General features: G+C 71.1%; 42 protein-coding genes and 2 pseudogenes (1 of these 44 cut by a window edge). 27 read left to right on the forward strand and 17 right to left on the reverse strand.

All coding sequences use genetic code 11. From position 1 onward, the window contains the following. The 3 genes from argF to IE295_RS00945 form a co-directional block, all read left to right on the forward strand. Positions 1-47: the 3' end of an ornithine carbamoyltransferase gene (gene argF / locus IE295_RS00935; protein ID WP_190061457.1), read on the forward strand. It extends 967 nt beyond the left edge of the window; only the last 47 of its 1,014 coding nucleotides appear in the window; the start codon falls outside the window, past its left edge; the stop codon is at positions 45-47. Positions 48-218: 171 nt separating this feature from the next. After that, on the forward strand, positions 219-1,046 hold the full coding sequence (locus tag IE295_RS00940) for an enoyl-CoA hydratase family protein (RefSeq protein WP_190061458.1): 828 nt from the start codon (positions 219-221) through the stop codon (positions 1,044-1,046). Continuing rightward, positions 1,043-3,310, forward strand: a complete 2,268-nt coding sequence (locus IE295_RS00945) for a bifunctional salicylyl-CoA 5-hydroxylase/oxidoreductase (RefSeq protein WP_190061459.1) — start codon at positions 1,043-1,045, stop codon at positions 3,308-3,310. The genes IE295_RS00940 and IE295_RS00945 overlap by 4 nt, the downstream gene beginning before the upstream one ends. A gap of 13 nt (positions 3,311-3,323) precedes the next feature. On the opposite strand, the gene IE295_RS00950 is transcribed toward IE295_RS00945, so the two are convergent. After that, entirely contained in the window at positions 3,324-4,163 is an 840-nt protein-coding gene (locus IE295_RS00950; RefSeq protein WP_190061460.1) for a PaaX family transcriptional regulator, read from the reverse strand. Next, the gene (locus IE295_RS00955; protein WP_190062343.1) at positions 4,156-5,796 is read right to left on the reverse strand and encodes an AMP-binding protein; all 1,641 of its coding nucleotides are present in this window, start codon (positions 5,794-5,796) and stop codon (positions 4,156-4,158) included. Before IE295_RS00955 ends, IE295_RS00950 begins: the two co-directional genes overlap by 8 nt. Before the next feature lie 170 nt (positions 5,797-5,966). On the opposite strand from IE295_RS00955, the gene IE295_RS00960 reads away from it, so the two are divergent. The 3 genes from IE295_RS00960 to IE295_RS00970 all read left to right on the forward strand — a co-directional run bounded on the left by IE295_RS00960 (position 5,967) and on the right by IE295_RS00970 (position 8,235). Further along, positions 5,967-7,145, forward strand: coding sequence for an acyl-CoA dehydrogenase family protein (locus IE295_RS00960; protein WP_190061461.1), 1,179 nt, complete (start codon positions 5,967-5,969; stop codon positions 7,143-7,145). Further along, positions 7,142-7,540, forward strand: coding sequence for a RidA family protein (locus IE295_RS00965; protein ID WP_190061462.1), 399 nt, complete (start codon positions 7,142-7,144; stop codon positions 7,538-7,540). The genes IE295_RS00960 and IE295_RS00965 overlap by 4 nt, the downstream gene beginning before the upstream one ends. Positions 7,541-7,611: 71 nt before the next feature. Beyond that, positions 7,612-8,235 carry a TetR/AcrR family transcriptional regulator gene (locus tag IE295_RS00970; protein ID WP_190061463.1) on the forward strand — a complete coding sequence of 208 codons (624 nt, stop codon included), beginning with the start codon at positions 7,612-7,614 and terminating at the stop codon, positions 8,233-8,235. 42 nt (positions 8,236-8,277) lie between these two features. Here the strand turns inward: IE295_RS00970 and IE295_RS00975 are convergent, their stop codons facing one another. Further along, on the reverse strand, positions 8,278-9,501 hold the full coding sequence (locus IE295_RS00975; RefSeq protein ID WP_190061464.1) for an FAD-dependent oxidoreductase: 1,224 nt from the start codon (positions 9,499-9,501) through the stop codon (positions 8,278-8,280). 190 nt (positions 9,502-9,691) lie between these two features. On the opposite strand from IE295_RS00975, the gene IE295_RS00980 reads away from it, so the two are divergent. Beyond that, positions 9,692-10,207: a GNAT family N-acetyltransferase gene (locus tag IE295_RS00980; protein ID WP_190061465.1), complete on the forward strand. Its 516-nt coding sequence runs from the start codon at positions 9,692-9,694 to the stop codon at positions 10,205-10,207. A 3-nt stretch (positions 10,208-10,210) separates the two neighbouring features. On the opposite strand, the gene IE295_RS00985 is transcribed toward IE295_RS00980, so the two are convergent. Continuing rightward, a complete protein-coding gene (locus IE295_RS00985; RefSeq protein WP_308013098.1) occupies positions 10,211-10,684 on the reverse strand; it encodes a histone deacetylase in 474 nt (157 codons plus the stop codon). 699 nt (positions 10,685-11,383) lie between these two features. Between IE295_RS00985 and IE295_RS00990 the strand changes: the two genes are divergently transcribed. From IE295_RS00990 to IE295_RS01000, 3 genes and pseudogenes are all read left to right on the forward strand, one after another. Beyond that, the gene (locus IE295_RS00990) at positions 11,384-11,914 is read left to right on the forward strand and encodes a DUF6879 family protein (protein WP_190061467.1); all 531 of its coding nucleotides are present in this window, start codon (positions 11,384-11,386) and stop codon (positions 11,912-11,914) included. A gap of 31 nt (positions 11,915-11,945) precedes the next feature. Continuing rightward, positions 11,946-12,832: pseudogene (locus tag IE295_RS00995) on the forward strand (helix-turn-helix domain-containing protein). 25 nt (positions 12,833-12,857) lie between these two features. Next, entirely contained in the window at positions 12,858-14,015 is a 1,158-nt protein-coding gene (locus tag IE295_RS01000) for a methyltransferase domain-containing protein (RefSeq protein WP_190061468.1), read from the forward strand. 103 nt (positions 14,016-14,118) lie between these two features. Here IE295_RS01000 and IE295_RS01005 read toward each other — a convergent pair whose 3' ends face one another. Together IE295_RS01005 and IE295_RS01010 are read right to left on the reverse strand one after the other, a co-directional pair. Further along, positions 14,119-15,648 (reverse strand): helix-turn-helix domain-containing protein, encoded by a 1,530-nt coding sequence (locus tag IE295_RS01005; protein WP_190061469.1) that lies wholly within the window; start codon positions 15,646-15,648, stop codon positions 14,119-14,121. Between the two features lie 79 nt (positions 15,649-15,727). Beyond that, positions 15,728-16,282 (reverse strand): Uma2 family endonuclease, encoded by a 555-nt coding sequence (locus IE295_RS01010; protein WP_190061470.1) that lies wholly within the window; start codon positions 16,280-16,282, stop codon positions 15,728-15,730. Positions 16,283-16,482: 200 nt separating this feature from the next. On the opposite strand from IE295_RS01010, the gene IE295_RS01015 reads away from it, so the two are divergent. Continuing rightward, complete coding sequence (locus tag IE295_RS01015; protein ID WP_190061471.1) at positions 16,483-17,382, forward strand: alpha/beta fold hydrolase; 900 nt, start codon at positions 16,483-16,485, stop codon at positions 17,380-17,382. Positions 17,383-17,385: 3 nt separating this feature from the next. On the opposite strand, the gene IE295_RS01020 is transcribed toward IE295_RS01015, so the two are convergent. Continuing rightward, a complete protein-coding gene (locus IE295_RS01020) occupies positions 17,386-18,492 on the reverse strand; it encodes a PP2C family protein-serine/threonine phosphatase (RefSeq protein WP_224322936.1) in 1,107 nt (368 codons plus the stop codon). A 342-nt stretch (positions 18,493-18,834) separates the two neighbouring features. Between IE295_RS01020 and acnA the strand changes: the two genes are divergently transcribed. From acnA to IE295_RS01040, 4 genes are all read left to right on the forward strand, one after another. Continuing rightward, entirely contained in the window at positions 18,835-21,546 is a 2,712-nt protein-coding gene (gene acnA / locus IE295_RS01025; RefSeq protein WP_190061473.1) for an aconitate hydratase AcnA, read from the forward strand. 213 nt (positions 21,547-21,759) lie between these two features. Next, complete coding sequence (locus IE295_RS01030; protein WP_190061474.1) at positions 21,760-22,032, forward strand: hypothetical protein; 273 nt, start codon at positions 21,760-21,762, stop codon at positions 22,030-22,032. A gap of 30 nt (positions 22,033-22,062) precedes the next feature. Further along, positions 22,063-22,404: a hypothetical protein gene (locus IE295_RS01035; RefSeq protein WP_190061475.1), complete on the forward strand. Its 342-nt coding sequence runs from the start codon at positions 22,063-22,065 to the stop codon at positions 22,402-22,404. 94 nt (positions 22,405-22,498) lie between these two features. Further along, positions 22,499-23,776 carry a zinc metalloprotease gene (locus IE295_RS01040; RefSeq protein WP_190061476.1) on the forward strand — a complete coding sequence of 426 codons (1,278 nt, stop codon included), beginning with the start codon at positions 22,499-22,501 and terminating at the stop codon, positions 23,774-23,776. On the opposite strand, the gene IE295_RS01045 is transcribed toward IE295_RS01040, so the two are convergent. After that, complete coding sequence (locus IE295_RS01045) at positions 23,766-23,966, reverse strand: DUF397 domain-containing protein (RefSeq protein WP_190061477.1); 201 nt, start codon at positions 23,964-23,966, stop codon at positions 23,766-23,768. The genes IE295_RS01040 and IE295_RS01045 overlap by 11 nt on opposite strands. Further along, positions 23,950-24,795: a helix-turn-helix domain-containing protein gene (locus IE295_RS01050; RefSeq protein ID WP_224322938.1), complete on the reverse strand. Its 846-nt coding sequence runs from the start codon at positions 24,793-24,795 to the stop codon at positions 23,950-23,952. Before IE295_RS01050 ends, IE295_RS01045 begins: the two co-directional genes overlap by 17 nt. Positions 24,796-24,875: 80 nt before the next feature. Between IE295_RS01050 and IE295_RS01055 the strand changes: the two genes are divergently transcribed. Then, positions 24,876-26,033: a serine hydrolase domain-containing protein gene (locus IE295_RS01055; protein WP_224322939.1), complete on the forward strand. Its 1,158-nt coding sequence runs from the start codon at positions 24,876-24,878 to the stop codon at positions 26,031-26,033. Between the two features lie 57 nt (positions 26,034-26,090). On the opposite strand, the gene IE295_RS01060 is transcribed toward IE295_RS01055, so the two are convergent. Beyond that, positions 26,091-27,056 carry an FG-GAP repeat domain-containing protein gene (locus IE295_RS01060; protein ID WP_190061480.1) on the reverse strand — a complete coding sequence of 322 codons (966 nt, stop codon included), beginning with the start codon at positions 27,054-27,056 and terminating at the stop codon, positions 26,091-26,093. 134 nt (positions 27,057-27,190) lie between these two features. After that, entirely contained in the window at positions 27,191-31,078 is a 3,888-nt protein-coding gene (locus IE295_RS01065) for a GH92 family glycosyl hydrolase (RefSeq protein WP_190061481.1), read from the reverse strand. 543 nt (positions 31,079-31,621) lie between these two features. Here IE295_RS01065 and ngcE point away from each other — a divergent pair. From ngcE to IE295_RS01110, 9 genes are all read left to right on the forward strand, one after another. Further along, positions 31,622-33,058: an N-acetylglucosamine/diacetylchitobiose ABC transporter substrate-binding protein gene (gene ngcE, locus IE295_RS01070; protein ID WP_190061482.1), complete on the forward strand. Its 1,437-nt coding sequence runs from the start codon at positions 31,622-31,624 to the stop codon at positions 33,056-33,058. Positions 33,059-33,071: 13 nt separating this feature from the next. Continuing rightward, on the forward strand, positions 33,072-33,989 hold the full coding sequence (locus tag IE295_RS01075; protein ID WP_190061483.1) for a carbohydrate ABC transporter permease: 918 nt from the start codon (positions 33,072-33,074) through the stop codon (positions 33,987-33,989). Next, on the forward strand, positions 33,989-34,936 hold the full coding sequence (locus tag IE295_RS01080) for a carbohydrate ABC transporter permease (RefSeq protein ID WP_190061484.1): 948 nt from the start codon (positions 33,989-33,991) through the stop codon (positions 34,934-34,936). Before IE295_RS01075 ends, IE295_RS01080 begins: the two co-directional genes overlap by 1 nt. Positions 34,937-35,159: 223 nt before the next feature. Further along, positions 35,160-36,362, forward strand: a complete 1,203-nt coding sequence (locus tag IE295_RS01085) for an ROK family transcriptional regulator (RefSeq protein WP_308013099.1) — start codon at positions 35,160-35,162, stop codon at positions 36,360-36,362. A gap of 159 nt (positions 36,363-36,521) precedes the next feature. Continuing rightward, positions 36,522-37,628 carry an ABC transporter substrate-binding protein gene (locus IE295_RS01090; protein ID WP_190061486.1) on the forward strand — a complete coding sequence of 369 codons (1,107 nt, stop codon included), beginning with the start codon at positions 36,522-36,524 and terminating at the stop codon, positions 37,626-37,628. Between the two features lie 123 nt (positions 37,629-37,751). Further along, positions 37,752-38,543, forward strand: a complete 792-nt coding sequence (locus IE295_RS01095) for an ATP-binding cassette domain-containing protein (protein ID WP_190061487.1) — start codon at positions 37,752-37,754, stop codon at positions 38,541-38,543. Continuing rightward, a complete protein-coding gene (locus IE295_RS01100; RefSeq protein WP_190061488.1) occupies positions 38,540-39,847 on the forward strand; it encodes a sugar ABC transporter permease in 1,308 nt (435 codons plus the stop codon). Before IE295_RS01095 ends, IE295_RS01100 begins: the two co-directional genes overlap by 4 nt. Positions 39,848-40,083: 236 nt before the next feature. Further along, positions 40,084-42,021, forward strand: a complete 1,938-nt coding sequence (dxs, locus tag IE295_RS01105; protein WP_190061489.1) for a 1-deoxy-D-xylulose-5-phosphate synthase — start codon at positions 40,084-40,086, stop codon at positions 42,019-42,021. 206 nt (positions 42,022-42,227) lie between these two features. Beyond that, a complete protein-coding gene (locus tag IE295_RS01110; RefSeq protein WP_190061490.1) occupies positions 42,228-43,748 on the forward strand; it encodes an amino acid permease in 1,521 nt (506 codons plus the stop codon). A 59-nt stretch (positions 43,749-43,807) separates the two neighbouring features. Here the strand turns inward: IE295_RS01110 and IE295_RS01115 are convergent, their stop codons facing one another. Then, positions 43,808-44,200 (reverse strand): NYN domain-containing protein, encoded by a 393-nt coding sequence (locus IE295_RS01115; RefSeq protein WP_190061491.1) that lies wholly within the window; start codon positions 44,198-44,200, stop codon positions 43,808-43,810. A 124-nt stretch (positions 44,201-44,324) separates the two neighbouring features. Between IE295_RS01115 and IE295_RS01120 the strand changes: the two genes are divergently transcribed. Beyond that, positions 44,325-45,428, forward strand: a complete 1,104-nt coding sequence (locus tag IE295_RS01120; RefSeq protein ID WP_190061492.1) for a PLL family lectin — start codon at positions 44,325-44,327, stop codon at positions 45,426-45,428. A gap of 57 nt (positions 45,429-45,485) precedes the next feature. Here IE295_RS01120 and IE295_RS01125 read toward each other — a convergent pair whose 3' ends face one another. The 5 genes and pseudogenes from IE295_RS01125 to IE295_RS01145 all read right to left on the reverse strand — a co-directional run bounded on the left by IE295_RS01125 (position 45,486) and on the right by IE295_RS01145 (position 51,903). Further along, a complete protein-coding gene (locus IE295_RS01125; protein WP_190061493.1) occupies positions 45,486-46,589 on the reverse strand; it encodes a C40 family peptidase in 1,104 nt (367 codons plus the stop codon). Positions 46,590-46,617: 28 nt separating this feature from the next. After that, a complete protein-coding gene (locus IE295_RS01130) occupies positions 46,618-47,100 on the reverse strand; it encodes a poly-gamma-glutamate biosynthesis protein PgsC/CapC (RefSeq protein WP_190061494.1) in 483 nt (160 codons plus the stop codon). A 65-nt stretch (positions 47,101-47,165) separates the two neighbouring features. Beyond that, a pseudogene (pgsB, locus tag IE295_RS01135) lies at positions 47,166-48,359 on the reverse strand (poly-gamma-glutamate synthase PgsB); the annotation flags it as partial. 5 nt (positions 48,360-48,364) lie between these two features. Further along, positions 48,365-50,578: a cache domain-containing protein gene (locus IE295_RS01140; RefSeq protein ID WP_224322940.1), complete on the reverse strand. Its 2,214-nt coding sequence runs from the start codon at positions 50,576-50,578 to the stop codon at positions 48,365-48,367. A gap of 179 nt (positions 50,579-50,757) precedes the next feature. Then, positions 50,758-51,903 carry a CapA family protein gene (locus tag IE295_RS01145; RefSeq protein ID WP_190061496.1) on the reverse strand — a complete coding sequence of 382 codons (1,146 nt, stop codon included), beginning with the start codon at positions 51,901-51,903 and terminating at the stop codon, positions 50,758-50,760. An 18-nt stretch (positions 51,904-51,921) separates the two neighbouring features. On the opposite strand from IE295_RS01145, the gene IE295_RS01150 reads away from it, so the two are divergent. Beyond that, positions 51,922-52,944 carry a hypothetical protein gene (locus IE295_RS01150; RefSeq protein ID WP_190061497.1) on the forward strand — a complete coding sequence of 341 codons (1,023 nt, stop codon included), beginning with the start codon at positions 51,922-51,924 and terminating at the stop codon, positions 52,942-52,944. The last annotated feature ends 36 nt before the right edge of the window (positions 52,945-52,980 follow it).

The following is a 52,980-nucleotide window of genomic DNA, read 5'->3' on the forward strand; positions in this document are numbered from 1 at the left end:
TCAAGGCCGTGCTGGTGGCGACCCTGGCGGAGTGGGGACGGCAGTAGCCGCACCCGCGGCGGACACCGCCCCAGGGGCGGCGGGCTTCGTGCCCGCCGCCCCTTTTTCGCACGGTCCTCCCTGCCCCGGCGTATCGCGCACTCGTGACGACAGTCACGGGACGGTGATAACTTCACGAGGCAGGCACCAGCCCCTCCGGCTGAAGGAGGCCGTGCTCCATGAGTCCGTTCACCGGCTCCGCGTCCCGCACCGAGGAATGGCGCCACCTGCGCCTGACCCTGGACTCCGGCGTCGCCACCGTCACCCTCGCCCGTCCCGACAAGCTCAACGCCCTCACCTTCGGCGCCTACGCCGACCTGCGCGACCTGCTGCCCGAACTGGCCCGCGACGGCTCCGTACGGGCCCTCGTGCTCGGCGGCGAGGGGCGCGGCTTCTGCTCCGGCGGCGACGTCGACGACATCATCGGCGCCACCCTGGCCATGGACACCGGCCGGCTGCTGGACTTCAACCGCATGACCGGCCAGGTCGTCCGCGGCTTACGGGAGTGCCCCTTCCCCGTGATCGCCGCCGTCCACGGCGTCGCGGCGGGAGCCGGCGCCGTCCTCGCGCTGGCCGCCGACTTCCGCGTCGCCGACCCCACCGCGCGCTTCGCGTTCCTCTTCACCCGTGTCGGCCTCTCCGGCGGCGACATGGGCGCCGCCTACCTCCTGCCCCGCGTCGTCGGCCTCGGCCACGCCACCCGCCTGCTGATGCTCGGCGAGCCCGTGCGCGCCCCGGAGGCCGAACGCATCGGGCTCATCAGTCAACTGACGGAGGAAGGCGGGGTACCCGCCGCCGCCCTCGCCCTCGCCCGCCGGCTCGCCGAGGGCCCGGCCCTGGCCCACGCCCAGACCAAGGCCCTGCTCACCGCCGAACTCGACATGCCGCTCGCGGCCTCCGTCGAACTCGACGCCGCCACCCAGGCCCTGCTCATGAACAGCGCCGACTACGCCGAGTTCCACGCGGCCTTCACCGAGAAGCGGCCCCCCAAGTGGCGGGGACGATGACCACCGCGCCGCCGGCGGTGGCCGGCCGGGTCGCCGTCATCGGCGGCGGCCCCGGCGGCCTCTACGCCGCCGCACTGCTCAAGCGCCACGAGCCCGGACGCGAGATCACCCTCTGGGAGCGCAACGCCCCCGACGACACCTTCGGCTTCGGCGTCGTCCTCTCCGACGAGACCCTCGGCGGCATCGAGAGCGCCGACCCGGAGGTCTTCGCCGCGCTGCGCCGCGAGCTCATCCGCTGGGACGACATCGACGTCGTCCACCGCGGCACCACGCTGCGCTCCGGCGGCCACGGCTTCGCCGCCCTCGGCCGCCACCGGCTCCTGGAACTCCTCCACGAGCGCTGCCGCGACCTCGGCGTCCGGCTCCGCTTCCGCACCGAGGCGCCGCCCGCCGCCGAACTGGCCCGCACCCACGACCTCGTCATCGCCGCCGACGGCGTCCACAGCCGCACCCGCGACACCCACCGCGACGCCTTCCGCCCCACCCTCACCACCCACCGCTGCCGCTACATATGGCTCGCCGCCGACCTCCCCCTCGACGCCTTCCGCTTCGAGATCGCCGAGACCGAGCACGGCGTCATGCAGCTGCACGCCTACCCCTTCGGGGCGGGCGCCTGCACCGTCATCGTCGAGATGCGCGAAGAGGTCTGGCAGCGCGCCGGCCTCGACCGCTGCGACGAGAAGGACGCCGCCGAGCGCTGCGGCGCGTACTTCCCCGGCTTCCTCGGCGGCCGCCCGCTGCGCTCCAACCACTCGGCGTGGACCGCCTTCCGCACCGTCGTCAACGAGCGCTGGTACCACGGCAACACGGTGCTGATCGGCGACGCCGCGCACACCGCGCACTTCTCCATCGGCTCCGGCACCAAGCTCGCCGTCGAGGACGCCCTGGCCCTGGCCGTCGGCCTGCGCGACGCCCCCGCCCTCGGCGACGCCCTGCGGGCCTACGAGGAGCAGCGGCGCCCGGCGGTCGCCTCCACGCAGCGGGCCGCCCGGGCCAGCCTGGAGTGGTTCGAGAACCTCTCCGGCCACGTCGAACGGCCGCCGTACCGCTTCGCCTTCGACCTCCTGACCCGCAGCCGCCGCGTCACCCACGACAACCTCCGTCTGCGCGACGCGGAGTTCGTCGCCGCCGTCGAGGCAGAGGCAGGCATTCCGCCCGGCACGCCGCCGATGTTCACCCCCTTCCGGCTGCGCGGGCTGACCCTGCGCAACCGCGTCGTCGTCTCGCCGATGGACATGTACTCGGCCACCGACGGCACCCCCGGCGACTTCCACCTCGTGCACCTCGGCGCCCGCGCCCTCGGCGGCGCCGGCCTGGTCATGACCGAGATGGTCTGCGTCAGCCCGTGGGGCCGGATCACACCCGGCTGCACGGGCCTGTACGCGCCGGAGCACGAGGAGGCCTGGCGCCGGATCACCGGCTTCGTGCACGAGCGGGCCCCGGGAACGGCCATCGGCGTCCAGCTCGGCCACAGCGGCCGCAAGGGCTCCACCCGGCTCATGTGGGAGGGCATCGACCAGCCCCTGCCCGAGGGCAACTGGCCGCTGGTCGCCGCCTCCCCGCTGCCGTACCACCCCGGCGTCAGCCAGACGCCCCAGACCCTGACCGCCGCCGGGCTCGCAGCCGTCCGCGACGACTTCGTCCGCTCCGCCGAATCCGCCGACCGGGCCGGTTTCGATCTCCTGGAGCTGCACTGCGCGCACGGCTACCTGCTCTCCGGCTTCCTCTCGCCGCTCACCAACCACCGTGACGACGCGTACGGCGGCACCCTGGCGGGACGCCTGCGCTACCCCCTCGAGGTCTTCGACGCCGTACGGGCCGTCTGGCCCGCCCACAAACCGATGACGGTGCGCATCTCCGCCACCGACTGGGCGGACGGCGGCACCAGCGCCGAGGACGCCGTCGCCGTCGCGCGCGCCTTCGCCGAGCACGGCGCCGACGCCATCGACGTGTCCACCGGCCAGGTCGTCCCCGACGAGCGGCCCGCCTTCGGGCGCTCGTACCAGGTGCCGTTCGCCGACCGGATCCGGCACGAGGCGTCGGTGCCGGTCATCGCGGTCGGGGCCATCTCCTCGTGGGACGACGTCAACTCGCTGATCCTGGCCGGCCGCGCCGACCTGTGCGCGCTGGCGCGGCCGCACCTGTACGACCCGAACTGGACCCTGCACGCCGCCGCCGACCAGGGCTACACCGGCCCCGGCGCGCCGTGGCCCGCACCGTACCGCGCGGGCAGCCGCAAGCCGCCGACGGGGCGGAGCGCATGACGCGACCCACTCCCTACGCCAGCACCGGCCGTACGAACTGCTCCCCGGCGTCGCGCAGCCGCGCGTGCAGGGCCGCGAAGACCCGGGCCGCCCGGCCGCCCGGCCACTCCTCGGGCAGCAGGGCCGCCGGCAGGCCGGGATCGGCGTACGGCAGCCGCCGCCAGGAGTCCAGGGCGAGGAGGTAGTCGCGGTAGGCGGCCTCCGGCGGGACCGGCCGACGACGCGACCAGCGGTGCAGCACGGGCTCGTGGGTGTCGAGGAACGCCTGGTGCTGCCGGGCCAGCGCCTCGAGGTCCCACCACCGGGCCACGGCCTCGGCGGTGGGGTCGAAGCCCAGGTGGCTGCCCTTGAACAGGTCGACGTAGGAGGCCAGCCCCAGCCGCTCGAGGGTGTGCCGCGTCTCCTCGTGCACGTGCGCCGGGGCGATCCACACGCCGGGCGCGGCCGTGCCGAAGCCCAGCCGGGCCAGCCGGGAGCGCAGCAGGTGCCGCTTGTGCCGCTCCTGTTCGGGGACCGAGAAGACGGCCAGCAGCCAGCCCTGGCCGGGCCGCGCCGAGGAGCGGCCGTAGATGCGCCGGTCGCCGTCGTCGAGGAGCTGCCGCGCGGCGTCCGACAGCCCGTAGCCCGCCGCGCCGTCCGCCGTGCGGCCGGCGACGAGCAGCCCGCGCCGCTTGAGCCGGGAGACGGCCGACCGCACCGACGGCGAGTCCACGCCCACCGCGCCCAGCAGCCGGATCAGGGCCGCGATCGGCACCGGGCCGGCGGGGGAGTCGGCGCCACCGCGTCCGTACGCGCCGTAGAAGGTGACGATGAGGGACCGGGGGGTGTGGAGCGGTTGCTGGTGGTCAGTCACGGGGAAACTGTAAAGCGCCCGTGCGCAGCCGGAATCGCTGCAATTTGCCGGTGGGCGTGCGCGGGAGGGCGTCGAGGAACTCGATCTCGCGAGGGCACTTGTACGGAACGATCTCCTTTTTGGTGAACTCCCGTAGCTCCGCGACCGTTTCCGGGGTACGGGGCACGCCCGGCCGCAGCACGACGTGGGCGACGACGATCTCGCCGCGCCGCTCGTCGGGGCGCCCGGTGACGGCCGCTTCGAGGACGTCGGGGTGGCGCAGCAGGGCCTCCTCGACCTCGGGTCCGGCGATGTTGTAGCCGGCCGAGATGATCATGTCGTCGGCGCGGGCCACGTAGCGGAAGTAGCCGTCCGGTTCGCGGACGTAGGTGTCGCCCGTGATGTTCCAGCCGCCGCGCACGTACTGGCTCTGGCGCTCGTCCGCCAGGTAGCGGCAGCCGGTGGGGCCGCGCACGGCCAGCAGCCCGGGCTCGCCGTCGGGCACGGGACGGCCGGCCGGGTCCACGACGCGGGCCTCGTAGCCGGGGACCGGCAGCCCGGTGGTGCCCGGGCGTATGAGGTCGTCGGCGGCGGAGATGAAGATGTGCAGCATCTCGGTGGCGCCGATGCCGTTGATGACGCGCAGCCCGGTGGCGCGGTGCCAGTCGTGCCAGAGGGCGGCGGGCAGGTGCTCGCCGGCCGAGACGCATCTGCGCAGCGAGGAGACGTCGTACGCGCCGAGCCGGCCGAGCATCGCGCGGTAGGCGGTGGGGGCGGTGAACAGGACGGAGACGCGGTGGCGTTGGACGTCGGCGAGCAGCCGCTCGGGGCCGCCCCAGTCGGCGAGCAGGGTCTGGGCGCCCGCGCGGAGCGGGAAGACGACGAGGCCGCCGAGGCCGAAGGTGAAGCCGAGCGGCGGGCTGCCCGCGAAGACGTCGTCGGGGGTTGGCCGCAGGACGTGGGCGGAGAAGGTGTCGGCGATGGCGAGGACGTCGCGGTGGAAGTGGACGCAGCCCTTGGGACGGCCGGTGGTGCCGGAGGTGAAGGCGATGAGCGCGACGTCGTCGGCGGAAGTGTCGCACGCCACATAGGATGTGGGTTTATTTGCCGCGAGCCGCAGAAGGTCGCCGGGCGCCTCCCCGCCGAACAGCGCAATCCGTAAGTGTGGCACCTCCGCGTTGATCAGGTCGTCGGCCGATCGGGTGTCGCACAGGGCGTGGCTGACGCGCGCGATCCGGCAGACGGTCGCCAGCTCGTGGGCGCGCTGGGCCGCCAGTACGGTCACGGCCACCGCTCCCGCCTTCATCACCGCGAGCCAGCAGGCGGCGAGCCAGGGCGTGGTGGGGCCGCGCAGCAGCACGCGGTGGCCGGGGAGCACCCCCAGGTCGTCGGTGAGGGCGTGGGCGATCCGGTCGGCGTGTGCCGAGAGTTCGCCGTAGGACCAGACGAGCCCCGAGGCGTCCCGCACCGCCGGCCGGTCCGGCCCCAGCCGCGCCACCGTCGCGTCCAGGAGCTCCGCACCGCAGTTGAGGCGGTCCGGATAGGACAGCGCGCCGGGTCCGGCGAGGTCGAAGCGGAGCTCCGGCCACTGCCCCGGAGGCGGGAGATGGTCGCGCGCAAACGTGTCGGCATGGGCCGACGGGTTGAGCTCCATCGCGGATGCGCCCCCTCGCGCCGAGAAGAAGAAGGAGGTGAACGGGGGTCTTGCCAGCGACACGGATCCACTGTCAGCGTAGCGAGTTGGTGACGGCAGTCAACAGAGCGCGATAACTCCCGCACCTGGCACAGCGGGTGCAGCAGGATGCAAGGGAAAGGGTGGACCCGGTGACCACACCGTTCACACTGGACAGGGAGCAGCGCGCGTGGTGCGCCGAGCTGCGCGCGCTCGCCGCCGAGAAGTTGCGCCCCCTGGCCGACGAAGGCGCCCCCGGCGGGACCGGCAGCGTCAATCGTCCGCTCGTCGCCGCGCTCGGCGAACTCGGGCTGCTGGCCCGCGTGGTGCCCGCCACCGGCCCGGTCAGCGCCATGGACCTGTGCCTGCTGCGCGAGTCGCTCGCCCAGGAGTGCACCGAGGCCGAGACCGCCCTCGCCCTCCAGGGCCTCGGCGCCCACCCCCTCCTGCGGTGGGGCACGGCCGGGCAGCGAGCGCGCTGGCTGCCCGACGTCGCGGCCGGCCGGATCGTCACCGCCTTCGCGCTCAGTGAGCCGGAGGCCGGCTCCGACGCGGCGTCCCTGCGCCTGCGCGCGGATCCGGCCCCCGCTCCCGGCCCCGGCGGCGGCCCTGGCCCCGGCTCAGGCCCGGGCTCCGGCTGGCGGCTCACCGGCGAGAAGTGCTGGATCTCCAACGCCCCCGAGGCCGACCTCTACACCGTCTTCGCCCGCACCGGCCCCGCCCCCGGCGCGTCCGGCATCACCGCCTTCCTGGTCCCCGGCGACCGGCCCGGCCTCACCGGCAGCCCCCTCGAGATGCTCAGCCCCCACCCCGTCGGCACCCTCACCTTCGACGGCGTCCCGGTCGGACCGGACGACGTCATCGGAGAGGTCGGCGGCGGCTTCACCGTCGCCATGCGCACCCTCGACCTCTTCCGCCCCAGCGTCGGCGCCTTCGCCGTCGGCATGGCCCGCGCCGCCCTGCGCGCCGCCGTGGCCCACGCGGGCGAACGCCACGCCTTCGGCGGCCCGTTGAAGGACCTCCAGGCCGTCTCCCACCAGCTCGCCGAGATGGCCACCCGCACCGAGGCCGCCGCCCTGCTCGTCCTCGCGGCGGCCGCCTCCTACGACGCGGGCGAGCCGGGCATCGCCCGGCGCTCCGCCATGGCCAAGCTCTTCGCCACCGAGACCGCGCAGTACGTCGTCGACGCCGCCGTCCAGATCCACGGCGCCCGCGCCCTGCGCCGCGGCCACCTCCTGGAACACCTCTACCGCGAGGTCCGCGCCCCGCGCGTCTACGAGGGCGCCACCGAGGTCCAGCGCGCCATCATCGCCAAGGAGCTCTACCGATGACCCTGCACCGACTCAACCCGGCCGCCCTCTCCCCGCCCACCGGCTTCAGCCACGCCGTCACCGCCACCGGCACCCGCCTGGTCTTCCTGGCCGGCCAGACCGCCCTCGACACGGACGGCAAGATCGTCCCCGGCGGCCTTCCGGAACAGTTCGAGAAGGCCCTGGCCAACCTCCTGGCCGCCCTGCGCGCCGCCGGAGGCGGGCCGGCGGACCTGGCCCGGGTCACCGTCTACGCCACGGACGTCGGCGCGTACCGCTCCCACGCCCGGGAACTCGGCGCCGTCTGGCGCCGGCTGGCCGGGCGCGACTACCCCGCCATGGCGGTCATCGGCACGACCCGGCTCTGGGACGAACAGGCGCTGGTGGAGCTGGACGGGGTGGCCGTGCTGCCGTGACCGGGCGCGCGGGGTACGGTGTGACGCCGGTCGATGGTCGCCGTGCGAGAGTGGAGAAGGTGGGCGTTTCGATGGCGTCTCGTCGGAGTGCCGACCCCGGCGGCCTGACCTTCACCGAGCGCGCCCGGCGGCAGCAGATCGTCGAGTGCACGATCGACCTGATCTCGAGCCGCGGCTATCCCGGCACCTCGCTCTCGGCGATCGCCGAGGAGGCGGGCATCTCCAAGGCCGCGATCCTCTACCACTTCTCCTCGAAGGACAACCTCACGCGGGCCACGCTGGAGCACGTGCTCGAGCGCTTCCTCGCCCATGTGACGGAGCGGGTGGAGCGGGAGACGGACCCGGCCGCCGCCGTCGTCGCGTACGTCCGCGCGATGATCTCCTACCAGCACGCCAACCGCCGGCACGTCCGCGTGATCACCGAGATGCTGCTCGACGACAAGGGCGGCACGCGGCTCAAGACGCCGGGCTCCCACGACACGTACGACCGCTGGCAGGGCCTGTCCCGCCTGCTGGCCGCGGGCCAGGAGGCGGGCGCCTTCCGCGCGTTCGACCCGCGGACCACGGCCCTGGCCGTCGGCGGGGCCATCGACAACGTGATCTCCTACTGGCTCGTCCACCCGGAGTTCGACCTCGACGCCGCGGCCGACGAGCTGGTGACCTTCACCATGAACGCGATCGGGCACCGGGACTGAGCCCCGTCCGGCCCTGTTACCGGCTTCGGCCCCCGCTCCCGCTCACGCCCGCGCGAAGGCGGGCGCCCGCTCCGGCCGTATGCCGACACCGCCGAGATACCCGGCCAGGGTGCGCAGCGGCGGTACGCGCCGCAGCAGCCGGAACGGGACGGGCAGCCGCTCCGGGTCGAGCCGGCCCTCGAGGGCGGGGCGCAGCAGCGTCTCGTGCTCGCCCAGCTGCATCCGCTGGATGACGGCCGCGGGCAGCCGGCGCCGCCGCTGCACCCGGGCGAGGCCGCGGACGCCCACGCCGCCGCGCCGCAGCGGCTCCGCGAGCAGGCGGGCGGCCGCGACGGCGTCCTGCACGGCGAGGTTGACGCCCACGCCGCCCGTCGGCGACATGATGTGCGCGGCGTCCCCGATGCACAGCAGCCCCGGCCGGTACCAGCGCCGCAGGTGCCCCATCGTCACCTCGAGCAGCTTCACGTCGTCCCAGGAGCCGATCGCCTTCGTCACCTCCGGCCCCCAGTCGAACAGCTCGCCGACGCGGTCGCGGAACCACTGGATGTCGTTGGCCCGCAGCGCGCGGTCGGTGCCCTTCTCGATGAGGTAGGAGGTCTGGTAGAACGCCCCCCGGTCCATCGTGACCGCGAACTGCCGGCCGCGGGCGCGCATGAACACCCGCCCGTCCTGGGAGCCGTCGCCCTGCGCCGGCACCCGTACGTTCCACACGTCCATCGGCACGTCGACGTACTCCGGCCGCAGCCCGGCCGCCGCGCGCACCACCGAGTCCCGGCCGTCGCACGCGACGACGAGATCGGCGGCGATCTCCCCGCTCGTCCCGTCCGGCCCGGCGTACCGCACCCCGGTCACGCGGCCGCCGTCGGTGCGCAGCCCGGTGACGGCGGTGCGCATCCGCAGGGTGAAGGAGGGCTCCTGGCGGGCGGCGCCCGCGAGCAGGTCGAGGAAGTCCCACTGCGGAACCATGGCGATGTACTTGTGCCGCCCGGGTATGCGCCGCAGGTCGGACAGCGTGATGACGGCGTCCCCGATGTGCATCCGCACCTCGTCGAGCCTGCGTGCGGGGAGCTCGGCGAACCGCTGCCCCAGCCCGAGTTCGTCCAGCAGCCGCAGCGTGGACGGATGCACGGTGTCCCCCCGGAAGTCCCGCAGGAAGTCCCCGTGCTTCTCCAGCACGGTCACCTCCACCCCGGCCCGGGCCAGCAACAACCCCAGCATCAACCCGGCGGGCCCGCCCCCGACGACACAGCACGTGGTGCGCTCCATGCGTCCGCTCCCCTCACTGTTTCTGACCGCCTGGTCAGCTGTCTGACCGATCGGTCAGACGATGTGGTGGGCAGTCTACGCAGACGTACCGGGCGTCGGTTGACCCGGATAAACAGGAGGAAGGATCCACGGGCCGCGTGATAGGCCTAGGGGGTTCGTATGCGATCCGGTTCGAGGCGAAAGGCCATGCGTGCGTACCCACCACACCTGGAGCACCCGGGCCGAGACCGGTGCCGACATCCCCGCCGTCCGTGAGGTGAACCTCGCGGCGTTCGAGACGCCGCTGGAGGCCGACCTCGTCGACGCGCTGCGCGCCGACCCCGCCTGGATCGACGGCCTGTCCGTCGTCAGCACCGACGGGGACGGCCGGGTCGTCGGCCACGCCCTGCTGACGCGCTGCCACATCGGCGACACCCCGGCCCTGTGCCTGGCCCCCGTCGCCGTACGGCCCGAGCACCAGAAGACCGGCGCCGGCTCGGCCGCCGTCCGCGCCGCCCTGAAGGCGGCCAGGGACATGGGGGAGCGCTACGTCACCGTCCTCGGACACCCGGCGTACTACCCCCGCTTCGGCTTCACCCGCGCCTCCGTGCACGGCATCGGCCTGACCATCGACGTCCCGGACGAGGCCATGATGGCCATGGCCCTCGACGAGGCCCACCCCCTGCCGAGCGGCACCGTCCGCTACGCGGCACCCTTCGCCATCTGACGCCTACTCCCCGGAGAACAGGGCCGTGATCTGCTCCACGGTCCAGTTCTCCGCCGCACCGGGCGCGCGGGAGAGGTAGGAGGCGATCGCACGGTCGTCCCACGCCCCCGCCCGGCGCAGCCCTGCGGTGAGGTGCCGGAGGTAGGCGGTGGACGGACTGGTGTGGCTCACCGCCGACAGTGACCAGGGAGCGGTGAAGGTGAGCACGGGCACGTCCTCGAGATACCCGGGACACACCAGCGTCTCGTACCGCCCGGGCCCCAGCACGTGCCGCCCCTCCCGGAGAACCACCCCGAGATCGAGGTCGGCCCCCGGCGGCTCGTACATCTCCTGAGCGGCGATGTCCCCGAACTGCTGCGCGGTGACGAGATGGGCACACGCCCACACCGTCCCGGGCGCCTGCGGATCGTAGAAGGCCCTGCCCCCGGCCCACACCGGCGACTCGGTCGCGAAGTACAACGCCCCCGGCATCTCCACCGGCACCGACTCCCGAGGAGGCGCCGGATCCCGGCTCCCGGGAACCCCCCTCCCCGCCCCGGGCGGCCGCCCCCCGGCCAGGTAATAACGCAGCCTCCCCGGATCCATGTTGGACCCGTAGGAGGCATACCAGACCCTGCCGGGCCTGGAGGAACGGCCGCTCACCGCAGGCCTGCTGAGACGACGAGCGCTGCTCAAGCTCACTCCGTGAAAACGTCGTACCGACGGCTTGGATGCGGGCCTGGGGTGAGAATCCGGGGCTGGGCCGCTGGGGCGTGGCCAAGGCGGTCGAGGAGCTGATCGAGCTCGGCTACTACGTACGCCGGACCGTGCGCGATGAGGGAGACTGGCCTGCACTTGAGGTTGCGGCAGCGAGGTCTGGTTCCGCGCGCCCTTGACGGGCCGGTGAGACCGGCGTGATGGTCTTGCAACCAGGCGCAACTGACTCGACACCGGAGGCAGTTATGGCACTAAATTTCATGGGGATGGACCCTGAAACGAAGGAAGAGGGGTCTGCCACGGTCTGGGTTCACCATGAGCAGCAGAGGATCATCATCCAAGGTGTGACCGCCGACGATGCTCTGACAGAGGAGGTCGGCAGCACCGAGTGGGTGCCCGGCCACGCGGTGGGGATCCCTGCGCATGAGTCGGTGATCTCCCTGCCCCTACGGATGGTGCCGATCTTGAGGAAGGCGTGCGATGCCGCAGAACGTGCCGGACTTTCCGACGCTGCTCCGGAGCGCGCAGAGGACAGCAGTCCATCTGGAGATGCGTGACACCTACGGCGTCGCCGGCGAAGCCGAAGAGTTCGAGCAGTGGAAGCGCACCGGCGAAGTAGACCTTGACCCGGAGTCCGAGGGCTGGTCCCGTTGGGTGTCCATGGTCCGCGAGGCCACTGCCCGGGGCGTGATCATGCGGCGGGCACGCATCGTGTCCGAGCCGGTGAGCCAGTACATCAAGTACGAGTACACCACCACCGCCGTGAACGTCGCCGTGGGCGAGCAGGTCCGCTGGCTGCCCAGGCGGAAGGCGCTCGGCATCGCTGTACCCGCCGCCGACTTCTGGCTCTTCGACGATCGTCTCGTCCGGTTCAACCTCTTTACTGGCGACGGAGACTGGGCCGAACCCCGGTTCGAGATCACCGAGGACCCGGCCGTAGCCCGGCTGTGCGCCTCTGCGTTCGAAGCCGTGTGGGAGCGCGGCATTCCACACGAGGAGTACAAGGTCTAGCCGCCCCTCGCCATCGTCGGACTGCAAGCACATGTCCCCTTCGTCCCCTTCGTCCAGCGTCGCGGCGGCAAGGAGAGCTCTCGCCGACCGGCTGGTGGAGATCCGTAAGGATGCGGGCATCACCGGTCACGAGCTGTCTGTCCGGTGTGGCTGGCATCCTGCCAAGACGAGCCGCATCCAGAGCGGCAAGGTGGCGCCCACCGATGCCGATATCCGCGCTTGGTGCGCCGCCTGCGGGGCAGGTGAACAGGCCGCTGACCTGGTTGCCACGGCCCGTGCAGCCGACTCCATGTACGTCGAGTGGCGAAGGCGCCACCGGACCGGGCTGCGCCAGGCGCAAGAGCGCCTGATCAGCGGCTACGAAGAGACCTCGTTGTTCCGGATCTACGTTTCCAACGTGCTCCCGGGGTTCTTCCAGACCCCGGAGTACGCCACGGCCCTCATGCGGTCCATGACCGACTTCCACGAGACGCCCGACGACGTTGCCGAGGCCGTACCGGCCCGCATGGCCCGGAGCCGCCTCCTCTACGAAGGCGGACACCGGTTCGCCGTCCTGATCGAAGAATGGGTTCTCCGGAGCCAGATCGGCGACGCCGAGACGATGGCCGGGCAGCTCAGGACCTTCTCTCACTGATGCCGCTGGCGTCCGTGTCGCTGGGCGTGATCCCCTCCGCAGGGCAGCGGAAGGTGTGGCCACTGGAAGCGTTCTACCTGTTCGATGACCGGCGGGTCGCCGTCGAGAACCTAACGGCCAAGATCAACGTGGTGCAGCCGCGCGAGATCGCCGACTACGCCAAAGCCTTCAACGCGCTGTCCGGCATGGCTGTCCACGGCCCGCGTGCCCGAGCGCTGATCAGCGCGGCCATCGAAGCGCTCGGGCAACTCGTGCGCAATAAGTCGCAAGTTCCTCGCTGGTAGGACCGGCTGGTCCCTAGCGTTTCCGATGGGCTTCGCACGCAACCAACCTGACTACGAAGTGAAGGCGGGCGCGCTGACTTCTGACTGGCTGGGGTCGTTCCAGGCGGTCCCCCGGGAACTGTTCGTGCCTGACCGTATCTGGCCGGGCATTGCGGACGGCACCCGGCAGACGGGGTTGGTAGACCGTGCCAAGGACCCGGAGGCGTGGTTCGAGGCGGTGTACTCCGACATCCCCCTCACCACGCAGTGGGACGACGGCCGGCACTCCGGCAACGGCCTGGGCACCATGCCGACCAGCTCCAGCTCCATGCCGCGCATGGTCTTCTCGATGCTCGCCGATCTGGACGTGGCAGACGGACACCGCGTGCTGGAGATCGGCACGGGCACGGGCTGGAACGCGGGCCTTCTCGCGCACCGGCTCGGTGGCGCGAACGTCGTCAGCGTCGAATACGACGCGGACGTGTCCATGGCCGCTGTGGAGAACCTCCGGCGTGCCGGCCTGGCCCCTCTGGCCCTCGTGGGCGACGGTCGCTTGGGGCATCCCGCCAGTGCCCCGTTCGACCGGGTCATCGCTACGTGCTCTGTGGGGGAGGTGCCCCGCGCGTGGGTCGAGCAGGCACGTCCCGGCGGGCTCATCGTTGCCCCGTGGGGGACGGAGTACGGCGGTGAGTACATCGCACGCCTGGTTGTCGGCAACGACGGCACGGCGAACGGACCCTTCACCCGCTCGAGTGCCTTCATGCGCCTACGCCAGCAGCGCACGGAGCGACCGCCGTTCGAGGCCTACCTCAAGGGCCAGGAGTGGCCCTCGGACGGCACCAGGAGCACGACGACGCTTTCCCCCGCCGACATCGGCGGCTGGCTCGCACAGTTCGTGATCGGGCTGCATGTGCCCGGGGCGTTCTGGCGTGTCGAGCGGTACGGCGATGGCACGTACACGCTGTGGACGTACAGCACCGACACCCGGTCGTGGGCGTCCGCCGGCTACGAGCCGGAGGCCACCGAGTACACGGTGGTCCAGTCCGGCCCACGCAGGCTGTGGGACGAGACGGAAGCGGCCTGCCTCTGGTGGGAGGAGAACAGCCGCCCCGGCTTCGATCGTTTCGGTCTCACCGTGGACGGCGAGGGCGAACGGGTCTGGTTGGGCTCCCCGGACCAACCGATACCGTGCCTGAGCACGTAGCTGACCCTCCACCCATCGGCCCGGTCGGTGTTCTCCCGAGGGCTGGACGCGGCCCACAGACGGCCCGGGGCGACGAAATCGCCGCCCCGGGCCGCCGCGGCGGTCAGATGTCCCGGAACGTTTCGATCTGGGCGCCGACCGAGTTGAGGCGTTCGGCGAGGTCCTCGTAGCCGCGGTTGATGACGTAGACGTTGCGGAGGACGGAGGTCCCCTCGGCGGCCATCATGGCCAGGAGGACGACCACGGCGGGGCGCAGGGCGGGCGGGCACATCATTTCGGCGGAGCGCCAGCGGGTGGGGCCCTCGACCAGGACGCGGTGGGGGTCGAGGAGCTTGACGTCCGCGCCGAGGCGGTTGAGGTCGGTGAGGTAGATGGCGCGGTTGTCGTAGACCCAGTCATGGATGAGGGTCTGGCCCTGGGCGAAGGCGGCGATGGCCGCGAAGAAGGGCACGTTGTCGATGTTGAGACCGGGGAACGGCATCGGGTGGATCTTGTCGATCGGCGCGCGGAGCTTGGAGGGGCGCACGGTCAGGTCGAGCAGCCGGGTGCGGCCGTTGTCCGCGCGGTACTCGGGGCTGCGCTCGTGGTCGAGGCCCATCTCCTCCAGGACGGCGAGCTCGATCTCCATGAACTCGATCGGCACCCGGCGGATCGTCAGCTCCGACTCCGTCACCACGGCGGCGGCCAGCAGGCTCATGGCCTCGACCGGGTCCTCGGACGGCGCGTAGTCGACGTCGCGGTCGATGGTGGCCACGCCGTGCACGGTGAGCGTGGTGGTGCCGATGCCCTCGACGCGTACGCCGAGCTCCTCGAGGAAGAAGCAGAGGTCCTGGACCATGTAGTTGGAGCTGGCGTTGCGGATGACGGTCACGCCGTCGTGGCGGGCCGCGGCCAGCAGGGCGTTCTCGGTCACGGTGTCGCCGCGCTCGGTCAGGACGATGGCGCGCGTGGGGGCGACGGAACGATCCACCTGGGCGTGGTACGTGCCGTCGGTGGCCGTGATCTCGAGGCCGAAGTGGCGAAGGGCCGTCATGTGCGGCTGTACGGTCCGGGTGCCGAGGTCGCAGCCGCCCGCGTACGGGATCTTGAAGTGGTCCATGCGGTGCAGCAGCGGGCCCAGGAACATGATGACGCTGCGGGTGCGGCGGGCCGCCTCGGTGTCCATCGCGCCCAGGTCGAGCTCGGTGGGCGGCACGATCTCGAGGTCGTTGCCGTCGTTGATCCACCGGTGCCGGACGCCGATGCTGGCGAGCACCTCGAGGATCCGGTAGACCTCCTCGATCCGCGCGACGCGACGCAGCGTCGTGCGGCCGGCGTTGAGCAGCGTGGCGCACAGCAGGGCGACGCACGCGTTCTTGCTCGTCTTGACGTCGATGGAGCCCGACAGGCGGCGCCCGCCGACGACGCGCAGGTGCATGGGCCCGGCGTATCCGAGCGAGACGATCTCGCTGTCGAGCGCCTCCCCAATGCGGGCGATCATATCAAGACTGATGTTCTGATTTCCCCGCTCGATGCGGTTGACCGCGCTCTGGCTGGTCCCGAGAGCGTCCGCGAGCTGGGACTGTGTCCAGCCGCGGTGCTGGCGGGCGTCACGGATGAGCTTGCCGATGCGGCCGAGGTAGGCGTCTGTCATGAGACAGACGGTATCTCAGATATGAGATCTCCGCCCGCCGCGCCATGGCTCCTGCACAGGTTCCCCGCCTGTGCGGCCCTCAGAAGTCGGAAGTGTCGAGTTCGAGGTCGAAGGGCTCGGGTACGTGGAGGGGGGCGCCGAAGGGGTGCGGGCCGTCCGTCTTCGTATACCCAAGCCTGCTCGGCTCGCTGAAGAGCGTGCAGGTCCGCTCCTGACGGTCCACGAGGAGGTAGAGAGGGGCGCCGTATTCGGCGTAGCGGCGGCGCTTCACGATGCGGTCGGTGTCGCCGTTGGAATCGGAGGTGACTTCGACGACGAGCAGGGTCTGGTCGGGCACAAGGGCGCCACCGCCCTTCGCCAGCTCTCGGGGCACGACGGCCAGGTCCGGTACGTACCAGTTGGAGGTGCCCGGCAGGTCGAGGTCTCCGGAGCCCGCCCTGCACCCGAGCTCCCGCAGGGTGGGTCCGAGCTGTTCGCGGATCTCTTCGGCTGCGTTCTCATGGTCCCATGTGGGCGCGGTTGTCTGGATGACCCCCTCGACGATCTGCATCCGATGACCCTCGACATGCTGGATCGCGTACTTCAGCGCCTTCTCGGGGTCGTCGGCTGCATACGAATGGGGCTGTGCGCTCATCGGTCCTCCCGCGGACATCGTGACTGCAGCGTGACGACTGTCCCTGGTCTACAGCAATCGCCATGGCCGACCCGCCCGTTCGGCCCAACGCTCACCCGAACTGGTGAACCAGACCCGCGTGTTCTCCGGAAATTCCGTCCTGCGAGGATCGGATCAACGGCGGCCGTACGGATGGCCGCCCGTAGGGGGAGGTGCGCCTGATGGCCACGCAGATCGGTTCCTTCACCAGTGGCGAGGCGCGTACGCGCGTGCTCGCGGCGTACGACCGGGCCATGGCGTTCTGGCCGGAGCCGCGGGACGAGCAGGACGTCGAGACCGCCTTTGGCGTCACGCGGGTGTACGGCTACGGCGCGGAGGGCGACGGCATTCCCGTCGTCCTGTTGCACGGGCAGAGCGCCGGGCCCACCGAGTGGGCGCCGCACGTCGCCGCGCTCGCCGACGGGCGGCGGCGGGTGTTCGCCGTCGACCGGGTGGGGGAGCCGGGGTACAGCACGCAGACCGCGCCGGTACGGACGCCGGACGACATGGCCGCCTGGCTGGAGGAGGTCCTCGCCGGGCTGGGTCTCGAGCGGGTGCATCTGGTGGGGCACTCGTACGGCGGATGGGTGGCGCTCAACCATGCCGTGCGCGCCCCCGGCCGCATCGCCTCGGTGGCCGTGTACGACCCGCCGCGCGCCCTCGCGTCGCTCAAGGCCGGCTTCGTGTTCGGCGCCATCGCCTCCTTCGTCGGGCCCGAGGGCTTCCGGTACCGCTGGTTCACCGAACTGATCGGCCCCACGGGCGTGCCGGCGGAGGAGGCGGAGGCCCAGACCCGGTTCTCCCTGGAGGCGATGCGCGGCTTCCGCATACGGCTGCTGCCGCCGCAGCCCATGAGCGACGAGGAGCTGACCGGCATCACCGTGCCCGCCCTCGTCCTCCTCGGCGGCGAGAGCCGCGTGCACGACGCCCGGCGGGCGGAGGAGCGGGCGCGGCACCTCATGCCGGGCGCGCACGTCGAGGTCGTCCCCGGTGCCGGCCACGGCATCCCGGTGAAGGTGTTCAACGAGCGCGTGCCGGAGTTCGTGCGCGAGGCCGAGGACAAGCAGGGCGCCGGCGCCTGAGCATCACGCCCCGCCCGTGCCCCGGGTCACCGCGAGCAGGGCCATGTCGTCGGTGATGCGGCCGCCGGTGTGGCGGTCCACGTCGTGGATCAGGGCGTCGAGCAGCGCGTCCGGGCCGGACAGGTCGCGGCCGGAGAGCCCGGCGACGGGGTCGTAGAAGGCGCCGGCCCGGTTGCGCGCCTCGGTGAGGCCGTCCGTGTACAGCAGGAGCGTCGTCCCCGGCGGGAACGGCACCGTGTGGATCCGGCCCTCGCCGGTGCCGGGATCCGCCAGCGCCAGGGGGAGGGCCGGCTCGGGCGGCTCCGCGGCACGCACCTCGCCGCCGCGGAGCAGCAGCGGCGCCGGGTGGCCGCGGTTGATCAGCCGCAGCTCGTCGCCGGAGGGCGGGATCTCGGCCAGGACGCCGGTGACGAACCCCTCCGTCCGCTCGGGCCCGCTCCGCCGCTCCGCCTCGCGGATCAGCGCCCGCTCCAGGCGGGCCGCGATCCCGGCGAGCGTGGCCTCCTCGTCGGCCGCCTCCCGGAACGCACCCAGCGCCACGTCCACCGCCTTGACCGCCTCCATGCCCTTGCCCCGCACGTCACCCACGACGCAGCGCATCCCGTACGGCGTGTCCTGCACGCCGTACAGGTCGCCGCCGATCTGCGCCTCCTTCACCGCCGACTGGTAGCGCACGGCGATCCGCAGGTCCCCGACGGCGGCCGGCGGCTCCGGCAGGATGGCGCGCTGGGCGGCGAGGGCGACCCGGCGCGCGGACTGCAGCCGGACGTCGCTGTAGTACATGAGGCGGTTGACGACCACGGCGAGGGCCGAGACGGTCGCGACGGCCGCCAGCTCGCTGCGCCCGCCCGAGTCGCCGATGAAGCCGAAGTGGGTGAGCAGCGCGGCGTCGGCGGCGCAGGCGCCGATGCCCGCGAGGATCGTCGCGCGCAGCGACAGCAGCGCGGCGGCCGTCATGGGCGCGGCGGTGTAGAAGGCCTCCGCGCTGAAGTGCGGAGAGGTGGAGTAGTCGAGGAAGGCGCCGCCGGCGAGCAGGAGGACGGGCAGCCACTGCAGGTGGCTCAGGCATCCGCGTCTGATCGCGTCGCCTCCCGCGCCCGGTGCCCTCACGTACCCGCTCCGCTCCCGCTCTCGCGTGCCGTGCCTGCGGTGCCGTGCCGTGCCGTACACCACGCTCAAGGATCCTCGGGCCGGTTTGGGGCTGCCAGTCAGGGCATGGCTGTAGGGGTACGCGTCGTATGTCCCGGTCTGTCGACACCGGACGGCCCATCCGGACATGACCGTGCGGCCTCGATGTACTAGAGTTATCTCGACATCGAGATATCTGCCGAGAGGCGTACCGCTGTCGCGCCAGTAAGGCGTACCTAACTTAGGCACACCTTAGCGGATGCGCGCGGTGGGGTGGCGGCAGGATTGCCGCAGTACGCGAATTCATGCATGAAGGAGACTGTCGTGTCGGCGAACAGCTTCGACGCCCGCAGCACGCTGCAGGTGGGCGACGAGTCGTACGAGATCTTCAAGCTGGACAAGGTCGAGGGCTCCGCCCGCCTGCCCTACAGCCTGAAGGTGCTGCTGGAGAACCTGCTCCGCACGGAGGACGGCGCGAACATCACCGCCGACCACATCCGCGCGCTGGGCAACTGGGACTCGCAGGCCCAGCCCAGCCAGGAGATCCAGTTCACGCCGGCCCGCGTGATCATGCAGGACTTCACCGGTGTGCCCTGTGTCGTCGACCTCGCCACCATGCGTGAGGCCGTCAAGGAGCTCGGCGGCGACCCGGCGAAGATCAACCCGCTGGCCCCGGCCGAGCTGGTCATCGACCACTCCGTCATCGCCGACAAGTTCGGCACGAAGGACGCCTTCGGCCAGAACGTCGAGCTGGAGTACGGCCGCAACAAGGAGCGCTACCAGTTCCTGCGCTGGGGCCAGACCGCCTTCGACGAGTTCAAGGTCGTCCCCCCGGGCACCGGCATCGTCCACCAGGTGAACATCGAGCACCTGGCCCGCACGGTCATGGTCCGCAACGGCCAGGCCTACCCCGACACCCTCGTCGGCACCGACTCGCACACCACCATGGTCAACGGCCTCGGCGTGCTGGGCTGGGGCGTCGGCGGCATCGAGGCCGAGGCCGCGATGCTCGGCCAGCCGGTCTCCATGCTCATCCCGCGCGTCGTCGGCTTCAAGCTGACCGGTGAGCTCCCGGCCGGCACCACCGCCACCGACCTCGTCCTCACGATCACCGAGATGCTGCGCAAGCACGGCGTCGTCGGCAAGTTCGTCGAGTTCTACGGCGAGGGCGTCGCCGCCACCTCGCTGGCCAACCGCGCCACCATCGGCAACATGTCGCCGGAGTTCGGCTCCACCGCCGCGATGTTCCCGATCGACGGCGAGACGCTGAAGTACCTCAAGCTCACCGGCCGCTCCGAGCAGCAGGTCGCGCTCGTCGAGGCGTACGCCAAGGAGCAGGGCCTCTGGCTCGACCCGGCCGCCGAGCCCGACTTCTCCGAGAAGCTCGAGCTCGACCTCTCCACGGTCGTCCCCTCGATCGCCGGCCCCAAGCGCCCGCAGGACCGCATCATCCTGGCCGAGGCCGCCGCGCAGTTCGCGCAGGACGTCCGCAACTACGTCGACGAGGTCGACGAGGCGGGCAAGGAGTCCTTCCCGGCCTCCGACGCCCCGGCCATCTCCGGCGCCCCGTCGAAGCCGGTCACCGTGACCGCCCCCGACGGCTCGACCTACGAGATCGACCACGGCGCCGTCACCGTCGCCGCGATCACCTCCTGCACCAACACCTCGAACCCCTACGTCATGGTCGCCGCGGCGCTCGTGGCCAAGAAGGCGGTCGAGAAGGGCCTGACCCGCAAGCCGTGGGTCAAGACCACCCTCGCCCCGGGCTCCAAGGTCGTCACCGACTACTTCGACAAGGCGGGCCTGACCCCCTACCTCGACAAGGTCGGCTTCAACCTCGTCGGCTACGGCTGCACCACCTGCATCGGCAACTCCGGCCCGCTGCCGGAGGAGGTCTCCAAGGCCGTCAACGACCACGACCTGGCCGTCACCTCGGTGCTCTCCGGCAACCGCAACTTCGAGGGCCGGATCAACCCCGACGTCAAGATGAACTACCTGGCCTCCCCGCCGCTGGTCGTCGCGTACGCCATCGCGGGCTCCATGAAGGTGGACATCACCAAGGACGCCCTGGGCACGGACACCGAGGGCAACCCGGTCTTCCTCAAGGACATCTGGCCGTCCGAGGCCGAGGTCAACGACGTCGTGGCGAACGCCATCGGCGAGGACATGTTCAACAAGTCCTACCAGGACGTCTTCGCGGGCGACGCCCAGTGGCAGGCCCTGCCGATCCCGACCGGCAACACCTTCGAGTGGGACACCGAGTCCACCTACGTCCGCAAGCCCCCGTACTTCGAGGGCATGACGATGGAGACCACCCCGGTCACCGACATCACCGGCGCCCGCGTGCTGGCGAAGCTCGGCGACTCGGTCACCACCGACCACATCTCCCCGGCCGGTGCCATCAAGGCCGACACCCCGGCCGGCAAGTACCTCACCGAGCACGGTGTCGAGCGTCGTGACTTCAACAGCTACGGCTCGCGCCGAGGCAACCACGAGGTCATGATCCGCGGTACGTTCGCCAACATCCGCCTGCGCAACCAGATCGCGCCGGGCACCGAGGGCGGCTTCACCCGCGACTTCACGAAGGACGGCGCCCCCGTCTCCTTCATCTACGACGCCTCGCGCAACTACATCGAGCAGGGCATCCCGCTGGTCGTCCTGGCCGGCAAGGAGTACGGCTCGGGCTCGTCCCGCGACTGGGCCGCCAAGGGCACCGCGCTGCTCGGCGTCAAGGCCGTCATCGCCGAGTCCTACGAGCGCATCCACCGCTCGAACCTCATCGGCATGGGCGTCCTGCCCCTGCAGTTCCCCGAGGGCGCCTCGGCCGAGTCCCTCGGCCTGACCGGCGAGGAGACCTTCTCCTTCACCGGCGTGACCGAGCTCAACGAGGGCCGCACGCCCCGCACGGTCAAGGTCACGACCGACACCGGCGTGGAGTTCGACGCGGTCGTCCGCATCGACACCCCCGGTGAGGCGGACTACTACCGCAACGGCGGCATCATGCAGTACGTGCTGCGCTCGCTGATCCGCAAGTAAGCGGTCCGGCACAGCGGTTGAGGGCCGCACCCCGTCACGGACGGGGTGCGGCCCTCTCGCGTTCCGGCTGCGCGTTCCCCTCTGCACTCTCCCGGGGCATAGGCCAACACGACCGGGTGATCAGGGGGTTGAGAATGTGTCGCCCATTCCGCACCGGGTTAGGCTCCCGGCCGGGATGACGCGAGATGTCGTCCCTGAGGGAGGGATGAAGCGATGGGATCCGCCGTCACCTTCGGGGAACTCGGCCGGCTTTCCGGCGAAGAGCTTCCCGCGCGGATCGCGCTTTCGAGCGTGTTACTGCCCGCGGGCACCGACCAGCCCGTGTATCCGACACTGGTGAGAACGGAACACGGAACGACGGTGGCCTACGCCTGCCAATACCGGCAGGACGCGGGCAGCCCCGGCCTTCTCGTCGCACTGGGACTCGCTCCCAGCTCTCCCGGCTACAGCACCACGTGTATTCCTGCGGCCATCTCCAGCCGCTGACCGCCGCTTTTTCGAGAAGGGGTACGGAAAATGGAAAACGCCATCAGCTTCGAGGAACTCGACAACATCGCGGGCGAGGTGCTGCCCGAGCGGACCGTCATGGGCATCATCGCCACGCCGCTCGCCTTCGCCGACCCCGGCCCCAACGGATCGGGTGCGGGCGCGGGTGCCTCCAGCAGCAGCGCCGCGTCGGGCGGAGGCGTGGGAGGCGTGTTCGCGCCCCCGGCCGACCACCACGGCACCACGATGCTCGCGGCCTGCCAGGCCGTCGACCGGCAGGGCACCCCGGGCCTGCTCGGCTCGCTCGGCCTGCCGTCCACGAACCCGACCACCAGCATGACCTGTATGCCCACGGCCATCTCCACCCACTGATCGCCTAGCGGCTCGCCCGCACCCTCGGGGAAGGGCCGGAGCCGGAACCCTCCGGCCCTTCCCCGCCACCTCGCCGATGTCACGGAGAGCACCCATGGCCCAGGAACCCACGCTGGTGGCCGGCATGGAACTGGTCGGAGAGTTCGAGGGCTCCGGCTACCGGGAGCCACCCCAGCTGGTCTGCCGCCCCGACGGCCAGATCGTCCGGCTCCCCGCCCTGCTCTACCAGGTCGTACGGGCGCTGGACGCCCCTCGCCGTTCCGGACGGGAACCCGTCATGACGGAGGTGGCCGGCGAACTCCGCCGCGAGACCGGCCGGGAGTTCACCTCGGAACACGTCGCCTTCCTGCTCGACAAGAAGCTCGCCCCCCTCGGCATCACCACCTACAGCGACGGCACGCCCCCGCCCCCCACGCCCAAGAGCGACCCGTTCCTCGCCTTCCGGTTCCGGCTGGCGGTGCTGCCGGAGCGCGTCACCTGGTTCCTCTCCGGCCTCTTCGCCTGGCTCTTCAGCCCGCTGCTCGTCGCGGGCCTCCTCGGCGCGTTCGTCGCCGGCGAGGCATGGCTGTGGACGACCCAGGACACCGGAGCGGCGCTGCAGACCGTGCTCTCCTCCCCGGCCAGCGTGCTGCTCGTCGTCGCCCTGGCCATCGCCTCCTGCGTATTCCACGAAATGGGCCACGGCGCGGCCTGCCGCTACGGAGGCGTACGACCCGGCGCGATGGGCTGCGGAATCTATCTGGTGTGGCCCGCCTTCTACACCGACATCACCAATTCGTACCGGCTGGGCCGCGCGGGGCGCATCCGCGCCGATCTGGGCGGCGTCTACTTCAACGCCCTCTTCGTCCTGGGCCTGCTCGCCCTGTACGCCTCGACCGGAAACCCGCTTCTGCTGGTGGCGATCCTCTCCGTCCACCTCGAAATGATTCAGCAGCTTCTTCCCACGCTGCGATTCGACGGCTACTACATCGTCGCCGACCTCATCGGCATTCCCGACCTCTTCAAATACATCGCCCCGATTCTGAAGCGGGTCGTGCTTCGCCGTCCGGCCGACGAGCGGCTTGCGGCTCTCAAACGATGGCCGCAGATCGTCGTCGCGGTGTGGGTGCTGTTCCTGATCCCGGCGCTCTCCCTGCAGCTGGGCATCCTGCTCGTCAACCTGCCGCAGCTGCTCCAGGCGGACTGGGAGCGGATCACCCTGCTCATCGCGAACGCCGGCACATCCGGCAACGTGGCCCTCGGCATGCTCTCGGCCTGCCTCCAGTCCCTGCTGCTCGTACTCCCGCTCGCCGGCCTGACCCTGGCCCTCGCCCGCCCGGTACGGTCCCTCATCCGCCGTGCGGGGCGACGCGGTACGTCGCCTAGCGCTTGAGGGTTCGGACGAAGACCGCCCAGGCGGTGGCCGGGAAGACGAGCGTCGTCCCCTGCGGTGCGGTCTTGGTGTCGCGGACGGGGACGATGCCGGGGAGGTTGTCGGCAATCTCGACACAGTTGCCGCCGTCTCCATTGGTATACGACGACGTGCGCCACTTGGCCGCGCTTAAGTCAATTGTGGTATTCATGAGTTGTCCATTCCTCAGCCGCCGACCCGATCAGGCCCAAGGAGGCCTCAGGCGACAGCGCCGTGGCCCTGGCCAGATCGTATGCCGATTGAAACTGGGCGACCAGGGCCGGGTCTTCGATGAGTTGGCCGCTGTACGCACTTTCGGTGTAGACGACGGGTGGCGCGTCGCTGAACTCCATCAGTGAAACCATGGTGTTCATGAACGGATGCGGTCCGGCGGCGAATGGCAGCACTTGCAGTACGACGTTGGGACGGTTCTGCACCGTCTCGACGAGATAGGTGAGCTGTTCGCGCATGGTGGCAGGACTGCCGACAGTTACGCGAAGCGCCGATTCGTGAATGATGGTCCAGTCCACGGGCGCGGTAGGGCCGTCGAGCAGCTGTGCTCGCTCCAATCGGGCGCTGACGAGTTGTTCCACCACCTGTTGGCCGGCGAACCGCCGCGATGCCCGGGTCAGCGCCCGTGCGTATGCCTCTGTCTGCAGCAGTCCTGGGATGAACATCGGCGAACACTCGCTGATCGTCCTCGCCTGTCGCTCGAGCTCCGCCGCGTCCGCGAAGTAGTCGGCGACCTTCGTGGTGCGAGCCAGCCGGCACAGCCGCTGGAGGTGCTTGCCGCTCCCCAGCACGTCGTCGAGCAGCTCGGACACCTCCGGCTGGGGCCGTCTGATCGCCGCCTCGAATTGACCGATGTACGAGCCGGAGCAAAAGACGCGCTGACCGAGCTGTTCCTGTGTGAGACCGGCCTCCTCGCGCAAGCGACGTAGCTCCGAGCCGTAGAACGCTCGAGCGTCGGCGTACGGGTCCGTGTTCCTGTGCTGGGTCACCGTGCCAGCGTAGCCCTCGCCGTCACGCAATTCCCTCGGATCGCTTAGTATCGCGAACAGTCGAACTCCTGGGGGAATAAGTGAAATTGAGGCTCCGGTCCTTCGCGGCAATGGCCGCGCTCGCCATCGCGCTGACCGTCCAACCCGCGACCGCGGCCCCGGCCGCGCCAGCCGGCGAACTGGACGCCCACGCCCTGCAGTCGGCGCTCGACAAGCTGACCGCGGCCGGCGCTCCCGCCGCGCTTGCCGAGGTGCGGGTGGGGGACAAGACATGGTCGGGGGCCAGTGGGGTGCGGGACACGCGTACCAAGCGTCCCGCCCGGCCCGGTGACCGCTACCGCATCGCCAGCGTGACCAAGTCGATGGTTGCGACCGTCGTCATGCAACTCGTCGACGAGGGGCGGCTGAAGCTCGACGATCCGGTGGCGAAGCGCGTGCCGGGCCTTCTGCCGTACAAGGAAACGATCACGCTGCGGCAGCTGCTCAACCACACCAGTGGTGTGCCGAATTACTTCGACCAGCTGTATTCGGGGACGGGCGACAAAGAGCTCGAGGAGATGGAGCGGAACCGCTTCCGCTATTTCCCGTCGCGCGATCTGATAAAGATGGCGGCCGGAAAGCCGCTGGTGTCCCCGCCCGGCAAGGAATTCCACTACTCGAACACCAATTACCTGATCCTGGGCCTGGTGGTGGAGAGGACGACCGGCCGTCCGCTCGCGACCGAACTGGAGAAGCGGGTGTTCCGGCCGGCGGGCATGAAGGACACCTCGTACCCCGTCGTGAATCCGTATCTCACCGGTCCGCACGTCAACGGGTACCACCTGGTCGAGGGCCGGCCGCTGCGGGACGTCACGGACTACACCCCGTCGGTGTGGGGCGCCGCGGCGGGCGCGGTGTCGACCAACGCGGACCTCAACCGGTTCTTCCGGGCCCTGTCCGACGGCACGCTGCTCTCTCCGGCGCGGTGGGCGGAGATGCGGGAGTTCACGGTGGCGCCGTACGCGCTGGGGGTGGTGCCCGGGGGTGATCTGTGCCCGGCGCGTCCCGGGGAGTACCTGTGGGGGAACACGGGCAACGGGTTCGGCTACCGGACGATGACGTTCAGTTCTCCGGACGGCCGGCGTCAGCTGAGCTTCAGCTGGACGCTGTCGGTGTCCGAGGTGGACGGCCCGCCCGCCGTGAGCAAGGCGGTGAACGACCTGGTGATGGCCGCCGTGGGCGCCACCTGTCCCTCGTAGCGAGGATGCGAGAAGGGCCGCACCCCCCGACCGGGGGGTGCGGCCCTCGCGTCATGCTCAGAACATCCAGCGGTACTGGTTCCAGCCGGAGTTGCCGATCTTCACGCGGGACTTGAAGGGCGACGAGGCGTCGCCCGTGCCCTTGTAGAGCCACAGCGAGCCGTCGCCGTTGCGGGCGATCATGTCGGAGCGGCCGTCGAGGTCGACGTCACCGGTGGCGACCAGCTCGTTGAACTGGTTCCAGCCGGGGCCGATCTTCGTGCGGGCCTCGAACGGCTTGGTGGAGTCGCCGGTGCCCTTGTAGAGCCACAGCGCGCCGTCCTTGTCGCGGGCGACGATGTCGGTCTTGCCGTCACCGGTCAGGTCACCGCGGCCGGTGATCTCGGTGAACTGGCCCCAGCCCGGGCCGACCTTCTTGCGGCCGGACAGCGAGCCGTCGGCGTTGGCCACGTAGAGGAACAGCACGCCGGAGCGGTCGCGGACCAGGATGTCCGACTGCTTCGAGCCGCCCAGGTTGCCGGGGGAGAAGAACGAGTCGTACTGGCCCCAGTCGTCGGCGACGCGCTTTCCGGCGCCGCCGTCGGAGTACCAGACCTCCTCGGCCTTGCTCAGGACGTACGTGCCGTCGGCGACGCCGTTGCCGTCGTGGTCGACGTGGGTGGCCGCGCGCATCGAGTCCCAGCCGGTGTCGATCAGCTCGCGGGAGGTCAGGCCGCCCTTGCCGTCGGGGCCGTAGAAGTACAGCTCGCCGGAGTCGTTGACCGCGCCGAGCGGCATGACCGGGGCCTTGGCGGTGGGGGCGACCACCGCGCGGGGGGCCGCCAGGCCCTTGGCGCCGCTCTGCTGGGCCGGGGCGGCGGAGACCTTGGCCAGGCCGCGCGCGGCATCGCGGGCGGCGGTGGAGCCCGCCGGGGAGGCCGCCATGGCGGTCCCGGCGGTGGTACCGGCCAGGGTTGCGGCTATCGCCGCGGTGACGAGACGCGACAGTGCGCGCCCGCGCGAACGGCCGGAAGATCGAGCCATGTATTGCTCCATCAGTTCGAAAGGAAATGTCGCGGTACGCCCGGATAAAGCCGGGCGCTCCACGTGATCAGCGCGATCCTTTCACACTACGTTTACAGGTCAACCGCTTTGGGTAGCTTTTATGACCCGTACCGTCAGGCCCCCTTGCTCCCCAGCAGTTCCACCTCCGCGAGCACGGCCTCGCCGCCGCCCAGCGGCTCCAGCCGGTAGTGGCGGTAGGCGCCGGGGGAGCGGAGCCGGAAGACGCGGGTCTGCCGGTCCCAGGCGAAGGTCTCGTCCGCGCGGCGGTCGACCTCCTGCCAGGTCTGCCCGTCCGCCGAGCCCGCCAGCACCCAGCCGCGCGGCGCCTTGGCGCGGTCGGCCGAGGTGAGCGTGTAGGACTCCACCCGGGCCGCGGGGGCGACCTCGAAGCGGGTGGTCGTGAACGTCGCCTCCGTGCGGGAGCTGTCGTCGGTCAGGGCCGTGCCGCCCGGCACGGTCATGTCCGCCGGCGGCACCGGCACCTTGTCGTCGCGGGTGACGGAGGTGGGGCCGGCGTCCTCCGCCGAGCCCCACGACGACGGCCGGGGGCCCATGGTGAACTCCAGCGTGCCGCCCTGCGCCAGCAGGGCGTGCGGGAGGGCGGTGGAGGTCCAGGGCCGGCCGTTGAGGCGCACGTCCTGGACGTAGACGTTGCGGGCGCCGTTGCCCGGGGCCTTCACGACGAGGTCGCGGCCGTTGTCCAGGTGGAGGGTGGCCTTGGTGAAGAGCGGGGAGCCGATGGCGTACTCGCCCTGGCCCATCACCAGCGGGTAGAAGCCCAGCGCACCGAAGACGTACCAGGCCGACATCTCGCCGTTGTCCTCGTCGCCCGGGTAGCCCTGGCCGATCTCGCTGCCGAGGTAGAGCCGCGAGAGGACCTCGCGGACCTTCTCCTGGGTCTTCCACGGCTGCCCGGCGGCGTCGTAGAGGTAAGCGATGTGGTGCGAAACCTGGTTGCTGTGCCCGTACATGCCCATGCGCACGTCCCGGGCCTCGGTCATCTCGTGGATGACGCCGCCGTAGGAGCCGGCGAACTTCGCCTCCCCGGTCTCGGGGGTGGTGAAGTAGCCGTCGAGCTTCTTGGCCAGGCCCGTGCGGCCGCCGTACAGCGCGGCCAGGCCCCGGGTGTCCTGGGGGGCGGTGAAGGCGAAGTTCCAGCCGTTGGTCTCGGTGTAGTCGTGGCCCCACACGCGCGGGTCGTAGGCGCCGGGCGTAAGCCGCCAGGCGCCGCTCGCGTCCCGGCCCTGGAAGAAGCCGGTCCGGGTGTCGAAGAGCCTGACGTAGTTGCGGGCGCGGCCCAGGAAGTACTCCGACTCCTCCAGGTAGCGCGCCTTGTGCGTCCGGTCGTACAGCGCCCGGCCCATCCTCGCCAGCCCGAAGTCGTTGAGGTAGCCCTCCAGCGCCCAGGAGACGCCCTCGCGGGTGGCGGTGCTCGTGTAGCCGAGGAAGACCGAGGTGTCCATGCCCTTGCGGCCGGTGCCGGGGCGCTCGGGCGCGACGGTCGCGTTCTTCAGCGCGGCCTCGTACGCCGCCTCCGCGTCGAAGGAGACGCCCTTGACGTAGGCGTCGGCGAAGGCGACGTCCGAGCTGGTGCCGGTCATCAGGTCGGCGTAGCCGGGGGAGGACCAGCGGGAGATCCAGCCGCCGTCCTTGTACTGCTGGACGAAGCCGTCGACGAGCCGTCCGGCCCGCTTGGGGGTGAGCAGGGCGTAGGCGGGCCAGGTGGTGCGGTAGGTGTCCCAGAAGCCGTTGTTGACGTACACCTCGCCGTCGACGATCTTCGCGCCGGTGGCGGTGGGGGTGTTCTCGCCCGCGGGCGGGGAGAAGGGGCTGGCGTAGCGGGGGCGCGGGCGGGTGCTGGAGCCGGTGTTCTCGAAGCCGGAATTGGGATACAGGTACAGGCGGTAGAGGCTGGAGTAGAGCGTCGTGAGCTGGTCGCGGGTGGCGCCCTCGACCTCGACGCGGCCGAGCACGGCGTCCCACGCGGCGCGGGCGCGGTCGTGGACCCGGGCGAAGGAGGCGCTCGCCGGGATCTCCTGCTCGAGGTTGGCCCGGGCCTGGTCGGTGCCGATGAGGGAGGTCGCCAGGCGCAGCGTGACCGTGCGGTCCCGGCCGGCGTCGAAGCGCAGGTAGCCGGTGACGCCCTCGCCGTTGCCGGGGCCGTCGCCCTTGAGCTTGCCGCTCGCGGTGACCGGCCGGTCGAAGACGCCGTAGACGAACAGCCGGCCGGCGCCCGTGGACAGCCCGCTGCGGACGTCGGAGTAGGCGGTGAAGGAGCGGCGGTCGGCGTCGAGGGTCAGCCCGCCCTGGTTCTTGACGTTGTCCAGGAGGACGGACGCGTTGTCGCCGGGGAAGGTGAAGCGCATCATCGCCGCGTGGTCGGCGGGGGCGATCTCGGCCTTGAGGCCGTTCTCGAAGGTGACGCCGTAGTAGTGGGGTCTCGCGCTCTCGCGCTCGTGCCTGAAGGGCAGGGCGCGGGCGCCGCGCGCGGCGTCGGGGGTGCCGGCCGCGGCCGAGGGCATGACCTGGAAGGTCTGCCGGTCGCCCATCCAGGGGCTGGGCTGGTGGCTGGCGGCGAAGGCCTGGACGGAGGGGAGGTTGGCCGCGTTGTTGGTGGCCGCGTACTGGTAGAGCCAGTCGGTGGAGCCCGCGTTGGTGACCGGGGTCCAGAAGTTGAAGCCGTGCGGGACGGCGGCCGCGGGGAAGGTGTTGCCCCGGGAGAAGTTGGAGCTGGAGTTGGTGCCGCGCGTGGTCAGGGCCCAGTCCGCCGGGTGGGCAGGGGGCCGCTGCGCCGGGGCCGGGGCGATGGAGATGTCGTCCACCCAGCCGCGGAACTTCGCCGGGCCCACCGGGGAGTCGTAGGCGATCAGGATCCGCTCGACGGTCTTGCCGGCGGCCACGGCCCCGATGTCCGCCTCCTTGTTGTTCCACTGGTTGACGTAGAGCGTCTTGGAGGCGGCCTGCCCCTGCGGCGTCAGCTCGGCGCCGTGCTGGTCGACGGCGCCGAGCCGGCTCAGGTACGTGCCGTCCGTGAAGGCCAGGTCGAGCGAGACGTGGGTCGCGGGGTAGCGGGCGTCGGCCTCGGGCAGCGCGGGGAAGACCTTGTACGCCAGCAGGGTGTTCCGGGTGACCTTGGTGTTCACCGCGAAGACCTTGTTGTACGAGTAGCCGCGGCCGGTCGCCTGGTGCATGCCGCCGTAGCGCAGGGCGTGGGTGCCGGTGAAGCCCGCGCGGTTCTTGGCCGTGGGGGAGCCGGTGGGGCCGCGGTCGATGTGGCTGCGCATGTCGGCGGGCGGCGGGGTGCCGCCGCCGGCGGTGGCCAGCTGCACCTCGGCGAGCTGGAGGATGGGCTCGCCGCTGTTGCGGGTTATCTCCAGCCGGAACTGCCGGTAGGGGACGGTGCCGTTGAAGGCGAACTCCCGTGTCTGCAGGCGGCTTTCGAAGCTCTCGTCGTGGCGGTTGTCCAGCACCGTCCAGTTCTTGCCGTCGTCGGAACCCTTGAGCGTCCAGTCCCTGGGGTCGCGGCCGGGGGCGTCGTTCGCCGAGGTCAGCGCGTACCGTACGGCCTTGACCGGCTCGGACAGCTCGAACTCCAGCCAGGCGGACCGCTCGAAGTCGAGCCACTTGGTCGCGCTCTCGCCGTCGATCAGGTTCTCCTTCACCTCGCCCGCCTCGGCGTGCTCGCCGCTGGCGCGGACGGTGGTGACCTTGTCCGTCACATTGCCGGGGATGCCGCTGGTGTCGTCGCCGTCCACCCCGGCGGAAAGCCGCCGTCCGTCGCGGTCGGTCTCGACGGCGTTGCGCCAGTCGGGCTGCGGCTCGCCCGCCTCGAAGGAGGAGGCGAAGCGCTCGGTCGGGGCCCCCTTGGGCCCTTCGGGTGAGGCCGCCACGCCCAGGGCTCCTTGCGTGACCTGAGCGGTCGTCATCACTACGGTGGCTGCGAACAGAGCGGTGGGGCGGGCGAGCGTACGCCATCGGAGGTACCCGAGTCTGTGTCGCATCCCTTGCCTCTCCACAAAGCCGACAACGTTGTCATACAAGCCGCGCAGTGTTAAGTAGGGCGTGAGACACCAGTGGTGTCAAGGGTCTCGGCGCTGGTGTCGCCGGCCGGGCGCACGGGGGTCGCGGGCGGCGCGCCGGGGGGTCGCGGGTGGTGCTCCGCGAGGTCGTGAGCGGTTCGCCACGAGGTCTCAACTCGGGAAAGACTCACGGTCGAAGCCGCTTTCGATCTTGCCCAGTTGATCGAAGTGGACTATACCTGTCGGCGTCCGGGCGGGACTTCGGGCCGCCGCGCGGACTGCGCACGTCACGCACACCCCGCACTTCCGGTTTCATGCACGTCACGCACTTCCGGTTTCACGTACGTCACGCACTTCCGGTTTTTCGCACACCCCGCACATCCGGTTTCACGCACATCTCGCACACCCGGTTTCACGCACATCCAGCTTCAACCGACGCGCGGTGTCGGGCCCTTCGTCGACGGCGAACGCCCTGGGGGAGAGGTGTCACACCGCCTGAGTCCTGGAGAAGGCGAGGACTTGAGCATGGGATCCACCCCGGAATACGGCCGGCGCGACCTGATCAAGCGAGCGGCGGCGATCGGCCTGATCTCGGTGCCGGCCATGAGCGCCCTCAGCGCCTGCGCGAGCGGCGGCGACGGCGACGGCGGCAAGCAGGTGGACAAGGGGAAGAAGAGCGAGAAGAACCCGCTCGCCGTCAACGAGAAGGCGGCCCTGGAAGTCGTCATCTTCGACGGCGGATTCGGCCAGCAGTACGCCAAGGATGCGGAGGCCGAATACCGCAAGGCCTTCCCCGACGCCCAGGTCAAGCACTCCGCCACCCAGGAGATCCAGACCCAGCTCCAGCCCCGCTTCAACGGCGGCACCCCACCGGACCTCATCGACAACTCCGGTGCCAAACAAATGGACATGGGCACCCTCGTCGGCAAGAACCAGCTCACCGACCTCACCGCCCTGCTGGACGCGCCCTCCTACGACGACCCCGCCAGGAAGGTGCGCGACACCCTGCGCCCCGGCGTGGTGGAGATGGGGCAGTTCGAGGGCAAGGAGACCTGGATCCTCTACTACGCCTACACCGTCTACGGCGTCTGGTATTCGAAGACCAATCTCCAGAAGCTCGACGCGCAGTACCCCGAGACCTGGGACGAGATGCTCAAGGTCTGCGAGGCCGCGAAGAAGAAGGGCATCGCCGGCTGGACGTACGCCGGCAAGTACCCGTACTACGTGCCGTTCAGCCTCTACCCCTTCATCGCCAAGATCGGCGGTGTCGAGGTGCTGAAGAGAATCGACAACCTCGAGCCCAACGCGTGGAAGGACCCGGCCGTCAAGGCCGCCTTCGAGGCGTACTACGAGCTCTACAAGAAGGGCTACATCCTCCAGGGCTCCCCGGGCCTGACCCACATCGACTCGCAGACCGCCTGGAACCAGGGCAAGGCGCTGTTCCTGCCCAACGGCTCCTGGGTGGAGAACGAGGCGAAGAAGACCACCCCGCAGGATTTCCGGATGGCGGTGGGGGCCCCGTCCAGCCTCGACAGGAACAGCGACAAGATGCCGTTCGGCACCCTGTGGGCCTCCGGCGGCGAGCCGTTCATCGTGCCGAAGAACGCCCGCAATCCGCAGGGCGGCATGGAACTGCTGCGCGTCATGCTGGGGAAGAAGTCCTCCCAGAACTTCATCAAGTCCGTCTCCTCGCTCACCTCGCTCAACGGCGGCACCGAGGGTCTGACCCTGCCGCCGGGCCTGGCCTCCTCGCAGGAAGCGCTCGACAAGGCCGGTAAGAACGTGGTCAATCCGCGGCTGCAGGACTGGTACGTCGCCCTGCAGAAGGAGAAGATCGGCGTGGCGGCGATCGGCGAGATGATGGCGGGCCGCCTCACGCCCGACGAGGCCATCACGAAGATCCAGCGCTTCGCCGACGAGACCGCCAAGGACGACTCGGTCAAGAAGTACCGGCACAAGTGAGCGGTGGCGGCCCATGCAGCACGGTAAGTACCGCTTCATCGCGGGATTCCTGGTCCTCCCCCTGGCGATCTACGGCATCTTCGTCATCTCGCCGTTCGTCCAGGCGATCTACTACTCCTTCACGGACTGGACCGGACTGAGCCCGGACTTCCGCGTGACCGGTACCGAGAACTACCGGCGGCTCTGGAACGACGACGTGTTCTGGACCTCCGTCGGGCACAACGTCCTGCTGCTGCTGGTGCTGCCGCTGGTGACGATCGGACTCGGACTGTTCTTCGCCTTCATGCTCAACGTCGGCGGCCGCCGCAGGAAGAACGCGGCGGTCGCCGGAGTGCGCGGCTCCGGCATCTACAAGGTCGTCTACTTCTTCCCGCAGGTGCTCTCGATCGCGATCGTCGCCCTGCTGTTCCAGTTCGCCTACAACCCCAACAGCGGCGCCCTGAACTCCTTTCTGAGCGCCGTCGGCCTGGACTCCGTACGCCCGGAATGGCTGGGCGACCCGGACCTGGCGCTGTGGTGCGTGATGGCGGTGATGGTCTGGAGCAACGTCGGCTTCTACGTCGTGCTGTTCTCGGCCGGAATGAGCTCCATTCCCCGGGACTTCTACGAGGCCGCCCTGCTGGACGGCGCCAACCGCCTGCAGACCTTCTTCCGGATCACCCTGCCCCTGCTGTGGGACACCGTGCAGACGGGCTGGGTCTACATGGGCATCATGGCGCTCGACTCGTTCGCCGTGGTGCAGATCATGACCATCGGGCCCGGCGGGCCGGACTACTCCACCGAAGTGCTCTCCTTCTACCTCTACACCAAGGCGTTCCGTGACGGACAGGCCGGATACGCGACCACGCTCGGGGTCGCGCTGCTCATCGTCACGCTGATCTTCGCGGGCATCGTCATGAAGCTCGGCCGGCGCGAGCGACTGGAGTACTGATGCGCGTACGTACGACCCGTTCCACCGCCCGTTCCGCCGCTCGCTCCACGGGCGCGTCCGGCATTCCGGCGCAGCGCGGGAAGCGGGCGGAGGGCCCGCGCGGCAGCCGCGTCGGCAGCGAGGGCGGCCTGCTCAACGTCTTCTCGCACGGCGTCCTCCTGCTGTGGGCCCTGATGGTCACCCTGCCCCTGCTGTGGGCGGTGATGAGTGCCTTCAAGACCGACAAGGAGATCTTCACCTCGCCGTGGTCGCCCCCGAGCGGCCTGCACGTCGACGCCTGGGGCCGGGCCTGGTACCAGGCGCACATGAGCCAGTACTTCCTCAACTCGCTCATCGTGGTGGCCGGTTCGCTGGCCGGCACCATGCTGCTGGGGTCGATGGCGGCCTATGTGCTGGCCCGCTTCGAATTCCCCGGCAACCGCTTCCTCTATTACCTCTTCGTCGCCGGAATGAGCTTCCCCATCATCCTGGCGCTCGTGCCGCTGTTCTTCGTGATGGAGAACATGCACCTGCTCAACACCTATCCCGGGCTGATCCTCGTCTACATCGCCTATTCGCTGCCGTTCACCATCTTCTTCCTCAGCGGCTTCTTCCGGACGCTGCCCACCTCGGTCGCGGAGGCGGCACTGATCGACGGGGCGTCGCACACCCGTACGTTCTTCCAGGTGATGCTCCCCATGGCCCGGCCCGGCCTGATCAGCGTGGGGATCTTCAATTTCCTGGGGCAGTGGAACCAGTACCTGCTGCCGACGGTGCTGAACGTGGGGGACGACGACAAGAAGCTGCTGCCCCAGGGGCTGGTGGCGCTCGCGGTCAGCCAGGGGTACAAGGGCGACTGGTCCGGGCTCTTCGCCGGACTGGTCATGGCGATGCTGCCGGTCCTCGGCGCGTACATCGTCTTCCAGCGCCAGGTCCAGGCCGGGCTGACGGCGGGGGCGCTGAAGTAGGCGGGCCGGCCGTTCCGGCCGGTGCGGCGGTGGGGCCGGGCCCGGGGCGCTCCGGGCCCCCGCCCTACGATGGGGCCTCAATGTGGTTGCAGGCCTTGACGGGCTGTCCCCCTCGCGGCTGAGCTTAGAGTTCAGATGTTGTATGGATGGCCGGGCTTCAGTGTCGCAGTCCGGCCCATGGGACGGCGGTCGTGCCGTCCCGGCGAGGTGGGAGTGGATGGGCGTGGAGACTCCGGGGTCGCAGTCGTCGCTGCACCGGGCCAACCTGGAGCGGGTCGTGCGCGCGGTGCGCATGGCGGGGTCGCTCACCCAGGCGGAGATCGCCCGGGCCACCGGGCTGTCGGCGGCCACGGTCTCCAACATCGTCCGGGAGCTGAAGGACGGCGGGACGGTCGAGGTGACGCCCACCTCCTCCGGCGGGCGGCGGGCCCGCAGCGTCTCGCTCTCCGGTGACGCCGGGATCGTCGTGGGCGTCGACTTCGGCCACACCCACCTGCGGGTGGCGATCGGCAACCTCGCCCACCGGGTGCTGGCCGAGGAGGCCGAGCCGCTGGACGTGGACGCCTCCGCCGCGCAGGGCCTGGCCCGGGCGGAGCACCTGGTCAAGAGCCTGATCGCGGCGGCGGGCATCAGCCCGGACAAGATCGTCGGGGTGGGGCTCGGTGTGCCCGGGCCCATCGACGTGGAGTCCGGGGTGCTGGGCTCGACCGCGATCCTGCCGGGGTGGGCGGGCACCAACCCGCGTGACGACCTCGCCGCCCGCCTGGGCGTGCCGGTGCACGTGGACAACGACGCCAACCTCGGCGCCCTGGGCGAGCTGGTCTGGGGTGCCGGCCGGGGTGCCGCCGATCTGGCGTACATCAAGGTCGCCAGCGGTGTGGGCGCCGGACTGGTGATCAACGGGCAGATCTATCGGGGGCCGGGCGGCACGGCGGGCGAAATCGGGCACATCACCCTGGACGAGTCGGGTCCGGTGTGCCGTTGCGGCAACCGCGGCTGCCTGGAGACGTTTACGGCCGCCCGGTATGTCCTGCCGTTGCTGCATTCGGCTCATGGAGCCGACCTGACCATGGCCAGGATGGTGCAGCTCGCGCACGACGGTGACCCCGGCTGCCGGCGGGTGATCGCGGACGTAGGCCGGTATATCGGCAGCGGCGTGGCGAATCTGTGCAATCTGCTCAATCCCAGCCGGGTCGTGCTCGGCGGGGACCTCGCCGAGGCGGGCGATCTCGTGCTCGCGACCATCCGCGAGTCCGTCTCGCGCTACGCGATTCCCAGCGCGGCACGGCAGTTGGAGGTCGTGCCGGGCGCGCTGGGCGGCCGGTCGGAGGTGCTGGGCGCGCTGGCGCTCGTCCTCAGCGAGATGGGCGACTCGACCCTGCTGGACGACGCCGGGGCCGGGCACGCCCCCGCGTTCGGCCGCTGACGCATGCCCGTATTGCGTCGTTCTTGAGTTCAAACAGATAACGAATGGCATCGTTGCCATCTCGTTAAGGATTTACTTCTTGACGGTCACTTGGCGGCCGAGTTGACTTCCAGCCACCTCGGCCGCAACGACGCGGCCTCGTCAGGGAGGTATCTGCACGTGAATTCTCATCTGCGTCGGGCCGCGATCGCCGTTGCCGCCGTTTCCATGGCCGCCGGGCTGGCCGCTTGTGGCAGCGCCAAGGAAGCGGCGGGCGGGGAAAAGAAGAAGGACAAGGACGGCCCGCTGACCATCGGCCTCCTGCTCCCGGAGAACCAGACCGCGCGTTACGAGCGGTTCGACAAGCCGCTGATCGAAAAGAAGATCAAGGAATTGGCGGGCGCGGACACCGTCGTCCTCTACGAGAACGCCAAGCAGGACGCCTCGGTCCAGCAGCAGCAGGTCGACACGATGATCACCAAGAAGGTCGACGCGCTGATCGTCGACGCGGTGGACGCGAAGTCGATCGCCTCCTCGGTGAAGAAGGCCAACGACAAGGGCATCCCGGTCGTGGCGTACGACCGTCTGGCCGAAGGCCCCATCAAGGCCTACACCTCGGTCGACAACGAGCGCGTCGGAAAGATCCAGGGCGAGTCGCTGCTCAAGGAGCTCGGCGACAACGCCTCCAAGGGCGAGATCGTGATGATGAACGGCGCGATCACCGACCCGAACGCCAAGATGTACAAGGACGGCGCCCACTCCGTACTCGACGGCAAGGTCAAGGTCGGCAAGGAGTACGACACCAAGGAGTGGAAGCCGGAGAACGCCAACGAGAACATGAAGGGCGCCATCTCCTCGCTGGGCAAGGAGAACATCGTCGGCGTCTACTCCGCCAACGACGGCATGGCGGGCGGCATCATCACCGCCATGAAGAGCGCCGGCTTCGACAAGCTCCCGCCGGTCACCGGCCAGGACGCCGAGCTCTCCGCCGTCCAGCGCATCCTCGCCGACGAGCAGTTCATGAGCGTCTACAAGCCCTACAAGCCCGAGGCGGACGCGGCGGCCGAGCTGGCCGTCTCCCTGGCCAAGGGCAAGGGCGCCGAGAGTGTCGCCAAGTCGACCGTCGACAGCGGCACCCAGAAGAAGATCCCCGCCGTCATCGTCACCCCCTTCGCGCTGACCAAGGCCGACATCGGGAAGTACGTCGGCAAGGAGGGCTTCTTCGGCCTCGACGAGATCTGCACCGACAAGTACAAGGAGCAGTGCGAGAAGGCCGGGCTGAAGTAGCCCGCCGAAGCAGTCCCCCCGCTCCCCCCTCTCGAGACTCCGTCCGGCGCCCTCCCCCCGGCGCCGGACGGAGCACCCCCGCCGATCAGGCGGAGCAGTCCGCCCCGTGAGGCGGCGAAGGAGATGATGCACGTGTCCGCTACGCCCGTGCTGGCGTTGCGCGGGATCTCCAAGCGGTTCGGCGCCGTCCAGGCGCTCACCGACGTAGAGCTGGAGATCCACGCCGGTGAGGTGGTCGCCCTGGTCGGCGACAACGGCGCCGGCAAGTCCACCCTCGTCAAGACCATCGCCGGAGTCGGCCCCGCCGACGACGGCGTCATCGAGTGGGACGGCCGCCCCGTCACCGTGGACCGGCCGCACGCCGCCCAGGAACTGGGCATCGCGACCGTCTACCAGGACCTCGCCCTGTGCGACAACCTCGACGTGGTCGGCAACCTCTTCCTCGGGCGCGAGATCGTCCGCGCCGGGGTGCTCGACGAGGTCGAGATGGAGCGCCGCTCGCGCGAGCTGCTCTCCACCCTCTCCATCCGGATCCCCAGTGTCCGGATCCCCATCGCCTCGCTCTCCGGCGGGCAGCGGCAGACCGTCGCCATCGCCCGCTCGCTGCTCGGCGAGCCCAAGATCGTCATCCTCGACGAGCCCACCGCCGCGCTCGGCGTCGAGCAGACCGCCCAGGTCCTCGACCTCGTCGAGCGGCTGCGCGAGCGGGGCCTCGGCGTGATCCTCATCAGCCACAACATGGCCGACGTCAAGGCCGTCGCCGACCGGGTCGCCGTGCTGCGCCTGGGCCGCAACAACGGCACGTTCGACGTCGCGACGACCTCGCAGGAAGAGATCATCTCCGCCATCACCGGCGCCACGGACAACGCCGTCACCCGCCGCAAGGCCCGCACGACCGCGGAGGGCACCAAGTGACCACCGACCTGTCCAAGGACCCCAAGGACCCCCAGGACGCCCCGCAGGAGCCCCAGGACACCCCGCAGGCCGCCGCGGCCGCCGTCACCGCGGTCGACCCGCGCCTGCTGGTCCGCCAGGAGGGCTTCGCCGGCTACTGGAGCGAGTTCCGCCGCAAGCTGCGCAGCGGCGATCTGGGCTCGCTGCCCGTGGTGGTCGGGCTGATCGTCATCGGCCTGGTCTTCCAGCTGCGGGACTCCGCCTTCCTCGGCGCCGAGAACCTCTCCAACCTCTTCGTCACCGCCTCCGGCACCGGCCTGATCGCGGTCGGCATCGTCTTCGTGCTGATCCTCGGTGAGATCGACCTGTCGGTGGGCTCGGTCAGCGGCCTGGCGTCCGCCACCTTCGCCGTCCTCAACGTCAACCACGGCATGCCCGAGTGGCTCGCCCTGGTCCTCGCGATCCTCTCCGGCACCCTCGTCGGCGCGCTGCACGGCTTCTTCTTCGCCCGCATCGGCGTGCCCGCCTTCGTGGTCACCCTGGCCGGCCTGCTGGGCTGGAACGGCCTGATGCTGCAGGTGCTGGGCGCCAACGGCACGATCAACCTCGACGACTCCGGCCTGGTCGCGGGGCTGACCAACCACTACTTCAGCGACGTCGCGGCCGCCTACGGGCTGGCCACCCTGAGCGTCGTGGCGTTCCTGCTGGTGTCCCTGCGCGACAGCAAGCGGCGCGAGGCGGCCGGCGTGCCCAGCCGCCCGGTCAGCGAGATCGTCCTGCGGACCGCCGCCCTGGCGGTGCCCGCCTACGTGGTGGCCTGGCTGTTCAACGAGTACAAGGGCCTGCCGCTGGCCGTGGTGATCTTCCTCGGCGTGGTGGTCGCGCTGGACTTCGTGCTGCGCCGCACCTCCTACGGGCGCAAGGTCTTCGCCCTGGGCGGCAGCGTCGAGGCGGCCAGCCGGGCCGGCATCAACGTCTCGGCGGTCCGGATCTCCGTCTTCGCGCTCTCCGGCACCATGGCGGCCCTCGGCGGCATGTTCCTCGCCTCCCAGATCAACGCCGCCAACCAGTCCTCCGGCGCCGGCAGCCTGCTGATGAACGCCATCGCGGCGGCCGTCATCGGCGGCACCAGCCTCTTCGGCGGCCGCGGCAAGACCTGGTCCGCGCTGCTGGGCGTGCTGGTGATCCAGTCCATCGCCTCCGGCATGGCCCTGCTGGGCATCGCCTCGGCCGTCCAGTACATGATCACCGGTGCGGTGCTGCTGGCCGCCGTCGTGATCGACTCCGTCTCCCGCCGAACGCAGAAGACGGCCGGACGGGCGTAGGGGCGGCCGGACGGGCGTAGGGCTCGTACGGACGAACGGGTGGCCCGGACCGCTGTGGTCCGGGCCTTCCGCACGATTTTCGGCCGGTTTGGCGGCCCGCTGGGCCGATCGCGTGACATAGGTCGCATCACCCGTTCATCGCCACTGCGGGCGGAACATTAGACTCGACGGATCTAGAAGCTTCTAGGAGCTTCTGCAAGCTTCTGTAAGCCGACAGCTCGATGAAGGAGGCACGGGTGGCCCTGCTGACCCGCATCAGGGAACCGCGCGACCTGGACCGGCTGAGCCCGGAGCAGCTCGACCGGCTGGCCGGGGAGATCCGCACCTTCCTCGTCGACGCCGTCTCCAAGACCGGCGGTCACCTGGGCCCGAACCTCGGCGTGGTCGAGCTGACCATCGCCCTGCACCGCGTCTTCGACTCGCCCAAGGACAAGATCCTCTTCGACACGGGCCACCAGGCCTACGTCCACAAGGTCCTCACCGGCCGCCAGGACTTCTCGAAGCTGCGCGCCAAGGGCGGCCTGTCCGGCTACCCCTCGCGCGAGGAGTCCGAGCACGACGTCATCGAGAACAGCCACGCCTCCACGGTGCTGGGCTGGGCCGACGGCCTCGCCAAGGCCAACCAGGTCCTGGGCAAGGACGACCACGTCGTCGCGGTCATCGGCGACGGCGCCCTGACCGGCGGCATGGCCTGGGAGGCGCTGAACAACATCGCCGTGGCCAAGGACCGCCCGCTCGTGATCGTCGTCAACGACAACGAGCGCTCCTACGAGCCCACCATCGGCGGCCTGGCCAACCACCTGGCGACCCTGCGCACCACCGACGGCTACGAGCGCTTCCTGGCCCGCGGCAAGGACCTCCTCGAGCGCACTCCCGTCCTCGGCAAGCCCCTCTACGAGACGCTGCACGGCGCCAAGAAGGGCCTGAAGGACTTCATCGCCCCGCAGGGCATGTTCGAGGACCTGGGCCTGAAGTACGTCGGCCCGATCGACGGCCACGACATCGAGGCCCTGGAGTCCGCCCTGCAGCGCGCCAAGCGCTTCGGCGGCCCCGTCCTCGTGCACTGCCTCACCCAGAAGGGCCGCGGCTACAAGCACGCCGAGCAGAACGAGGCCGACCGCTTCCACGGCATCGGTGCCATCCACCCCGACACCGGCCTGCCCGTCGCCTCCGGCGGCGCCAGCTGGACCTCCGTCTTCGCCGACGAGATGGTGAAGCTCGGCAAGGAGCGCGAGGACATCGTCGCCATCACGGCGGCCATGATGCAGCCCGTGGGCCTGGGCAAGTTCGCCAAGGCCTTCCCCGAGCGGGTCTACGACGTCGGCATCGCCGAGCAGCACGCCGCCACCTCCGCGGCGGGCCTGGCCACCGGCGGCCTGCACCCGGTCTTCGCCGTCTACGCCACCTTCCTCAACCGCGCCTTCGACCAGGTCCTGATGGACGTCGCCCTGCACAAGTGCGGCGTGACCTTCGTCCTGGACCGGGCCGGCGTCACCGGCGACGACGGCGCCTCGCACAACGGCATGTGGGACATGTCGATCCTCCAGGTCGTCCCCGGCCTGCGCATCGCCGCCCCGCGCGACGCCGACCAGGTCCGCGCCCAGCTGCGCGAGGCCGTCGCCGTCAAGGACGCGCCGACCGTCGTGCGCTACTCCAAGGGCACCGTCGGCCCGGCCGTCGAGGCCGTCCGCCGCGTCGGCGGCATGGACGTCCTGCGCGAGCCCGCCGAGGACACGGCCCGCCCGGACGTCCTCATCGTCTCCGTCGGCGCCCTCGCCCCGATGTGCCTGGAGATCGCCGACCTGCTCGACAAGCAGGGCATCTCCTCGACCGTCGTCGACCCGCGCTGGGTCAAGCCCGTCGACGAGGCCCTGCCCGGCCTCGCCGAGAAGCACCGCGTCGTCGTCACCGTCGAGGACAACGGCCGCGTCGGCGGCGTCGGTTCGGCCGTCGCCCAGGCGCTGCGCGACGCCGGCGTGGACCTGCCGCTGCGCGACTTCGGCATCCCGCCGCGCTTCCTCGACCACGCCTCCCGCAAGGAGGTCATGGCCGAGATCGGGCTGACCGCCCCCGACATCGCCCGTCAGGTCACCGGCCTCGTCGCCAAGCTCGACGGACGCTACGAGGACACCCCCGAGGACCCGGCCGAGGCCGCCGGAGTCGTCCGGGACTGACGCCCACTCACATCGCCGTGCCGCAGGGGCCGGCCGTACCGCCTTCCGGGGCTGGTCCGGTCGGCCCTTCCGCATGGATGCGCCGGACCTCCATCGGGTGAATCCTGGACGGGGTGGCTGTGGCCGCCCGAGTACGGCCCCGATCATCGCGGACACTCGCTCAGTTCAGGGAGGACGAGTGACGCCGAGCAGGTGGAGGTGAGCCGATGAGCACAGCGCATTCCGACCGGAGCGGCCGCGGCAGGAGCGGCATCTTCCGGACCAAGACCGTGGAGCAGTCCATCCAGGACACCGAGGAGCCGGAGCACGCCCTCAGGAAGGACCTCTCCTCGCTGGACCTGACCGTGTTCGGAGTCGGCGTCGTCATCGGCACCGGCATCTTCGTCCTCACCGGAAAGGTGGCCAAGGAGAACGCCGGGCCCTCGGTGGCCCTCGCCTTCGTCCTCGCCGGCATCGTGTGCGGGCTCGCCGCGCTGTGCTACGCCGAATTCGCCTCCACCGTCCCGGTGGCCGGGTCCGCGTACACCTTCTCGTACGCCTCGCTCGGCGAACTGCCCGCCTGGATCATCGGCTGGGACCTCATCCTGGAGCTGGCGCTGGGCTGCGCCGTGGTGGCCGTCGGCTGGTCCGGCTACATCCAGTCGCTGATGGCCAACGCCGGCTGGCACCTGCCCGGGCCGCTGACGGGGGCTCATGACGGCACGTTCGGCTTCGACATCCTCGCCTTCGCCCTCGTCCTGGTGCTGACGGGCATTCTGGTCGCCGGAATGAAGCTGTCGTCGCGGGTGACGGCGGTCGTGGTCGGCGTGAAGGTCACCGTCGTCCTCATCGTCATCATCGTCGGCGCCTTCTTCATCAGCGGCAGCAACTACGAGCCGTTCGTCCCGCCTTCCGAGAGCGCACCGTCCGGCGGCGGGCTCGCCGCCCCGCTGGTGCAGGTGATCTTCGGCTTCACCCCCTCCAACTTCGGCGTCATGGGCATCTTCTCGGCCGCCGCGGTCGTCTTCTTCGCCTTCATCGGCTTCGACATCGTCGCCACCGCCGCCGAGGAGACCCGCAACCCCCAGCGCGATCTCCCGCGCGGCATCCTCGGCTCCCTGCTCATCTGCACCGTGCTCTACGTGGCCGTGTCCATCGTCGTCACCGGCATGCAGAAGTACGACCAGCTCTCCGTGAAGGCACCGCTCGCCGACGCCTTCAAGGCCGCCGGGCACCCGTTCTGGGCCGGGCTGATCAGCTTCGGCGCGGCCGTCGGCCTCACCTCCGTCTGCATGATCCTGCTGCTGGGGCAGAGCCGGGTGTTCTTCGCCATGAGCCGCGACGGCCTGCTGCCCCGCTTCTTCTCCACCGTCCACCCCCGCTACGGCACGCCCTACCGCTCGACGATCCTCCTCGGCGTCGTCGTCGCCGTGGTCGCGGGCTTCACCTCGATCGACGTGCTGGCCGAACTGGTCAACATCGGCACGCTCTTCGCCTTCATCGTCGTCGCCATCGGCGTCGTCATCCTGCGCCGCACCCGGCCCGAGCTGCCCCGCGCCTTCCGCACCCCGTTCGTGCCCTTCGTCCCCGTGCTGTCCGTCCTGGCCTCGCTGTGGCTGATGCTGAACCTGCCGTCCGAGACCTGGGTGCGGTTCGCCGTGTGGATGGCCATCGGCGTCGTCGTGTACTTCCTCTACGGGTACCGCCGGAGCCGGGTGAACCAGCCCGACCGGCGGCCCACCGTCTGATCCCGTCCTCGCCGTCCGTGCCCCGCCCGGGGCGCGGACGGCCCCACGGTCCCGCGGCCTTACGGCCGTACCGTGCGCGGCCCCGTCACCTCGGCGCCCAGCGCCCCGACCCGCTCCCGCAACCGGCGGTCCGCGGTCACCACCACACAGCGCCGGCCCGCCTCGCGGCCGGCCACCACCTCCACCACGCGGTCGTCGCCGCTGCCGTCGGCCGCCGTCACGCGCACCCCCGGCACCGGCTCCACCCCGCGCGCCGCGCCCTCCACCACCAGCACGACCTCCAGCGGCCCCGGCAGCGGAGGGTCGATCGCCGCCGGAGGCAGCCCGGACTCCGCGTACGCCACCAGCGCGTCGCGCAGCCGCCGCGCCGCGCCCGGCCGGTCGCGCCACCAGCCGTCGGGCACGGATCCCACGACGTTGGCGGCGTCCACGACAAGAAGGGGGACCGTCATGGCGACAGCCTCGCACGGGCCGGACGGGCCCGGCGCGTGCCCCCGACGGCCCGGCAGCCACGGGGAAGCGCAATGTTATTGTCGAGGGTCGACAAAAAGCTCCAAGAGAGGCTGGCAGCGAGTCATGGCAGTGCGGACGTCCACCCCCACCACCGGCTGGTTGCTGCGGGGCAAGGACGGACGGCTGACGGCCTACGCGCCCGCCACCGGGGGGCTCGTCCGCTGGACCGAGACGCGCCCCGGCGGCCCCGAGTGGACCGGCCCCGAGCGCTTCGAGGTGCCGGGCCTGGAGCCCTACCTGTCCATAGCGCAGAGCCCCGAGGGCTACGTCAGCCTGGCCGGACTGCGCCGCCGCGCCCACGACGACGGCCGCGCCGAGACCGACGTGGTCTACACGACCCAGTTCCAGCCCGGCCGCGCGCTGACCACCTGGCGCTCGATCGGCACCCCCTACGGCCAGGACTGGCAGCGCGCCGACCAGATCGGCGCCCCCACCGCGGTCGTCGACCGCGTCGGCCTGCACGTCTTCGTCCGCAACGCCGGCGGCGGCGTCTGCGGCCGGCGCCAGGACGCGCGCGGCATCTGGGGCGCGTGGGCGGACATGAAGGGCAGTCACGTCCTCGACACGATGTCCGCCGCCGTCACCGCCGAGGGGCGCGTCGAACTCCTCGCCCCGGCGAGCGAGTTCGTCCTGCGCTGGCGCCAGGAGGAGCCCGGCGGCCCGCTGCGGCGCGTCCTGAACACCCCCGCCAAGCCCCTGGCGGGCTCGGCCTCCTCGGCACCCACCACCGACGGCGCCATCGCCCACTTCTGGCGGGACTCCGCCGACCGCGTCCTGCACGTCCAGCGCCCCGCGGCCCCCACCGGCCCCGGCAGCCAGGAGGGCGCCGAGGCCCCCGCGCCCGTGGCCGTCCCCTCCCTCGGCGGCGACGCGAGCGGCCCCGTGGCCGTGCTGCGCACCGCCCTCGACGGACGGGAGTGCACGGTCCTGGCCCAGCGCGCCGGCTCCGGCCTGCCCGCCGTGACCGCGTACGCCGGCCAGGAGGACGAGGCCGTCGAGGCCACCTGGTCCGAGACCGGCGAGGAGTGCGTGGGCGCGCCGGCGCTGGCCCTGGACGCCAAGGGCCGCGTGGTGGTCGCCGCCATCGCCCCGGACGGCACCCTGCGGATCGCCCGCCAGCGCGTGGACGAGCCGGGGCTGGCGCTGGGGCCCTGGGTGCGGGTGTAGGACCCCGGGTAGGGGCCCCGGCCGCGGCCCCGCCCGTTCCGTGACCGCGGGCCCCGCCTACAGGCGCTTCGCGCTGCGCAGCCCCGTCGCGTAGAAGCCGTTGCCGTCGAGGCGGGCGGCGCCGCCCTTGTCGCCGAAGGTGGGGCCGTTGGCCTCCTCGCGGCTGGAGACGAAGCGGGGCTTGCCGTCCGTGTCGAGGCCCATGTAGATGCCCACGTGGTCGAGCCGGTCGCCGGTGCGCTTGTCGATCTCGAAGAAGACCAGGTCGCCGGGCTGCAGCTTGTCGATGGCCTCGGGGCGCTTGCCGGTCAGCTCCAGCACCGGTACGCCGGGGGCGAGGCGGGCCATGCCGTTGGCGGTGCGGGGCAGGCCGTCGCCCTTGATGTCCTTGCCCATCAGGGGGTAGCGCGCGCGGTAGCCGAAGACGGTGCGGACGAAGCCGGAGCAGTCCATGGCCCGGAGGCGCTGCGGCTCGGGGCGCTCCACCGTGCCGTCGCGGAAGGTGTAGGGGATGCCGAGGTAGTCGTAGAAGTCGGACTGCTCCAGGCGCATGTCGCCGGCCTCGGAGCCCTTGGGGTTCAGCGGGCCGAACTGGGCGTCGCCGGCGTAGGGGACGCCCTGGGCGTCCTTCTTCTGCGGGGCGCCCTCGAGGTAGTCCATGGCGAACGCGAAGACGTCCGGGTCCTTGCTGCCCAGGTACTTGCCGAACCACTCCTTGAACCAGGCCGACTTCTCCGCGCCCTCCTTCCACTGCTCCGGCAGGAGCCGCACCCAGCTGTCGGTGGTGACCTTGGCCGAGGTGTAGTTGGGCTCGGTGAAGGTGCGGCTGGGGCCGGTGAGCACGGCGGTACGGGCGTTGTCGGTGAAGGTGGCCAGGACCGCGCCGTCGCCGGAGCGGACGACCGTGCGCGCCGGGTTGGCCAGCCGCTCGAAGCGCCGCTCGCCGGAGGGGAGCGCCTTGCCCGCCGCCGCGGTGCCGGAGCCGCCCACGGACTGGACCGGCGGGGCCGTCTCCTGCTGCTTGTCGCGCAGCTCCACCGTCAGGTAGGCGCTGGTGCCCAGCAGGCCGAGCACGACCAGCGTCTGTATCGCGCGGCGACGGCCCGGGCCCTTGGCCTTCTTCCGGGCGTTCGGCTTCCGCTCCGCTGTCTTCCGGGACATGGATGTGCGCTCCGTGGGTCGGGGACGGTCAGGCGGTGGGCATGAAGCCGAGCAGGATCCCGGCGGTCAGCACGACGTAGTTGGCCAGCGACACCGTGCCGGTGGCCAGCAGCGTCGCGCCCCGGGGCTGGCGCACCAGCTGGTAGGCGATCAGGCCCGGCACGATGAAGCCGAGGGTCTGGTTCGCGTACATCAGCGGGAACTGCTGCTGGAGGATGACGTACAGGGTCGCCTGCAGCACCACACCGGTCAGCACCACCGCGGCGAAGAGCCGCTTGCCGTAGAGGATCACATAGCGCTGCAGCAGCAGGGTGCCCAGGTAGGTCAGCACGGTGATGCCGACGACCATCGCCGCGCGCTGGAGGTCCTCGACCAGGGTGAGGGCCAGCCAGCCCGGGGTGATCATGCCGCCCGGGGAGAGGTTCGTCGTCAGGTAGCAGACCAGGGAGAACAGCAGGCCCAGGGCGATCCCGATGGCGGCGATCTCCGGAGTGAGGACGGCGGGGATCAACGGACTTCTCCTGTGGGATCTATATACGTCGGGACATACACCGGGGGCTGCTCCGGCTGCTGTGCCGGGGCCGGCTCGTCGTCCGCCGGCAGCTCGGCCAGCCGCTCCAGCAGCAGCTCGCCCTGGCCGTGGATGTTGCCGATGGCCACCAGCGAGGCGCCGGGGCCCAGCCGGCCCAGGATCTCCCGCTCCAGCTCGGCCGCGTCGCGCCGATCCCCGCCGAGGTCGACGACGCGGTCGCGCCACTCGGCGGGGATCGCGTCGGAGGCGCTCTTGGTGGGGTGGCCGATGAGGAAGACCGAGTCCGGGGCGAGCCGGGGGATGATCTCGCCCATCTGGCCGTTGCGCTCGACGCGGTCGGGGCGGCAGTTGATCAGTACGTGCAGCGGCCGCTCGATGGCGCCGAGGCTCAGCAGCTGCTCGACGTTCATCAGCGTCGACTCGGGGTCGTTGGCCGCGAAGATGTTGGCGAAGCGGAACGGCATGCCCTCGGGGGTGAGGTAGCGCTCGACGGAGAGCACACCCGGGTCCGGCGGCGCGTCGTACATCCCCTGCAGGGCCGTGGCGCGGTCGACGCCGAGCAGCTCGGCGACGGCGAGCGCGATGGCGACGTTCTCCTTGAACGTGAACCAGCTGAAGCCGCGCAGCTCCGCGTCGGTGACCGTCTCCGGGTCCACGGCGATCAGCCGGCAGTCGCGCTTGGCGGCCTCCTCGCGCAGGATGTGCAGCCGGTCGCGCTCGGCGGTCACGCAGATGCCGCCGTGCGGCATGGAGCGGCTCAGGGAGCGCGCCACGTCGTCCAGCGTCGGGCCCATCTCGGCCAGGTGGTCCTCGCGGACGTTGCACAGCACGCCGATGGTGGAGCGGATCAGCTTGGTCTGGTTGACCTCCTGCAGGGCCGGCATGACGGCCATGCACTCGATCACCAGGGCGTCCGGACGGTAGGCCGCGGCCCGCCGCACGATGCCGATCTGCTCGACGACGTTGGCGATGCCGAACTTGCGGTAGACCGGCTCCTCGGTGGCGTCCGGGTGGATGAAGCGGGCCGCGGTGCCGGTGGTCTTGGCGACCGTGACCAGGTCGCCGCCGCGCAGGGCGCCCGCGCACAGCCGGGTGATGGAGCTCTTGCCGCGGATGCCGTTGATCAGCACCCGGGTGGGGATCATCTCGAGGTTGGTGAAGTGCCGGCGCTGTTCGATCACGCCGGCGACCAGCACGATGGCGCAGCAGATCACGAGGACCGTGTAGAGGAAGAGCACGTCGGTCAGTTCCTTCCGGCCGTCGGCCGCTCGGCGGCCGTCCGCAGCCGCTGCCGGATCAGCTCCAGGTTGCGTACGACCGCGCCGACCTCGTCGTGGTGCTGCGGGAAGAGCACGGTCTTGCGGTCGCCGCCGGCCAGCGCCTCGGCCCGGCCGGCCAGGGCGTGCAGGGGGCGGATGACGATGATGTACAGCCAGCCCAGGCAGGCCACGGCGGCGGTCAGGCCGAGCAGGCCCGCGAGCATGGTGCGCCGCTGGGCGCTGTACTCGGGCAGTTCCAGCCAGGACGTCGGCTGGGAGCTGACGACCTGCCACTGGAGGTCCTTGACCGCGCCGCCGCCGGTGAAGGGGGCGGCGGCCGCGATGTCGGAGGAGCCGGCGGTGCGGTGGAGGATGGCGGTGCCGGAGGTCTTCGTGGTGTGCTTCCGCGCGGTGACCGCGAGGTCGTCGAGGTGGCCGCCGGGCAGCTTGGAGAAGGCCCGGAAGCCGTGGCCGCGGTCGGCGGCGATGATGCGGTGGCCCTTGTCGATCAGCCAGACCTGGCCCAGGCCCGGCCGGGTGACCAGGGATATCAGGAACTGCGGGTCGTACTCGCCCACCACCGTGCGGTCCTTGACGCCGGGCACGGCGGCGTAGGCGGCGACGGCCGGCTCCTTGCCGGAGGTGTTGAGCTGGGCGACGGAGTCCGGGCGGGGCGGCTTGCCGGCCGGGTGGCGGGGCGAGTCGCCGGCGCGGGAGAGGACCTTGCCCTCGCCGTCGATGACGTAGACCGCGCGGTAGCGGCTGTGCTCGCGCAGGGTCTTGTCCAGGACGGCCTTCTGCGCGCTCTCCTCGGTCTTGCCGCCGGCCAGGGTCTGCGCGACGGAGGCCACGTCGGCCCAGCCCTCGTTGAGCGCCTTGCGGACGCGGTCGGAGGCGGTGTCGGTGCGCCGGCGCTGGTCGTCGACGAGCTGCTGGGGCACGGAGACGGTGCTGCCCGCGCGGTTGACGAGCAGCAGCAGCGGTCCGGCCCAGGCCAGCAGGACCAGCGCGCACACCAGGACGGTGGCCGTCGCGCCGACGCCGCCGCGGGCCCGTCCGGTGCGGGTGGGGCGGCCGCCGAGCAGCTGGCGGCGCAGGCTCTCCAGGGCGGCGCCGGTACGGCCCGCCTCGCGGCCCTTGAAGCGGGCCACCGGGCGGTCCAGCTCGCCGCGCGCCAGCCGGCGGCTCTCCAGGTAGAGCTGGAGCAGCGGCCGCTGGACCGTGCGCAGCAGCACCCAGCCGACCAGCAGGGCGAGGACGAGCAGGACGCCGGCGGCGACGAGGCCGAAGGCCTGGGTGCGGACGACGGCCGGGTCCTCGGTGACGTCGACCGAGGTGATCACCGACAGGCCGAGGGTGCCGGCGGCGCTGGTCTCGCCGGGTGCCCGGCCGGCGGCCGCGTAGCCCACGGCCGTACGGACGTCGCCGCGCTTGTCGCCCATGAGGTGGCCGCTGGCCCCGGGGTGGCCGCCGGGCTCGGGCGTCTTGGCGGAGTCGGCCGCGGCGGTCTTGCGCGCGGTCTTCGCCCAGGCCTTGCGGGCCACGGACGGGCCGTCGCTGGCCAGGACGGTTCCGGCGGAGTCGACGACCAGCAGGGAGCGGTCCTCGCCGGAGGAGATGCCGGGGACGTTCAGGGTGCCGGAGGCGACGAGCAGCCGGGGCGCCGCGCCGCCGGGCAGGGCGGCCACGACGAGCATGCGCGTGTCACCGGAGGGCAGCTTCACCAGCCGCGGGCCGAGCGGGTCGTCGTTCCTGCCGTCCTTGCCGGCTTTGCCGCCCTTGCCCTGGAGGACGGAGGCGAGCGGGATGTTCTCGCCGCGCGCGGCGAGCAGGGTGCCGCCGGCCGGGTCGATGACGGCGGTGCCGCGCCACTTGTTGTAGACCTTGCCGAGCTTGTCCAGGACGGCGTCGGGGTCGGAGCCCGCGTAGACGGCGGCGGCCCGCTGGATGTCCGTGATGCTCTCGTCGAGCGAGGCGCGCAGCGACAGGGCGCCGTCCTCGGCGACGTGCTGCTGCGAGGTGAGGACCGCCGTGTCGATCGCCGACCGGTCGCGGTCGCCGAGGACCAGCGCCGTGGTGCCCGCCACGGCCAGCAGCAGCGCCAGCAGCGCGGCTATCGGCGGCCGGGCGCCACCCAGCAGGGGCATGTCGGCGCGGCGGCGGACCTTGCGACGGCGGGTGCCGCGCGAAGCGGACAACAGTCTTCCTCTCGGTCACGGCACGCGGGCATGCCGGGACCACGAGGTTCCTGAACTGTCGGCCGCACTGCGTCGTTGTAGCGTCTATGTAGCGTGAATCGTTCGGATTGTAGGCAATTTCTAAAGTGTTGACAAAAGGATTTGTGTGCCCACGGTCAAAATTCCTCCTTTTGTCGTGACTATTCTGTGATGGTGAGCGGGCTCAATCCGTCGTCGTCCGCGCCGCGATTGAGGACGATTCCGCGCGTGCGCTCGTACGCCGTCCGGTAGCGCGCCCGCTGCTCCTCGGTGAGGCCCTCCCGGCGCAGCGCGGCACCCACGTCCACCAGCCGGATCTTCGGTTCCAGTTCCACCAGCGTCGGGACGAACCGGGCGTCCGACACCGACCACTTGCCCTTTTTCCTGCTGAACTCGAACCAGCCCATCGCGCCCTCCTCGGTGGTGCCGAGGGGCTCCGCGTGCCGCGCCACCTGATTGCCCAGACCGTAGGCGACCCAGGTGTCCCCGACCTTTTCGAAGGGCTGCACCACATGGGCGTGGTGGCCGATGACCAGATCGATGCCGGTCTCCTTGGCGATGCGCTGGGCCAGGCGCAGCTGTCCCTTGCTGGCCTCGTTGTGGCCCTCGCGGCCCCAGTGCACGCTGGCGAAGACCACCTCGGCACCCGCCGCCCGCGCCGCCTTCTCGTCCGCCGCCATCCGCTTGACGTCGATCTCGTTGACCAGCCACGGCTTGTCCTTGGGCACGGTCGTGTCGTTGAAGCCGTACGCGTAGGACAGCTGCGCCACCTTCACCCCCTTGACGTCGAGGATGTTCGGGGTCGCCGCCTCCTTCTCGCTGCGCGCCGAGCCCGTGTGCTTGATCCCCGCCCGGTCGAGCGTGTCCAGCGTGCGCTTCACGGCCTCGGGGCCGTGGTCGAGGGTGTGGTTGGAGGCCGTCGAGCAGGTGTCGTAGCCGATGTCCTTGAGCGTGCCGGCGATCTGCGGCGGCACGCTGAACTTGCGGTAGCCGAGGAAGGGGCCCTTGGGCTCGGCCATGACCGTCTCCAGGTGGCAGACCGCGAGGTCGGCCTTGCTGACCACCGGCTTGATCCCGGCCATCACGGCGCCGAAGTCCGGGCCCGGCCGGCCCGCCTCCTTGGCGTCCTTGTTCGCCTGGTCGGTGATCTCCGGATGGATCAGGACGTCACCGCCCGCCGCGAGCGTGAACGACGCCTCGGCGGCGTCGTCGCCCACGCCGAGGTAGGCACAGCCCGCCGTCGCGGTGCCGATGAGGGCCGCGGCGGCCACGGCGGGGACGAGGCGGCGGCGGGGGAAGCGCTTCACCGGGGTAGTTTTACCGACATGAGGCTGAAGCCGGTAATCGCCGCCCCCGTCGTCCCCGCGCTGCTCGGCGCGGTGACGCTGGCCGCGCTCGGCGGGACGACCGGCTGCGCGAAGCCCGGTGGCCACAGCCGGACCGGCACCGACGGCTCCTCCCGGCACACCGCCACGCCGGCCCCGGCGGGCTCCGTCGACCTCGCCGCCTGGATCACGTCCTTCACCGACCGCATCACGCAGGCGGGGCAGTACCGGATCCCCGCCGCCGGCGACCGCCGGGCCATCGCCGACGGGGTGCGCCTGCTCCTCGACGGCGACCACGCCGCCGCCGAGCGCTCCCTGGCCAGGGCGGGCTACACCGTACGCACCCTCGTCGACCGCGACGGCGGCCGTGAGTTCGCCGAGATCGCCGACGCCACCAAGGACGGCGAGACCACGCGCGGCTGGGGCCGGGTGTACGTGGACCTGCACGGCCCCGCCCACTGGTCGGTCCAGGTGCCGCACCCCAGCGCCGACCAGCGCACCGAGCAGCTCGGCATCGGGCTGCTGCGCAGCTCCCCGGGCGGGGTGCTGATCCTGGCGGGGGCCCACCGAGCCGCCGGCGCGGGCACCGACGGCGGCGAGGGCGAGGAGGGCTCCGGTCCCGCCGACGTCGCCCACCGCTCCGACTCGGTCTTCGCCGCCGTCGCCGACGCGCTCGCCGACCGCCGCCTGCCGGCCGTCCAGGTGCACGGCTTCGCCGACAGCAGCCTCCCGGACCACGACGTGGTCGTCTCGCCCGGCAAGGGCGACGCGGGCCTGCCCGCCGCCCGCCGCCTCGCCTCCGGGCTGCGCAAGCAGCAGCTGCGCGTCTGCGAGGTCTGGCAGCGCTACTGCGGCCGCCTGGAAGGCCGCACCAACGTCGAGGGCGACCACGCGGACGCGGTCGGGGTGCCCTTCCTGCACGTCGAGCACAGCCGGCGGCTGCGACTGAGCGACGACCTCGTGGCGAAGGCCGTACGGGCCCTGGCCGAGGTGACCAGGCGGTGGAGCGCGGGGCGCGCGTAGCGCTCGCCCGCACGGTGGGTACGACGCGAGGGGGTG

It is taken from the genome of Streptomyces griseocarneus, assembly GCF_014655595.1.
Lineage (GTDB): Bacteria > Actinomycetota > Actinomycetes > Streptomycetales > Streptomycetaceae > Streptomyces > Streptomyces griseocarneus.

Bases quoted from the DNA above. Each gene is read 5' to 3' on its own strand.
- IE295_RS00940 (WP_190061458.1), top strand. From the start codon at position 219: ATGAGTCCGTTCACCGGCTCCGCGTCCCGCACCGAGGAATGGCGCCAC.
- IE295_RS00945 (WP_190061459.1), top strand. From the start codon at position 1,043: ATGACCACCGCGCCGCCGGCGGTGGCCGGCCGGGTCGCCGTCATCGGC.
- IE295_RS00955 (WP_190062343.1), bottom strand. From the start codon at position 5,796: ATGGAGCTCAACCCGTCGGCCCATGCCGACACGTTTGCGCGCGACCAT.
- IE295_RS00965 (WP_190061462.1), top strand. From the start codon at position 7,142: ATGACCCTGCACCGACTCAACCCGGCCGCCCTCTCCCCGCCCACCGGC.
- IE295_RS00970 (WP_190061463.1), top strand. From the start codon at position 7,612: ATGGCGTCTCGTCGGAGTGCCGACCCCGGCGGCCTGACCTTCACCGAG.
- IE295_RS00975 (WP_190061464.1), bottom strand. From the start codon at position 9,501: ATGGAGCGCACCACGTGCTGTGTCGTCGGGGGCGGGCCCGCCGGGTTG.
- IE295_RS00990 (WP_190061467.1), top strand. From the start codon at position 11,384: ATGCCGCAGAACGTGCCGGACTTTCCGACGCTGCTCCGGAGCGCGCAG.
- IE295_RS01000 (WP_190061468.1), top strand. From the start codon at position 12,858: ATGGGCTTCGCACGCAACCAACCTGACTACGAAGTGAAGGCGGGCGCG.
- IE295_RS01005 (WP_190061469.1), bottom strand. From the start codon at position 15,648: ATGACAGACGCCTACCTCGGCCGCATCGGCAAGCTCATCCGTGACGCC.
- IE295_RS01010 (WP_190061470.1), bottom strand. From the start codon at position 16,282: ATGAGCGCACAGCCCCATTCGTATGCAGCCGACGACCCCGAGAAGGCG.
- IE295_RS01015 (WP_190061471.1), top strand. From the start codon at position 16,483: ATGGCCACGCAGATCGGTTCCTTCACCAGTGGCGAGGCGCGTACGCGC.
- IE295_RS01030 (WP_190061474.1), top strand. From the start codon at position 21,760: ATGGGATCCGCCGTCACCTTCGGGGAACTCGGCCGGCTTTCCGGCGAA.
- IE295_RS01035 (WP_190061475.1), top strand. From the start codon at position 22,063: ATGGAAAACGCCATCAGCTTCGAGGAACTCGACAACATCGCGGGCGAG.
- IE295_RS01040 (WP_190061476.1), top strand. From the start codon at position 22,499: ATGGCCCAGGAACCCACGCTGGTGGCCGGCATGGAACTGGTCGGAGAG.
- IE295_RS01045 (WP_190061477.1), bottom strand. From the start codon at position 23,966: ATGAATACCACAATTGACTTAAGCGCGGCCAAGTGGCGCACGTCGTCG.
- IE295_RS01060 (WP_190061480.1), bottom strand. From the start codon at position 27,056: ATGGCTCGATCTTCCGGCCGTTCGCGCGGGCGCGCACTGTCGCGTCTC.
- IE295_RS01065 (WP_190061481.1), bottom strand. From the start codon at position 31,078: ATGCGACACAGACTCGGGTACCTCCGATGGCGTACGCTCGCCCGCCCC.
- ngcE (WP_190061482.1), top strand. From the start codon at position 31,622: ATGGGATCCACCCCGGAATACGGCCGGCGCGACCTGATCAAGCGAGCG.
- IE295_RS01075 (WP_190061483.1), top strand. From the start codon at position 33,072: ATGCAGCACGGTAAGTACCGCTTCATCGCGGGATTCCTGGTCCTCCCC.
- IE295_RS01080 (WP_190061484.1), top strand. From the start codon at position 33,989: ATGCGCGTACGTACGACCCGTTCCACCGCCCGTTCCGCCGCTCGCTCC.
- IE295_RS01095 (WP_190061487.1), top strand. From the start codon at position 37,752: ATGATGCACGTGTCCGCTACGCCCGTGCTGGCGTTGCGCGGGATCTCC.
- IE295_RS01110 (WP_190061490.1), top strand. From the start codon at position 42,228: ATGAGCACAGCGCATTCCGACCGGAGCGGCCGCGGCAGGAGCGGCATC.
- IE295_RS01115 (WP_190061491.1), bottom strand. From the start codon at position 44,200: ATGACGGTCCCCCTTCTTGTCGTGGACGCCGCCAACGTCGTGGGATCC.
- IE295_RS01120 (WP_190061492.1), top strand. From the start codon at position 44,325: ATGGCAGTGCGGACGTCCACCCCCACCACCGGCTGGTTGCTGCGGGGC.
- IE295_RS01125 (WP_190061493.1), bottom strand. From the start codon at position 46,589: ATGTCCCGGAAGACAGCGGAGCGGAAGCCGAACGCCCGGAAGAAGGCC.
- IE295_RS01150 (WP_190061497.1), top strand. From the start codon at position 51,922: ATGAGGCTGAAGCCGGTAATCGCCGCCCCCGTCGTCCCCGCGCTGCTC.